At 41.9% G+C, this 45,904-nt stretch carries 40 protein-coding genes, 12 tRNA genes, 1 rRNA gene, 2 pseudogenes and 1 other annotated feature; of the genes and pseudogenes, 12 read left to right on the top strand and 43 right to left on the bottom strand.

Going from position 1 to position 45,904, the window contains the following annotated elements; genetic code table 11:
* Positions 1-85 precede the first annotated feature (85 nt).
* A pseudogene (locus tag J2T13_RS23535) lies at positions 86-238 on the bottom strand (YmaF family protein); the annotation flags it as partial.
* 186 nt (positions 239-424) lie between these two features.
* Between J2T13_RS23535 and J2T13_RS23530 the strand changes: the two are divergent.
* Complete coding sequence (locus tag J2T13_RS23530) at positions 425-1,192, top strand: GTP pyrophosphokinase (protein WP_429374865.1); 768 nt, start codon at positions 425-427, stop codon at positions 1,190-1,192.
* 154 nt (positions 1,193-1,346) lie between these two features.
* On the opposite strand, the gene J2T13_RS23525 is transcribed toward J2T13_RS23530, so the two are convergent.
* From J2T13_RS23525 to J2T13_RS23515, 3 genes are all read right to left on the bottom strand, one after another.
* The gene (locus tag J2T13_RS23525) at positions 1,347-2,264 is read right to left on the bottom strand and encodes a M15 family metallopeptidase (RefSeq protein ID WP_429374859.1); all 918 of its coding nucleotides are present in this window, start codon (positions 2,262-2,264) and stop codon (positions 1,347-1,349) included.
* A gap of 37 nt (positions 2,265-2,301) precedes the next feature.
* Positions 2,302-3,027, bottom strand: coding sequence for a hypothetical protein (locus J2T13_RS23520; protein WP_429374857.1), 726 nt, complete (start codon positions 3,025-3,027; stop codon positions 2,302-2,304).
* A 91-nt stretch (positions 3,028-3,118) separates the two neighbouring features.
* The gene (locus J2T13_RS23515; RefSeq protein ID WP_429374863.1) at positions 3,119-6,199 is read right to left on the bottom strand and encodes a DEAD/DEAH box helicase; all 3,081 of its coding nucleotides are present in this window, start codon (positions 6,197-6,199) and stop codon (positions 3,119-3,121) included.
* 693 nt (positions 6,200-6,892) lie between these two features.
* On the opposite strand from J2T13_RS23515, the gene J2T13_RS23510 reads away from it, so the two are divergent.
* The gene (locus tag J2T13_RS23510) at positions 6,893-7,654 is read left to right on the top strand and encodes a tryptophan-rich sensory protein (protein ID WP_429374856.1); all 762 of its coding nucleotides are present in this window, start codon (positions 6,893-6,895) and stop codon (positions 7,652-7,654) included.
* 90 nt (positions 7,655-7,744) lie between these two features.
* Here J2T13_RS23510 and J2T13_RS23505 read toward each other — a convergent pair whose 3' ends face one another.
* From J2T13_RS23505 to J2T13_RS23490, 4 genes are all read right to left on the bottom strand, one after another.
* Positions 7,745-8,125, bottom strand: coding sequence for a RidA family protein (locus tag J2T13_RS23505; RefSeq protein ID WP_429374854.1), 381 nt, complete (start codon positions 8,123-8,125; stop codon positions 7,745-7,747).
* 30 nt (positions 8,126-8,155) lie between these two features.
* Entirely contained in the window at positions 8,156-8,824 is a 669-nt protein-coding gene (locus tag J2T13_RS23500) for an oxidoreductase (protein ID WP_429374852.1), read from the bottom strand.
* An 80-nt stretch (positions 8,825-8,904) separates the two neighbouring features.
* Positions 8,905-10,122 (bottom strand): MFS transporter, encoded by a 1,218-nt coding sequence (locus J2T13_RS23495; RefSeq protein ID WP_429374851.1) that lies wholly within the window; start codon positions 10,120-10,122, stop codon positions 8,905-8,907.
* A 126-nt stretch (positions 10,123-10,248) separates the two neighbouring features.
* A complete protein-coding gene (locus tag J2T13_RS23490; protein WP_429374849.1) occupies positions 10,249-11,664 on the bottom strand; it encodes an ATP-binding protein in 1,416 nt (471 codons plus the stop codon).
* A 187-nt stretch (positions 11,665-11,851) separates the two neighbouring features.
* Between J2T13_RS23490 and J2T13_RS23485 the strand changes: the two genes are divergently transcribed.
* From J2T13_RS23485 to J2T13_RS23465, 5 genes are all read left to right on the top strand, one after another.
* The gene (locus J2T13_RS23485; RefSeq protein WP_429374848.1) at positions 11,852-12,502 is read left to right on the top strand and encodes a phosphatase PAP2 family protein; all 651 of its coding nucleotides are present in this window, start codon (positions 11,852-11,854) and stop codon (positions 12,500-12,502) included.
* Between the two features lie 335 nt (positions 12,503-12,837).
* The gene (locus J2T13_RS23480; RefSeq protein WP_429374846.1) at positions 12,838-13,737 is read left to right on the top strand and encodes an FMN-binding protein; all 900 of its coding nucleotides are present in this window, start codon (positions 12,838-12,840) and stop codon (positions 13,735-13,737) included.
* 53 nt (positions 13,738-13,790) lie between these two features.
* Entirely contained in the window at positions 13,791-15,665 is a 1,875-nt protein-coding gene (locus J2T13_RS23475; RefSeq protein ID WP_429374845.1) for an FAD-dependent oxidoreductase, read from the top strand.
* Between the two features lie 159 nt (positions 15,666-15,824).
* Positions 15,825-16,286: a hypothetical protein gene (locus tag J2T13_RS23470; RefSeq protein ID WP_429374844.1), complete on the top strand. Its 462-nt coding sequence runs from the start codon at positions 15,825-15,827 to the stop codon at positions 16,284-16,286.
* Between the two features lie 4 nt (positions 16,287-16,290).
* Positions 16,291-17,271: a polyprenyl synthetase family protein gene (locus J2T13_RS23465; RefSeq protein WP_429374843.1), complete on the top strand. Its 981-nt coding sequence runs from the start codon at positions 16,291-16,293 to the stop codon at positions 17,269-17,271.
* A gap of 78 nt (positions 17,272-17,349) precedes the next feature.
* Here J2T13_RS23465 and J2T13_RS23460 read toward each other — a convergent pair whose 3' ends face one another.
* The 11 genes from J2T13_RS23460 to J2T13_RS23410 all read right to left on the bottom strand — a co-directional run bounded on the left by J2T13_RS23460 (position 17,350) and on the right by J2T13_RS23410 (position 28,703).
* Complete coding sequence (locus J2T13_RS23460; protein ID WP_429374841.1) at positions 17,350-18,195, bottom strand: MurR/RpiR family transcriptional regulator; 846 nt, start codon at positions 18,193-18,195, stop codon at positions 17,350-17,352.
* A 107-nt stretch (positions 18,196-18,302) separates the two neighbouring features.
* Complete coding sequence (locus J2T13_RS23455; protein ID WP_429374839.1) at positions 18,303-19,742, bottom strand: PTS transporter subunit EIIC; 1,440 nt, start codon at positions 19,740-19,742, stop codon at positions 18,303-18,305.
* 35 nt (positions 19,743-19,777) lie between these two features.
* Entirely contained in the window at positions 19,778-20,671 is an 894-nt protein-coding gene (gene murQ / locus J2T13_RS23450; protein ID WP_429374837.1) for an N-acetylmuramic acid 6-phosphate etherase, read from the bottom strand.
* A 212-nt stretch (positions 20,672-20,883) separates the two neighbouring features.
* Positions 20,884-21,756, bottom strand: coding sequence for a UbiA-like polyprenyltransferase (locus J2T13_RS23445; RefSeq protein ID WP_429374835.1), 873 nt, complete (start codon positions 21,754-21,756; stop codon positions 20,884-20,886).
* Positions 21,757-21,795: 39 nt separating this feature from the next.
* A complete protein-coding gene (locus J2T13_RS23440; RefSeq protein ID WP_429374862.1) occupies positions 21,796-23,097 on the bottom strand; it encodes an aspartate aminotransferase family protein in 1,302 nt (433 codons plus the stop codon).
* 110 nt (positions 23,098-23,207) lie between these two features.
* Positions 23,208-25,133: a peptidase U32 family protein gene (locus J2T13_RS23435; protein WP_429374861.1), complete on the bottom strand. Its 1,926-nt coding sequence runs from the start codon at positions 25,131-25,133 to the stop codon at positions 23,208-23,210.
* A gap of 30 nt (positions 25,134-25,163) precedes the next feature.
* The gene (locus J2T13_RS23430; RefSeq protein WP_429374834.1) at positions 25,164-25,997 is read right to left on the bottom strand and encodes an energy-coupling factor transporter transmembrane component T family protein; all 834 of its coding nucleotides are present in this window, start codon (positions 25,995-25,997) and stop codon (positions 25,164-25,166) included.
* Positions 25,994-26,881 (bottom strand): energy-coupling factor transporter ATPase, encoded by an 888-nt coding sequence (locus J2T13_RS23425; protein WP_429374833.1) that lies wholly within the window; start codon positions 26,879-26,881, stop codon positions 25,994-25,996. Before J2T13_RS23425 ends, J2T13_RS23430 begins: the two co-directional genes overlap by 4 nt.
* Positions 26,882-26,883: 2 nt before the next feature.
* Positions 26,884-27,753, bottom strand: a complete 870-nt coding sequence (locus J2T13_RS23420; RefSeq protein ID WP_429374831.1) for an ATP-binding cassette domain-containing protein — start codon at positions 27,751-27,753, stop codon at positions 26,884-26,886.
* A 19-nt stretch (positions 27,754-27,772) separates the two neighbouring features.
* On the bottom strand, positions 27,773-28,324 hold the full coding sequence (locus tag J2T13_RS23415; RefSeq protein WP_429374829.1) for a Gx transporter family protein: 552 nt from the start codon (positions 28,322-28,324) through the stop codon (positions 27,773-27,775).
* A complete protein-coding gene (locus J2T13_RS23410; protein WP_429374827.1) occupies positions 28,308-28,703 on the bottom strand; it encodes a NusG domain II-containing protein in 396 nt (131 codons plus the stop codon). Before J2T13_RS23410 ends, J2T13_RS23415 begins: the two co-directional genes overlap by 17 nt.
* A gap of 286 nt (positions 28,704-28,989) precedes the next feature.
* Between J2T13_RS23410 and J2T13_RS23405 the strand changes: the two genes are divergently transcribed.
* A complete protein-coding gene (locus tag J2T13_RS23405; RefSeq protein WP_429374826.1) occupies positions 28,990-30,054 on the top strand; it encodes an FAD:protein FMN transferase in 1,065 nt (354 codons plus the stop codon).
* A gap of 177 nt (positions 30,055-30,231) precedes the next feature.
* On the opposite strand, the gene J2T13_RS23400 is transcribed toward J2T13_RS23405, so the two are convergent.
* From J2T13_RS23400 to J2T13_RS23390, 3 genes are all read right to left on the bottom strand, one after another.
* Positions 30,232-31,770: an HD domain-containing phosphohydrolase gene (locus tag J2T13_RS23400; RefSeq protein ID WP_429374824.1), complete on the bottom strand. Its 1,539-nt coding sequence runs from the start codon at positions 31,768-31,770 to the stop codon at positions 30,232-30,234.
* Between the two features lie 525 nt (positions 31,771-32,295).
* Positions 32,296-33,138, bottom strand: a complete 843-nt coding sequence (locus J2T13_RS23395) for a metal ABC transporter permease (protein WP_429374822.1) — start codon at positions 33,136-33,138, stop codon at positions 32,296-32,298.
* Complete coding sequence (locus J2T13_RS23390) at positions 33,084-33,791, bottom strand: metal ABC transporter ATP-binding protein (protein ID WP_429374821.1); 708 nt, start codon at positions 33,789-33,791, stop codon at positions 33,084-33,086. The genes J2T13_RS23395 and J2T13_RS23390 overlap by 55 nt, the downstream gene beginning before the upstream one ends.
* A gap of 550 nt (positions 33,792-34,341) precedes the next feature.
* Between J2T13_RS23390 and J2T13_RS23385 the strand changes: the two genes are divergently transcribed.
* Complete coding sequence (locus J2T13_RS23385) at positions 34,342-34,680, top strand: L,D-transpeptidase (RefSeq protein WP_429374820.1); 339 nt, start codon at positions 34,342-34,344, stop codon at positions 34,678-34,680.
* Positions 34,681-34,688: 8 nt separating this feature from the next.
* Here J2T13_RS23385 and J2T13_RS23380 read toward each other — a convergent pair whose 3' ends face one another.
* The 5 genes from J2T13_RS23380 to J2T13_RS23360 all read right to left on the bottom strand — a co-directional run bounded on the left by J2T13_RS23380 (position 34,689) and on the right by J2T13_RS23360 (position 39,742).
* Positions 34,689-35,675, bottom strand: coding sequence for a polysaccharide deacetylase family protein (locus tag J2T13_RS23380; RefSeq protein WP_429374819.1), 987 nt, complete (start codon positions 35,673-35,675; stop codon positions 34,689-34,691).
* Between the two features lie 157 nt (positions 35,676-35,832).
* Positions 35,833-36,648, bottom strand: coding sequence for a squalene/phytoene synthase family protein (locus J2T13_RS23375; protein WP_429374818.1), 816 nt, complete (start codon positions 36,646-36,648; stop codon positions 35,833-35,835).
* A 196-nt stretch (positions 36,649-36,844) separates the two neighbouring features.
* Positions 36,845-38,143, bottom strand: coding sequence for a DUF5050 domain-containing protein (locus J2T13_RS23370; RefSeq protein ID WP_429374817.1), 1,299 nt, complete (start codon positions 38,141-38,143; stop codon positions 36,845-36,847).
* A 241-nt stretch (positions 38,144-38,384) separates the two neighbouring features.
* Positions 38,385-39,197, bottom strand: a complete 813-nt coding sequence (locus J2T13_RS23365; RefSeq protein ID WP_429374816.1) for a glycoside hydrolase family 25 protein — start codon at positions 39,195-39,197, stop codon at positions 38,385-38,387.
* 98 nt (positions 39,198-39,295) lie between these two features.
* A complete protein-coding gene (locus J2T13_RS23360; RefSeq protein WP_429374815.1) occupies positions 39,296-39,742 on the bottom strand; it encodes a hypothetical protein in 447 nt (148 codons plus the stop codon).
* Positions 39,743-39,875: 133 nt separating this feature from the next.
* Between J2T13_RS23360 and J2T13_RS23355 the strand changes: the two are divergent.
* Together J2T13_RS23355 and J2T13_RS23350 are read left to right on the top strand one after the other, a co-directional pair.
* Positions 39,876-39,987 (top strand): annotated as a pseudogene (locus tag J2T13_RS23355) (nitroreductase family protein); the annotation flags it as partial.
* Positions 39,988-40,027: 40 nt separating this feature from the next.
* The gene (locus tag J2T13_RS23350; RefSeq protein WP_429374814.1) at positions 40,028-40,321 is read left to right on the top strand and encodes a putative quinol monooxygenase; all 294 of its coding nucleotides are present in this window, start codon (positions 40,028-40,030) and stop codon (positions 40,319-40,321) included.
* Positions 40,322-40,395: 74 nt separating this feature from the next.
* On the opposite strand, the gene J2T13_RS23345 is transcribed toward J2T13_RS23350, so the two are convergent.
* Together J2T13_RS23345 and trpS are read right to left on the bottom strand one after the other, a co-directional pair.
* The gene (locus J2T13_RS23345) at positions 40,396-41,343 is read right to left on the bottom strand and encodes a TraB/GumN family protein (protein ID WP_429374813.1); all 948 of its coding nucleotides are present in this window, start codon (positions 41,341-41,343) and stop codon (positions 40,396-40,398) included.
* Between the two features lie 174 nt (positions 41,344-41,517).
* Positions 41,518-42,510 (bottom strand): tryptophan--tRNA ligase, encoded by a 993-nt coding sequence (trpS, locus tag J2T13_RS23340; protein WP_429374812.1) that lies wholly within the window; start codon positions 42,508-42,510, stop codon positions 41,518-41,520.
* 212 nt (positions 42,511-42,722) lie between these two features.
* Positions 42,723-43,003, bottom strand: a binding site (T-box leader).
* 284 nt (positions 43,004-43,287) lie between these two features.
* Here trpS and J2T13_RS23335 point away from each other — a divergent pair.
* A complete protein-coding gene (locus J2T13_RS23335) occupies positions 43,288-43,773 on the top strand; it encodes an N-acetyltransferase family protein (protein WP_429374811.1) in 486 nt (161 codons plus the stop codon).
* A 259-nt stretch (positions 43,774-44,032) separates the two neighbouring features.
* On the opposite strand, the gene J2T13_RS23330 is transcribed toward J2T13_RS23335, so the two are convergent.
* The 14 genes from J2T13_RS23330 to rrf form a co-directional block, all read right to left on the bottom strand.
* On the bottom strand, positions 44,033-44,464 hold the full coding sequence (locus J2T13_RS23330) for a hypothetical protein (RefSeq protein ID WP_429374810.1): 432 nt from the start codon (positions 44,462-44,464) through the stop codon (positions 44,033-44,035).
* Between the two features lie 157 nt (positions 44,465-44,621).
* A tRNA-Gly gene (locus J2T13_RS23325) sits at positions 44,622-44,692 on the bottom strand.
* A 17-nt stretch (positions 44,693-44,709) separates the two neighbouring features.
* Positions 44,710-44,783, bottom strand: a tRNA-Pro gene (locus tag J2T13_RS23320).
* Between the two features lie 15 nt (positions 44,784-44,798).
* Positions 44,799-44,875: transfer RNA gene (locus tag J2T13_RS23315), tRNA-Arg, on the bottom strand.
* 17 nt (positions 44,876-44,892) lie between these two features.
* A tRNA-Gly gene (locus tag J2T13_RS23310) sits at positions 44,893-44,967 on the bottom strand.
* A 7-nt stretch (positions 44,968-44,974) separates the two neighbouring features.
* Positions 44,975-45,059, bottom strand: a tRNA-Leu gene (locus tag J2T13_RS23305).
* Positions 45,060-45,075: 16 nt separating this feature from the next.
* A tRNA-Lys gene (locus tag J2T13_RS23300) sits at positions 45,076-45,151 on the bottom strand.
* A gap of 20 nt (positions 45,152-45,171) precedes the next feature.
* Positions 45,172-45,248, bottom strand: a tRNA-Asp gene (locus J2T13_RS23295).
* Between the two features lie 18 nt (positions 45,249-45,266).
* Positions 45,267-45,342: transfer RNA gene (locus J2T13_RS23290), tRNA-Thr, on the bottom strand.
* Between the two features lie 6 nt (positions 45,343-45,348).
* Positions 45,349-45,424, bottom strand: a tRNA-Val gene (locus J2T13_RS23285).
* A gap of 26 nt (positions 45,425-45,450) precedes the next feature.
* Positions 45,451-45,525, bottom strand: a tRNA-Glu gene (locus J2T13_RS23280).
* A 10-nt stretch (positions 45,526-45,535) separates the two neighbouring features.
* A tRNA-Ser gene (locus tag J2T13_RS23275) sits at positions 45,536-45,627 on the bottom strand.
* A gap of 5 nt (positions 45,628-45,632) precedes the next feature.
* Positions 45,633-45,708, bottom strand: a tRNA-Asn gene (locus tag J2T13_RS23270).
* A gap of 103 nt (positions 45,709-45,811) precedes the next feature.
* Positions 45,812-45,904 (bottom strand): 5S ribosomal RNA (rrf, locus tag J2T13_RS23265); the annotation flags it as partial.

The raw sequence follows: 45,904 nt of genomic DNA, 5'->3' as shown, positions 1-45,904 counted from the left end.
GTTCTTTTGTCCATAATCCCATGTGTGCTCCCCAACCTTCCTATATATCTATTTTAATAGATTTGGGAGTTTACACAATCTATTTTACAGACTCCCCTGTGACACCAGCAAAGCGATGGTTGTGTCGATCTGCGCCTTCTTCAGCCAGTTTAGTGCTACCTTCAAATTCATGTACATGTCTCTGTACTCGAGTGGAAGGTGTTTTTTTCTTCTTTATTATGTTTTTGGGCTTCTGCATTCGCTACACGCCTCCTTAATATGATGTGATTTCTCAACATCATATTAAGGTAAACCTATATAAGTGCTACGTAACTGACATTCAACGAATGCTATGTACATTTTATATTCTACACAACAGCTGTCATTTTTTTGCTTCTGACTCTCCTTTTCATGTAAAATAGACTTATCATAAATAAATTTAATTATAGGAGAACACCAATTGAAAGAACTTGAAAACAGCCCTGTTGTGCTCAATCAGCTTTCTTTACAAGATCTGGGGGCATGGGAATTAGACAATGACCTTTTGCAGCAGTTAAATGAGTGGAAGAAGCTCCCTATGTTATATCAACTGGCTCTCGATGAGCTACAGACGAAGATTAAGCTGATTAAGACAGAATTGAAACAACAAGACGGCTATAGTCCCATTGAACATATTAAGGTCCGGATTAAGGAACCTAAGAGTATTATTGACAAGATGAAACGCAAGGGGTATAGCCTTACCGTAGAGAATATGCTAATTAATATTCACGATATTGCTGGAATGCGTATTGTATGTGCCTTTGTCAAAGATATTTACCGATTGCTGGAACATTTCCAGCAGCGTTCCGACATCCGCGTACTGGAAGTCAAAGATTATATTAAGCATCCTAAACCTAACGGATATCAGAGTCTACATGTCATTCTCGCAGTTCCTATGGAGTCGCTTGAAGGGACGCGTTGGATCAAGGTTGAGATTCAGTTAAGAACGTTAGCTATGGATTTCTGGGCAAGTATGGAACACATCCTATTCTACAAGTATGATAAGCAAGTTCCACCCCATGTACTTGATGAATTGAAAGAAGCTGCTGTGGCTGCTGAAGCACTCGACCAGAAGATGCTCAGAATTCAGAAAGAAATTCTTACCCAATCTCAAGAGACGTTACAGAACAACGTGATCATGATAAGCGACAAAAGACCCGACAAAAACACCTGATAAGTACTTCCTTATATTAAAAAAGCAGTTATCTTCTACTTTCTAGAAGATAACTGCTTTTTTATCGAACTATATAAGAGGTTAAACGTTCATGAATACTACTGCAATATCGACAACCGAAGCAGAACCTTTGGAACGAGATGAATTCGTTTAACTACAACTTAATATTGGCATCATCAAAATATTCCTCTGCCGTTAACGCACTAGCTGCCAGATCAGTCGCGAGATCTCTACCTATGTAGCGGATATGCCAGGGTTCATATACATAACCTGTTATTTCTTCTTTACCTTCGAGATAACGAATAATGAAGCCGAACTCTGCTGCATGCTCTGCTAACCACTTACCTTCTACAGACTCTCCGAATACTTCCTCAATCGCATTATTCACACTTGGACTTGATACATCCATTGTTAGACCGGTCTGATGTTCACTCATTCCTGGAACGGCACTTACACGAGAAGCATATTCTTCCCCCTTCGTGCGGACGTTGTTCTCATAAATAGACTTTTGGCGAGCATAGGAACGGTACCCAGATACCGCACGTAATTCAATGCCATCTGACTTCGCTTCTGCGAACAGTTCCTCTAAGGCCTCTGCTGCTTCTTTGCGCAGTTGACGCTTCTCATGAGGTTCATCGAAGGAAAAAGGGACGTTCGGCTCTACTAAATCGTTCGGTTCATAACCATCAGGAAGACTGCGCTGCTTATTCACAATTACGGTAACAGCCTCTGGATTGGTTACAATGGTACGCCCACCACTCCCTTGCTCTATCGTAGCTTGCAATGAACTCTCACTTCGCTTAGCCATAACCGTAGTAGCTTGTCCCTCTAGCTGGCCCTCCACAGATTCGTTCCCTTGGCTATTACCTGGAGATTGCAGAGCTTGTCCTTCTCCCTGAGCCTCCACAGACTCATTCCCTTGACTTTCAGCGGGAGATTGCAGAGCTTGTCCTTCCTGCTGTGCTGAGCCTTCCGTATCTGATTCACAACCTGCTAATAGCATAGCAGGTAGGATCAAAGCAGCGAATACCCCCCATCTCCAGTTTTTCGACTTTCTTATGTCTGAATTCATCTTGAATCTCCTTTCAATGAAGTTTAACTCTCCATTATTATTCCATCCATTTACGGCGTAGTTTCTCTGCATTGTCCGACGTTTTTTTCATAACCATTCGAAGTACTTTCGGCACTGCTACAGTTTCTTGAAGCAATGGTGTCCAATCATCAGGAACGATCTTCTCATCCAGTACAGGAGTTAGACGAAGGCTGAAATTCTGGAAGAGTGGCCCCGGTTCATGTAGTCGTCCTTGCTCTACAGATTCCGACAGCCATTCCCCAGGAGATGGACCACTTCTGCCCTTCTCCTGTACTAAAGAAGCCTCCATTACTGCAATATTCTGATTGTGGGTGGACATGCTAGATGCCCAAGATCCGAATACCACAGTTAATATTTCACTTCGTTTCAATCCCATTAGCGTTAACCGTTGCACGGGGTCTGCAGATAAGTTTCGCTGCGCGTATTCACGAAATTCCTCCACATGAAGACAGTTCGCTTCTCCGCAAGAGCAGGTTGCAGGTAACATTATTAATTCTACAACTGTTGGCAATAACTCTTCAATCCACGGCACTACGGAACCTCGTAACAGACAATACAAATCCTGTGGAACACTTTTTAGACCTATAAGAATATCTTCTTTCGTCACTACAGATATTGGCGCCACGGGTATACTCACATCATAACTCATTGGCTGTTCAATCGATGGATTGAGCGCACCTGTGATTGTCCCCTTTAGCATGCCAGGGTGGATATCCATTGTTATTTCTTCCATTTCTGCCACCGTAGCCCTCCTAGCCTCTATGCCCAAAGTGTGCGTTCCTTTTCTCCACTTGCATGAGACTCCATATCGCTTCCTAAATGAAGTTCATTTACTACATCCAATCCTCACCTTGAAGAGCAATAAGATCTCGTAGCTCATTATCAGACATCTCTGTAAGCCATGTTTCACCAGAACCTACTACCTGTTCGGAAAGTGATTTCTTATGCTCAATGAGCTCATCAATTCGTTCCTCAAGTGTTCCCTGACAGATCAATTTGTGTACTTGGACGTTCTTATTCTGTCCAATTCGAAATACTCGGTCCGTTGCTTGATTCTCCACAGCAGGATTCCACCAACGATCATAATGCAATACATGATTTGCACGGGTTAGGTTGAGTCCTACGCCTCCGGCTTTTAGAGAAAGTACGAAGAACGCAGAGCCCTCTTCCTCTTGGAAATTACGGACCATTTCGTCTCGTTCTTGTTGTGGAACTCCACCATGCAGAAAGGCAGGAGCCTTGCCATACCTAGCAGCCAAACGAGATACGATTAGGTGCCCCATCCCTACGTATTGCGTAAATATGAGCGCGGATTCCCCATTCTCAGCAATGTTATCCAGCAACTCCAGTAGACGTTCCATTTTGCCAGAAGCTTCTTGTTTCGTAGCCCTGTGTTCTTCCTTACCTAGCAACTGAGGGTGATCACAGATCTGCTTGAGCTTAGTTAGTGAGGATAGTACTAGACCTTTCCTTGCGATCCCTGATTGTTGCTCGATCTGAACCAGCATTTGATCCACCACAGCTTGATACATCGCCCCTTGAACATCGGTCAACGTACAATAGGATTTCAGCTCAATCTTCTCTGGAAGATCTTTGCGTATATCTGGATCGCTCTTGAGTCTGCGCAACATGAACGGAGCCACCAACTTATGCAACTCCTGTAGGCGTCCAGCATCGCCTTCACCTGATGTATATCGATGGCGGAAGGAAGACGATGTGCCCAGGTAACCTGGGTTAAGAAATTGAAAAATAGACCATAGTTCACCTAAACGATTCTCAACAGGCGTTCCCGTCATAGCTATGCGGTGGGGTGCAGATAAGCGCATCACACTTTGTGCCTGTTTAGTACGGTAATTTTTAATATATTGGGCTTCATCCAGTACAATAGACTCCCAAGATACTTGAGCTAGATCCACACTATCTCTACCTGATAAATGATATGTCGTAAGAATAACATGATGTTTCGTGGTCTGTTCTAGGAACTGTTCTCCATGAAGCCTACGGTTCCCATGATGGATGTAAAGCGACAAATCAGGTCCGAACCGTTGTATTTCTCGTTGCCAGTTCCCAAGCAGCGATGTAGGACACACAATAAGTACTGGACCCGATTCTTTCGTCATCCGCTCTAACAAGCATGTAATCACTTGTATGGTTTTACCGAGACCCATATCATCGGCTAGACACACTCCGAAGCCTAAATCTCGCATCGCTGAAAGCCACTGAAATCCTCGTTCTTGATAAGGACGCAACACACCATGAAGTAGGGGTGGAACTTCCCTAGCTGGAATTCGACGTGAACTATTCCCCTCTAATAGAGAAGATAGCATCCCGACAGTCTCCACACCCATGACCGCGAGACCCTTCCACATTCGATCATCGCCATCTCCAGCGGCCAAATGCATCCAATCGGACATTTCCATTTGACCCTTCTCGTGCCGCTTAATATAACGTAATACTTGTCTAATCTCCTTAAGATCTACCTCAATCCATTCACCACGAAATTGCGTATAAGGCATATCAGCTTCTGCAAGGATAGCCATTTCCTCTCGAGTAAGTATTACCCCACCGAGGGCTGCTTCTACCTCAAAAGAGACAAGATGCTCCATCCCAAGCGCTGAGGGCATTCCCTCACTACTTTCAGGTTGCAACATTTTTAAGCTCAATCCAACCCGGCGCCGTTCACTACTCCAACGTGAAGGCAACTGAATGCTCACACCTACTTCTTGTAGCAAAGGTACCGAACGTCGGACAAAGTCAAACAATTGTTCTGGAGATAGCAGCATCCCCTCCGGAGCGGGGCTCATGAGTGACTCCTGAATCTCCAAGCAAATCTCTCCAGCAGCGCCTAATACAAGTAAGAATTGCTCCTGTAACGCTTCATAGGTCTTACCTCGTACGTCCAGATCAGATTGGGATCTCCCCCAGACGAAATGAGCGGGTAACCAAGTCCCATAGTCATCTTGAATCTCAGCCCAATAAGACACATACCATCGCTGCTCTTCCTCCAGCATTCGTGGCTCCATACGTAGACCTAAATTGAGTTGCCCCTTCTGCTGAGGTTGATCCTCGTCATTTCCGATGTATGGGACAGAAGTATTGCCTATACTGGCTACAACACTTCTTAGCTCTCCAATCTCATCTGCGGAACCCTGGATCGGAAGATCACGACTTGACGTCAGAAGTCCGTTCCACCACAACTCCGCAAGCGGCGAATATCCACGGCGATAGTTGCCAATATAACGAGAAAGTTTCCCCTCCATACCTTGTAATACATCTTTGACTTCATGGTGAATAATACCACTCAAGAATGAGTGCAGCACTGCTGCTCCAGCGTCTTCTTTCGACTCCAATCCAGCAAATGCAGGAACGCTCAATGCCAGTGGAGGTAGTGCGCTTGCAAGCTGCAAGAAACGTTCTTCATCCGATTTCTCTGTCATCCTTGGCTTCCAGTGAGCGGTGACTACCTGTTCGCTTTTTCTGCGAGAGCCCACTGTGATAAGCGGTTCAGTACCCGGGGCAATCTGTCCATGCAGTAGAAACTCTAACGCATATTGTGCTGTCTTCACCCAATAGCGCATCTCAGCACCAGTCTGAATACCCTGCGCTAATAGTGTCTCCTCATCCCATGCAAGCAACATCAAAAAAGCATCCTGTACAGACAGCGCTAACCCTTCTAGTGTTCTGCCCATCAATTGACGCCTCTCACCACGTCGGTTCACCTTCGGACTCGAAGTCGGAGATGGATAACGTAGCTCAGCTAATCGAAGTGTAGCATTTGCAAAAGGACGGAATCCGCCCTTTAGTTCAAGTTGTCTCACAACCCGGCTCCAAGCATCTACTCTAGGCTCAGATACCTCACCGGAAAAGCAAAAAAATACGTCACCTAGCCATACGCCATATAGCGGTTGATTCATCGTTGTCTCCTGTCGTTCTGCGCTCACATATTTTAATTTCATCTTTACACGAAAAGATTGGATATATAAAACCCACTAAATTTAAGTCTAATTAATATTATGCTCTCTTTAGAAGGTTTTATAATGTAAAAAACCCACCTTAAGTTTTATCTTGAAAGGTGGGCTTTTGATTGTTAAATAGCATGAACTAAAGACGAACCCTATATGATTGATTTTCTATAAAATCTATAGAACTTGGGAATTATAAACTTTAGTTCAATCTATATAAATACATCAAAAACGAATATCTTCATTTCAGATAAACATTAATTAAGGTTCAATCTGCACTACTTATCATACCATAGCCACAGATTTAATAACAACCAAAGTGATAAGTAACATAAAATCCGATAACCATTTTTTCCTCTAGCATGTTCTTTCCTCAAATCTTTGGGTATACATTATAGTAAGTCCAACATTATGGAAACAATCTATTTATAGAATGAATTAAAGGCATGTGTAAACTTTAACTCAATCTATCTATATAGAATGAATTAAAGGCATGTGTAAGCTTTAACTCAATCTATCTTTATAGAATGAATTAAAGGCATGTGTAAGCTTTAACTCAATCTATCTTTATAGAATGAATTAAAGACATGTGTAAACTTTAACTCAATCTATCTATCCTTATTAATGAATAGGAGGCTAGTTTTTATGTTAAAAAAGAATGTTTACAAGTGGTGGAATCTCGTTGCCTTTCTAGCGATGATTCTCATCAATGTGTTAGTCAACACAACTACCCTACTAGGAGAACGGAAAACAGCGGATATCTCAGATATGTATCCTACCTATATAACACCTGCTGGATATGCCTTCTCCATTTGGTCTCTCATCTATATCCTGCTAGCTGGATTTGTGATTTATCAGTTCAGACATTCGAATACAAGTCGTGATTCAGTACAATCTGTAGGAATCTGGTTCATTATTAGTTGCCTTCTTAATATTACATGGCTGTTATTATGGCAGTATCTGTATATTGAGCTTTCTGTCGTTGTTATGGTTCTACTGCTACTCACCCTTATTGTCTTATATACTCGGACGCGACGCATCGTCTACCCTACACCAGGTGAATTCTGGCTCGTGAAGTTACCCTTCAGTCTATACTTAGGTTGGATCTGCGTAGCGACTATTCTGAATGTAGCGATCGTTCTTAGCAAAAATGAGTGGAGTGCTTTTGGGATTAGCGATATCACATGGGCTATCATCATGCTCTGTGTAGGAGCAGTGCTAGCGATCCTGATCAGTTTTCCTTATCGAGATAGTGCCATCCCCTTAGTCTTTGTGTGGGCGTACATTGCAATAGCAGTTAAACAGAGAGAAGTTGAGAATGTCTTCCTCACTGCTTCTATCATCGCTGTAATTATGGTCATTTATGCTCTATGGCTGTTCTTTATCCGTAATCGGGATCGTGATTAACGCTCTCTTTTGAAAAGAGACGATTAACCACCAAAAAGAGGGTAGGCCAGGTGATTATCCTTGGCCTACCCTCTTTTCCTTACGACTCGACTACTTCTTCACCACAATAACTTCAATCTCTACTAATGCATCTTTAGGCAGACGTGCTACCTCAACGGCACTTCTTGCAGGGAACGGTTCGGAGAAAAAAGAACTATATACTTCATTCATAGCTACAAAATCATTCATATCTTTTAGAAACACAGTAGTCTTAACCACTTGATCCATGCTTGCACCCGCGGCTTCTAATATAGCCTTAACATTGTTAAGAGATTGACGTGTTTGCTCCTCAACACCCTCACCAAATTGTCCAGTCTCAGGAATAAGTCCTAATTGACCTGATGTATAGACGAAGCCCCCTGCCTCTATCGCTTGACTATAAGGTCCAATGGCTCCAGGAGCAGAATTCGTTGAAATCGCCTGTTTACTCATTTGTATTTCCCCTTTCATAATTCACTTTTTTTATTGTACCAGTCCTAGTACATGAATAACATCATTTGGGTAAATATGTACCCCTAGCGTACCCGTCACTGCAATATTTACCATCGCATGTGCCACTGTCTTGGCGGGTATAGCTCGGTATTTCAAAGCCTTACCCCGAAAAAAAAAGTCGAACTTCGTCATGAACCACGCTCCGATCATTTCCCCAAAACGCTTCTCTTCTCGTACACCTAGTATCAACGACGGACGAAATAAATGAACCGAAGGTAACTTCCCTTCCGTGAGTGCCGCTTCAAGCTCCCCTTTGGTACGACTATAAAAAACACGGGATGCCGGATCAGCTCCCATAGAAGATACAGATAGAAATTGATGAACTCCAGCCTGTTGGGCCAACTCAGCTGCAAGGCGAGGATATTCGAAATCCACTTGACGGAAGTTCTCCTGAGATCCCGCCTTTTTAATTGTTGTCCCTAGACAACAGAACACATCTCGCACATTTACGAAGGCATCCCCATACTGATCCAATTCATCCCAATTCAGAATAATCTGAGTTAACTTGGGATGCTCCATTGCTAGAGGCCTCCTAACCAACACCTTTACTTCATCGTATTCCTCACGGATTAATAATTCTTTGACCACGGATCCACCAATTAAGCCCGTAGCTCCTAGCACCATAGCTTGGAATCCCATATATTCCTCCTAGACAATTATGAAGCGCTTTATAACTATTTAAATGTGTGCTTTAAAAGTCGACTTATGCTAATTCTTGATCAATAGCTGACTTTTTGAACATCCTCTTTAAGAATACGACGCCCCCACGTTAGAGCAACTACTACCATCATGACACCTACTGCCGTTTGAAATCCATACTGTTGAATCCATATCGGCCAATCATTCATCAATTTATATATTTGCCCACCTATTAATGGTCCAAGAAAAGAAGTAAGACCTGTTACTGCTGAATACATGGCGATAAACATGGGCCGTTCACTTTTAGGCGTATCCCCAATGATAAAGTTAAATGCTAGCTGGTTAAATCCACCTACCCCAACGCCCAATAATATATGTACTACGACTAACACTAGCATCATAGGAAGAATGGCAAGAAATCCCCATGCAAGACAAGACGCTGCAATAAGGGGTAATGTCCAGAATAAGAGTATTTTATTGCTGAATCTGACATTCAAATTTCCCCAAATATAAAAACTAGCCATCATGAACACCGTCTGAATGACGGTAAGTAAAGATACGCTTTTATAACTTATCTGTAATAAATCCAACATGACATAAGAATACAGAGGCACAATTAATGTTTGCAGAAATAACCATCCAGCAAGAAAAATAGTTGATTTCATAAAAGGAGCATCATGTAACGGCCTCTTTAGCATAGGTAGGAACCGACTTTCTACCGAGCGCTCAAAAGGAACATCTGGATAAAAACAGAACATCACGATATTACAAATCGCAAAAAATCCTGCTACACTAAATAAAATTGTAAATGCCACGCTTCCAGGATAATCATCTAATATTCTCCCACCTATAAATAGCGTGAGGCTTCCAAGAGCATTTAAGAGCGTGTTACGAATCCCAAAGTATCTTCCTCTGACCGCCGCAGGTACCATATCACTAATAAGAGATGTCCAGATCACACCGCCTACCGCATTCGCCATAAAAGCTGAGAAGTAAACTATAATAAATACGGGCACCCACCATTCTTTGGGGAATAGAAAGGGTATCAGCCCCGTAGCACTCCATAATAACCTATGGAGAGATGCAAAAATAACAAACGCCCATTTACGACTTTTTAATCTCTGAATCATAAATGCAATAAAAATTTGCGCAATGTTAACCAAAGTCGTAATTGCTAATACAAATCCTATTACATTCGCACCCGCCCCTAAATATAATAAATATCCAGTCAGAAAAGGGCCACCCAGAAGTACCTGAAAAATGGTTGAGGGTATACCCTCATACGTTGCAATGAACAAATGTTTACGTTGAACCGAAAATTTACGTCGCTGTCTTCCCTTAGAAGCCGTACGAATGGGGATACACTCCTTTTGATAGCTGTATAGCTATGAATCTTTCATGGCTCCCATTCTACACGCACATTGTCATCTGTCAATATGATTTAATGGTAAATATAATGAAAAGGTGCTGCCCTCTCCTTCAACACTCTCCATCTGTATATCCCCCCCTAACAAATGTGCTAAATTCTGACTTATGGATAGTCCTAGTCCGGTTCCACCATAATTGCGACTAATCGATCCTTCCGCCTGTTGAAAAGCTTCAAAAACAATCTGATGCTTATCCTGCGAAATACCAATACCTGTATCTGTTACGGAGAACACAATCCAGTCTAAATGTTCACTCCCCTGCTCCTCCTGATGTATCTTGTAAATATCTAACGTTACTTTACCCTCATTCGTAAACTTGAAGGCATTAGATAATAAATTAATTAGAATCTGCTGGACACGCTGAGGATCACAATAAAGCGTTCCTGGAAGCAAATCATCTATGGTAATTTCAAACCTAATATTATTCTTCTCTGCGACCATCTCGAACTGCATTTGAATCAATTCAGGAATCTCACTAATATTCATATCTTCACTCACGATTTCGAGCTGTCCAGCCTCGACTTTAGATAAGTCCAGAATATCATTAATTAATTTCAACAAGTCATGACCCGACTTATAAATAATATTGGCGTACATCGCATTCTCATCTGGAGATCTAGTACTATCTCTATCACTAATAATCTCGGCTAGATTGATAATGCTGTTCAAGGGTGTACGTAGTTCATGTGACATATTTGCTAGGAACTCTGTTTTGTATTGGGATGAACGCATTAGCTGATCCGCACGTTCCTCCAGTATAAGCTTTGCCTTCTGCAATTCCTCCGCTTGCTTAGAGAGCAAGACGTTGTTCTGCTTGACTTGTACCATTCGCAACTGCTCTAAATGAAAATCACGTAAGATAAGACAAAAAATAATGCTTAAAAAGATACCTAAAGGCAAAACTATTGGAATAATTTCAGATATGTACAAACGAAAAGGGGTCACACCCACGACCGAGATCACAATCGCATTTATTGTATTAATGGAGAAAATGGCTATAACGCCTCTTTTAATAAGAGAAAAGCCCTTCTTTCTCATCCATATATTTATTCCTGCAGCTACGAACCCAAGGAGAGACAAATTAAAACAACCTACAATAGAAGCGTCATTAATACCAAAGGCTAGTCGAGACAACCCAATGCCCGTGCCAATGATAATCAACGTGAAGGGCTCTCCGAACGTAAGTGTTGCGACAATTAAGGGCAATACACGAAGATCAAATATAACGGTATCTGTTAAACGATAACCATATACAATGCTCACCCATCCACAAAAGATGGCCAATAGCACCATGCAAATGTATTTCACCCGTGCAGAAGTACGATTCAGAATATATTTATATACTAAATTAGCTACGTAAGCCACGGCTACTAATATGGAAGTATTCACAAATAGCATCTTAACAAACTCCATACACTCCACTCCTTATTCATCACATTCGTTCGCTAATATTATACCATGATGTATTCAGAGATTTCATTGAACTGATCAATAAGAAAGCTAGATATCCTCGAATTATCCTTCTTATTCAAATTTTGATTGTTTACATTATAAATATAATTGTTATGATAGAACTACTTTACTTAAAGGAGTTCTGTAAGTGTTTATCCAATCTATTAGAACATATCTAAAATCCCTCAGCCTTCTAGCATCACTTGGCATAATGGGTATATTCTATACCCTACTGAATAAGAGATCTCACGCTGCCTTTATTCTTGAATCCCCTATTGATTCCATGATTCCACTCATTCCTAGCATGGGGGTCGCCTATTTAGGGTGGTATCCGTTTATTTTTATTACCATGGCCTTTTTGTGCTGGAAAGACCGCCAGACGTACTTACGTACATTACTTACTATGAATATTAGCCTGATATTCTGCTATCTAATCTACTATTATTTCCAGACGACCGTTCCACGCCCTATCCTTATAGGCGACAGCTGGGATATTCTTATAGTCAAATATATTTATAGTCAGGATCTGCCCTACAATTGCTTCCCCAGTATTCACTCTCTTCACTCCTACCTCGTCATGAGAGCCGCTTGGACTTCAAAATTTGTTCGTGCTCGTGATAAATTCATTATTTCTATTTGCTCTATTACGATCATTGCCTCCACTTTTATGATTAAACAGCATGTTATCTATGATGCATTGGGTGCCATTCTACTCAGCGAAGCCGTCATACTCTCCATGCAAGCCACCATAAGTTTACGCGAAAGGGCCCGCACCAAATGGTACGAGAGATACAATTAATGACGAAAGGAGAGTAATCCTCCTTTTGTATGTGTCTTTCTTCATTCCCCCAACTCCCCAGCAGTTGTTATAATGATCCTGCTAAGAAATAAATGCCCCTAAAAGTAAATATTTTTTCGTCAAACATTGTGATTTATTTCACATTTATTGGTGGTTATATATGTTATGATTTCATCGAGAATTACATTAATATTTCATATTTAATATTTTAATATATTAAATACATAACTTAGATTGATTAACATTTTAGGTAATTAAATACATTTACGCTATTAAAATGTTCAACGCAACATTTTAATATATATATTTCAAGAAAAAAATGGAGGTCAATACAAATGAAAAAGAAATGGTCAGTACTTTTATGTAGTTTATTGCTAGTGGGGATGTTAGCAGGATGCGGTAAAGAGGAGAATAATGCAGCTCCAGTCACTACTGAACCTGCAACAACTTCCGATACGACAGCACCAGCGGCGGCTGAAGAGTCTGGTAAGTATGCAGATGGCTCCTACTATGCTGAAGGTGAGTTTGATGCAGATAGTGGATGGAAGCCTTATATCGTTCTTACGGTTAAAGATGGCAAGATTGCTACAGCAGATTGGAATTTTGTAAGCAGTAAGGGTGGCCCTGACAAAAAAGCAGTAGATAAAGCAGGTAACTATGGCATGAAAGAAAAAGGCGGAGCGCAAGCCGAGTGGTATGAGCAAGCAGAGACTGCTGAGAAATTCTTAATAGAGAAACAAGACCCAGCAGCCATTACACTCAATGACGAAGGCAAAACAGATGCAATCACTGGCGTATCCATTCATGTTAACGACTTAGCTAATCTTTCTAAAAAAGCTCTAGATGCAGGTCCTATTGAACCAGGTACTTACAAAGACGGATCGTACCATGCTGAGGGTGACCAATTCGATGCTGATTCCGGTTGGAAATCCACGGTTGACCTGACGGTTGCTAACGGCAAAATTATTTATGCTTTCTTTAGCGGTGTTAATGAAGCTGGCGATGACAAACAAGCCTACTCCATCGATGGTAAATATGGCATGAAAGAAAAAGGCGGATCTGTCGCTGAATGGCATGAAGAGGCTCAAACAGCTCAAGCCTTCCTTATAGAGAAACAAGACCCAGCAGCCATCACACTTAATGACGAAGGCAAAACAGATGCCATTACAGGCGTGACTATTCATGTAACGGATTTCGTGACCTTATCTCAAAAAGCACTTGAAGGTGCGAAGTAATCATTATTGTTAATCTTTGAATCATATTTCCGACATAACCGAGGTGAACTTTAGTGAAAAAAATAGTCATTTTAGGCGGAGGCTACGGCGGTGTTCTTACCGCCAAAAAGCTTGCCAATAAATTCAAGAAAAATGATGAAATTGAAATCCAACTGATTGACCGCAACCCGTATCATACGCTATTAACAGAACTTCATGAGGTCGCTGCTAATCGCACACCTGAGGATGCTGTCAAGATTGATCTCAAGAAAATTTTTGCGAATCAAAAGGTAGATGTAGTCCTTGATGAGATTCAAAATATCGATTTCGAAGGCAAGAAACTGAAGTCTGATAAAGCAACCTATGCTTATGACTACTTAGTCATCGGTACAGGTAGTAAACCTACCTTCTTCGGAATTCCAGGTGCAGCAGAGAATACTTTCTCACTGTGGTCATTCGACGATGCGGTTCGCTTGAAACGACAGATTCGTAACATGTTCAGTGAAGCAGCTAAGGAAGCCGATCCAATTATTCGCCAAACAAAGTTATCCTTTGTTGTTGTAGGTGCTGGATTCACGGGTGTTGAGCTCGTGGGTGAAATGGCTGAGTTCCGCGATGAGTTATGCAAAGAGTTCTACATTGAACCTAAGGATGTTCGTTTAGTTGTAGCTGATATGGCTCCTAAGATTCTACCGATTCTTCCAGATAAGCTTATTGCTAAGTCAGAGAAGCATCTACGCAAGATGGGTGTAGAGATTATTACGAGCGCCAAAATCACAGGTGTTGAACCGACAGCAGTTATGCTGGGTGATCAACAAGTTGCAGCCAATACGATTGTATGGACTGCCGGTGTAGAAGGCTCTGATCTTGTTGGCACATTGGATGTGAAACAAGAAGGCCGCAGACGTATTTCTACCAATGATAAGCTGCAAAGCTTAGATCACGAGAATGTCTATGTTGTCGGAGACAATATATTTTTCATTCCTGAAGGTGAGACTCGTCCAGTTCCACAAATGGTTGAGAATGCTGAAGCCGCTGCTCCAATCATTGCACACAACATTCATGCTGATGTAACGGGTAAGGATAAGAAATCTTACAAGCCTACCTTCCACGGTACCATGGTATCCATTGGTAGTCGCTATGGCGTAGCTAATGTAGGGATGCCTAGCAAAATGTTCATGCTCACTGGATTTATGGCGTTATTATCTAAGCACTTTATCAATATGTTCTACTTATCCACGGTTGCTGGCTTTAATAAAGTATGGTCGTATATGATGCATGAATTCTTCCATGTTGAGAATCGTAGAAGCTTTTTAGGTGGTCATTTCTCGAAGCGCTCTCCAAATTTCTGGCTTGTCCCCCTTCGGATCTACTTAGGGTGGATGTGGTTCCATGAGGGCTGGGAGAAACTCGGTAAAATTATAGAGGAGCCTTCTCGCATATTCCTGATTCCAGCTTCTCCTTTGATAGATGCCACGTCCGCAGCCAGCGAAGCTATAAACGATGTTGCTCAAGCGGTAGATGCCCAGACTGCAGCATCTGCTGTTGCTTCAACTGGAGAGACGTTGACCGCATTACCTGTTCCTGGTTTCGTTACGAGTCTAATGAATACATTCATGGACATATTCTTCTACCATACAGATGGTAGCTATACTGTCCTAGCTCAAATATTCCAAGCCGGTATGGTGCTTGCAGAGATTACATTCGGTATTCTACTCATTCTGGGTCTGTTCACAGCCATCTCATCGATTGCTACCATCGGAATGGGCGTCATGATCTATACATCCGGTATGGCTCCTTACGAAATGCTCTGGTATGTAACAGCTGCCATTGCTACAATCGGCGGCGCAGGAAGCATATTTGGTCTTGACTACTATGTCCTTCCTTGGCTTAAGAAACAGTGGAAAAAGATACCATTAGTACGGCGATGGTACCTCTTTACAGATTAATTCATAGAATGATTGTCGTAGGTGATAATACGTTGCAATTGAAGATAATATCACCTTCAACCAGATAAACAAATTAGAGTAATGTGCAGTCATTGTACATTACTCTCCTTATTTCTAAGGTAATAAAGACTACAGAACCGATTCCAAGGGGTGAAGCTTATGAACGCACAACTTATGAATGAAACCTTACGCTTGCTTCAGGCCGAATGCTCACCCACGGCCGGAATTAAGATGGATATCATAGACCATACCGATCTGCTCGATATGAGTTCTCTTTTGAATAGTTATGACTTTCTGTATAAGCGTAAAATACATCTATTAGTGCTATATACCGTGTTGTCAATGGCAACTAAACGTCATCAAGACTGTCGTTACACTGACCCTGATCTCACACGCAAAATACTTGACGGCGATTACTTATACAGTCTCTATATTCAACTGGCAATTCAATTTGATGAGCACGGCCTGATCTCATATATGGCACCCCGCATCAAGAAATGGCAAATCAGAGGTGCTGAAGGACATTCCAATGAAGAGTCGTTATTCACCTACTTGGAACAGTTCTTAAATCTTGAATTCCAACACCATCAAGCCTGTAAGGCTATAGAACAGGTGGGTTAGCGCTATGAACTTACACGTTGCTCTTAACATTAACTTAAACCGTATTAATCAGGATATCGAGAATATCGTGAAACAGGATAAGGATGTTCCTTCTTCCTCTATGCTATCCCAGAGTATCCTTACACTCATTCGATCTGGTGGCAAAAGAATCCGTCCCATTATGGTCATCGTAGGAAGTCGGTTCGGTACTAAAAACTCCGGAAAGCTTCAAATGAAACTTGCTTCTGCTGCTGAATTCATTCATGCGGCATCACTCATCCATGATGATATCATCGATCATTCAGATATGCGCCGTGGTCAACCAGCTCTTCACACGAAGACAGGCGTAGCAGAAGCCGTCCATATTGGCAGCTACATGTCAGCTCGTGTCATCGAACTTCTCTCTATGCATTCTAGTAATAAAGAACGCTTTGTGCATGATTTATCTGCCATCTCAACCGCTCAACTCTGTCTTGGTGAATATGAGCAGTTGGATCATAAGTATGATTACGACCTCACACTAGAGCAGTATCTTGAGAAGTCAAGAAATAAAACCGCTCAATTAATTGCCACATGTCTACGGGTTGGAGCTCTCTCTACAGAAACACCTCCTGAGGTTGCTGAACTACTCTATCAATTTGGTGAGAGTGTTGGCATGTCTTTCCAAATTCAAGATGATGTACTTGATTTCACGCAAACACCCGAAATGTTAGGTAAACCGGCAGGAAATGATCTAATTCATGGTCAAGTTACACTTCCCGTCTTGTATGCTTTACAAATGCCCGAGTTGTCGCCCCACATCCGTGCCATACATGCAGATTCACCTCCTGAAGAGGTTGATAACGTCTTGCAGCTTATAAGGTCCAGTGGTGCATTAGAAATGACAGAACAGCTAAGCCAGCAGTATCTGGCACAAGCTCAAGATATCATAGATAAACTATCCTCGTATCCAGCACATCAGGACCTAAAGGTACTATTGCAATATTTCTCAAAGCGAGAGTCTTGAATAAGCTCAAGAAAAGATCACAAAGCTACCCACCTCAGTGAGAGCAATGTGATCTTTCTTGTGACAGAATTTCAAGATTTATTTAAGAAATGAGATCGCCTGATGAGTACGCCCCAACTTGGTAATCGTCTCCTCATATTGCGTAGAAGCATATGCAAAAAATAAGATATCAATAACAACCAGTTGAGCCAAGCGAGAACTGGTTGCCCCGCTTCGCAGCGTAGCCTCTGGGGCTAATGGCGTATACAGCATCATATCCGCCAATTCGGATATCTTGTGGCTGCCAAACCGGGACAGACCAATGGAACAGACGCCATATTGCTTCGCGGTCCGAAAGAGTTGGACTACCTCTCTGGTATTTCCGCTGTAAGAGACACCCATGAATAAGGCATGAGGTGGGGCACTTGCCAGCGCGGCGGCGATGAGATGCTCATCCTGCAGGGCGAATGCCAGTTTACCGAGGCGCAGCCACTTTTGAGCTGCATCTGCTGCCACGATAGCAGATGCTCCTACACCATACATATAAATCACAGAAGCTTCACTAAAGTGTTTCACTACTTGTTCAATCATTTCCGGCTGTAAATGTAGCATCGTATCTTGAATCGCCTGCTGGCTGTTCGATACCGTTTTGCGAATCACATTATGAACCGTTTCTTCGCGCTCGATATCGTAATAACCCGGCTTTTGCGGTTTTGCATTATCGATGGATAGACGGACCTTTAAATCTGGAAATCCCATCAATCCGAGGGAGCGGCACAGCCGGGTAATCGCTGCAGCACTCGTTCCTGCCTTCTCTGCAAGGGTGTGAATGCTTAGCTTAGAGATCTCCTCAGGCTCGTCCAAAATATATCTGGCCGCCTTGCGCTCCGATGCTGGCAACTTTGCCAGCATCGTCTCCATTTGCAACACAATGCTTCCCGTCATTTGAATCCCCCTTCTCCATGCAAAAACGGGTGGTTCGATACCCCACCCGTTCTGACAGATAAGATTTGGCGAAGTATTTCAGGAACCCGCCTAATCATCATAAGTTTCTAATCCTTATTATGCTCCACGAGCATCTGTTTTGTAAAACCAAAGAAGTATGTTAATACAAATCCGGCAATATAGGAGATTATTAATCCTAACAAATAAACCAGCACGGTTGCACCATATCCCATTTCACCTTTAAGAAGAGGAATTAGGACTAGACCCGATGGACCTATGGCTACAGTACCGACAAAACGATCCGTCATAGCGAACAGTCCTAGTAAAGCTCCACCGAAACCACCACCTAGACATGCTGTGATAAACGGTCGTCCGAGGGGAAGGCTAACTCCGTATATTAGAGGTTCTCCGATCCCAAGGAAACCAACTGGTAGTGCTCCTTTGATCAAATTACGTAATCTTGAGTTTTTATTCAGTTTGAGATAGATTGCAATAGCCGAACCGACCTGACCTGCTCCAGCCATCGCTAGAATAGGGAGTAGCGCCGTATATCCAACTTGAGTGATTAATTCCGCATGAATTGGAATGAGCGCTTGATGCAGACCGAACATGACCAATGGAAGGAACAAAGTAGCGAGCAAGAATCCTGCTAAAGGTCCACCATGTGCCAACAACCAGATTGTGATGTCACCGATACCTTGAGATATAATGCCACTTACTGGCATCAAGAGGAATACAGTCACCAGACCTACGAGAAGGAGTGAGAGTGTCGGTGTAACAATAATATCGATAGCAGTCGGAACCCGTTTGCGAAGAAATTTCTCTACGGCCGAGATAAGCCCAGCCGCCAAGATCGCCCCAATAATACCACCTTGTCCCGCGTTTAGTTTAATTTCGCCGAAAAAAGGATAGATATAAGTAATATTAGCAACAGCCGGAGCAACAATGATAGCGGCGACCGCCCCACCGAGTGACGGTGTTCCGCCAAATTCCTTGGCTGCATTAATTCCGGCAAAGATCGTCAGATAACCGAAGAAGGCGGAGCCGATAACCCCTAGGATGGGTTGCAGGGTGATTAGCCATGCAGCATCGTTCCCCGAGGTAATCAGATTGTTCAGCAGACCGGCTATCCCATTAATGATACCTGCACCAACAAGGGCCGGAATAAGCGGTATGAAGATATTACCGATTTTACGCAAAAAGTTTTTAAAAGGTGTATTGTTTTTCTTTTTCAAAGTAGATTTGATATCAGCACTCTCCTGAATCTTCGTCCCTTCGTTAGAATCATTCATAGACCCCGTTTCGATCAACTTTCCAAATTCCTCTGCTACCTTGTTTACGACACCCGGTCCGAGAATGATTTGATAAGTCTCGTCATCTACCACGCCGAGTACTCCATCCACCTTCTTTAAACCAACCTCATCAATCTGTCCGTGATCTTTAATTGAGATGCGCAGTCTTGTCATACAATTCGTAAATTCCTCAATATTACCTGAACCGCCAATAGAATTCAGGATCGATTGTGCCATTCCTTCATACTTGTTCATCTGTTTGGCCTCCTATGCTGACATTCCAACTTTATTTACAAATCACTAACCGCAGGGCCGATAAATCCTTGTGTTTGTTCTAATTTCTCGAGCGCTTCTTCATACGTACAGCTCGTCAGAATCATTAGAATGGCCAGCTTCGGCTTACGATCCGCCAGTTCTAGGGTTTTCTCTGCTGTCTGCAGGTCGCACGAAGTTGCTTCCATAATGATCCGCTTGGCCCGTTCTACCAACTTCTCGTTGGAGAGCTGGACATCAACCATTAAATTTCCATATACCTTGCCAATTCCGATCATAGAGGCTGTGGATAGCATGTTGCACACCAGCTTTTGTGATGTACCTGCTTTCAACCGGGTTGATCCAGTCAGAACTTCGGGCCCATTCTCAACTTCAATGGAAATGTCCGCCTTTCGGCTGATTTCTGCATCTTTATTACAGCTGATGCTGATCGTCACTGCCCCCATGCTTCTCGCATACTCCAGACATCCAATCACATAAGGCGTTCTTCCGCTCGCTGCGATTCCGACTACAGCATCCTCCGCCGTAAGGTTTAAGCTCTGTAAGTCTGCAGCTCCCAGTTCTGCCCGATCCTCTGCACCTTCCACCGCTTTAATAAAAGCATTGCTTCCCCCTGCAATGAGGCCAATCACCATCTCCGATGATGTTCCAAAGGTAGGAGGACATTCAACGGCATCCAGCAATCCGATTCGACCACTCGTACCGGCCCCCGCATAAATAAGGCGTCCTCCGCGACGTAGCGATCCCGTAATAGCAGTAACCGCCTTCGCAATATTTGGGATTTGCTCTTTGACTGCTCCGGCTACCTTAGCGTCCTCTTCATTCATCACGGTAAGCAATTCGGATACACTCATTTGATCCAAATGCATTGTTCGTTGATTTCTTGTCTCAGTTGTCAAATTCTCTAACATATTGAAAAACTCCTTTGATGTATGAAACCGTTTTATACTTAATATAATACTATTTCCGATATAATATTTCAACTTATTTATCTATTTTTAAAATAATATATCATATCATGTTAGCACTATTATCCAATATACATTTTGCCCCTCCACATAAAAAAAAAACCACTGAAGAAAAACTCTCCAGTGATCCTTTATCGTGATCGCTATATTCATACCTAGCCAACAAAGAAGAAATCAATCAACGTAAAGAAAACAATAACCATACTGATGACTTGATTTAAGTTATAGGATGCTACTTTCATCAATTTAGTATTACTAGGCCTGATGATCCCATGTTCCGTCATGAGGAGAATAGCCGCGATACCTAGACCAATCAAGTATATCCAGCTTAGACCTCTAACATAATAGAGGGATAATAGTAGCAGCATCATGACAAGATGCATCCCTTTGGCCATCCACAGTGCAGTCTTTAATCCGAAGAAACTTGGAATGGACCAGAGCCCATGACTTCGATCAAATTCAATATCCTGCGTACCGTAGATAATATCAAATCCTGCAATCCAGAGCATAACCACAGTCCCCAGCACGAATGGTGTGAAGGCAAATTGTCCTGTAACAGCGAACCAGGCACCAATCGGTGCAGATGCAATGACGAAACCTAGGTAGAGATGACTAAGCCAAGTAAACCGCTTCGTATATGAATATACCGTAATAAGAACAATGGCTACAGGTGATAAGATCATACATAGTGGATTCAGCATCGAAGCAGCACATATGAATATGACATAATTGATGATAACGAATATCGTTACTTCTCTCGTCTGGAGCAATCTTTGAGGGAGATGGCGATCTGCTGTACGTGGATTCTGCGCATCATACTTACGATCTGCCAGTCGATTGAAGGCATTGGCTCCGTTCCGAGCCCCAATTAATGCAATCAATCCCCATATCATCACCCATGCCGAAGGCCATCCTCCAGCCGCCCATACCATCGAAATGATAGCAAAGGGAAGGGAGAATAATGTATGCGAGAACATCACAAGTTCGCTAAATTGTTTTGTTTTATGAAAAAAGGTTTGCCTTGTCATCGTAGTTCCACCGTTCATATGATGGGGTCACGCCCTTTCCTAAATCTCAACCCTCTCAGGAATCTTTAAGCTATTTAATACAGCATCTAGTGCATTGATCATATTCTCAATATCTGCTTGCTCAATAATCAGAGGTGGCTGAAAAGCTAATACATTCCGATGAATGCCATTCTTACCCATCAAGTAGCCCTGATCCTTCATCTTCTCAAGCACCAGATCTACAACTTCAGCACCTAAGTTAGGATTCGAAGTTAGAAACTCAACGCCAATCATAAGTCCCTTTCCTCGCACCTCTGAGATCACGTACGCATGCTTCTGCATAAGCTTCTCCAGTGCTTGTATGAACATATCCCCTAAACGCGCTGAGCGTTCCACAAGCTTCTCTTCATGGATATAGTCCAACACAGCTAGGGCTGTAACTGAAGATACTGGATTACCTCCAAAGGTAGAAGCTGAAGGTTTATTCAGAGATGCCGCTATATGATCCGTTGTAGAGAAGGCGGCCACAGGAACACCATTGCCTAGTGCCTTCGCCATAGAGATAATATCCGGCACGACGTCAAAGTGTTCGATCGCGAACATCCGACCTGTACGACCAAAACCCGTCTGAATTTCATCTGCGATCATGAGAATACCATACGACTCAAGACGTCGCTTAACTTCTTGGAGGTATCCTTCAGCAGGTATGATGATGCCCCCGTTCCCCTGAATCGGTTCGACGATCATGGCAGCAATCGTATGTCCCTTAGCTTCCAACACCTCATCTAGCGCTTTCAATGACCGCTCAGCGGCTTCGACTGGGCTCATCTCAGTGTGATATGGACGGGGAATGAAGGAAACATTCTCCGCATCCAAGAATGGATCCGAACGCCACATAGACAATCCCGTGACACTCATGGTCAGATTACTGCGGCCGTGTAGACTATGCTCTAGTGAAATAAACCCTCTGCGTCCAGTATGCATACGCGCCAATAGTAGCGCTCCTTCATTAGCCTCGGTGCCGCTGTTAACAAAGAATGTACGACGAAGTGAACCTGGCAACACTTCAGCCATTCTCTCCGCCAGATCTACAATCGGCTGAGTCAAATAGATCGTCGAAGTGTGTTGCAACTTCTTCAATTGCTGAATTGTCGCCTCCGTAATCGTAGGATTACAGTGACCACAGGCCACAACAGAAACACCAGCAAAGAAATCTGTATACTTCTTCCCTTGTTCATCGTATAGATGCTGCATCGAGCCACTAACGATTTGAGGTGCATTCTTATAGAAATGTTGGGTACAAGGATAGAAGTACGATTGGCGCTTCGCCTTAATCTCTTCAGGCCCTATAGGTAGTTCCATCGTTGCTGCTTTCGTCAAAGTAATCTCCTCCAAGTCTGATATGTGAAGGCTACGATCTATGATCAGCCTTAAATTTTATGGTTAACAAGCACTGATTTTGAATGAGATCATTAATTAAACTGCAAGGATCCTAACGTATATCCTGCATATACTGGCTGCAATTGTTCAAATTGCTCACTATCGGAAGACTGCATGGCTATAGCTGCTTTATATGCACGAATGATCGTACGTAACTCACTTACAGCGTAGGTAGCACCCTCAATCCGTAAGCGCGATACACCCGCTTCAACTAAATCCGTTACCATCGGTAAATAACATAGCTCCTTAGCTAGTGTAAGATGGTTACGCCCATGTTGATCGCGATATACTGGATTTTCACCCTTATCCGTCATCAGTACGAGTACAGAATTATCTACATATTGGTTATCCTCGTCGGCTATGGGCTCTAATAACTCTGTATTTTCATACAGGTCGTGATCCATATACATCACGGTCGGCGTGCCATGTACCACAGCTTCCATCGGAACTTTAGCATGTTGTAATAATCCTGTGAAATGCTCAGCTGTCATCTCTATAGAAAGCGTCAATCGAGTAACTCCAAGGTTACTGTACATTTCCGCTGACAAATGATTATAGATATTCAAGCTGACATCACCTATCATTGGATAGCCCTTATCCGCAAAAGCGTGGATAGCACCGATGTTCGTGACCAGTATCCCATCAATCCCAAGGCGATCCTTCGATAACAATTCACTATACTGTTCGAAATGTAGCTCTGTCATCATCCTTGGGAGACCCAGATACAGCTTACTATCACCTTTGATGCCACTCAGCTCAGCGATGTCATTCTTCGTGAACGGACGATCAGGAAGGAAGATATCCCCTGAGAGATAGACATGACCGACACCCTCTTCTATCACCATACGAGCCTGTTCCATATTATTAACTCGGACAGCCAGCTCAGCACGTGCATGCTCATTCCGATCTACTTGAAGTAGTCGCTGTTGTAACTCTGACACGCGTTCATCCGTTAATGCTCGTTCTGAGGTAGGTGTACTGAACACTTTACCTGTACTATAGAATTTACCTGTCCCTTCATAGCGACGATTAATATTACTCAAACCAGGCTTGCCAAAAGCATAGGCAGTAGAGAAATCGCGTTTGCGATTGTCATACAACGTCTTACTACCTTGGGTACGATTAAAGCCAATGGGATCTTCAATATAACGATCAATGGCATCTCCATAGCTAGTAACCAGTGAAAGAATGAAATTCAGGTCCCGCATTCGACCTTCGATTTTGAAAGAACAGATACCGGATTCAATCAGCTCCGGGATATTCTCATACATATACATGTCCTTCACAGCCATCGGATAATCGGTAGGATAGACGTGACCATCCTTTTTCACGCGATATTCCCATCTGCAAGGTTTCATACATTGGCCACGATTGCTACTCATCCCAAATATGACTGAACTAAAGCTACAGCTAGCACCATGAGCGACACACATATCTCCATGAATGAAATACTCCAGCTCAATGCCACTCTGTAGCCAAATGTAACGCGCAGTCTGTAAATCCATCTCTCTAGAGGTCACTACACGAGTTACACCTAACTCTTGTAGCGCACGCACCATTTCCAAATTATGTACATTCATCATGACAGAAGAATGTACGGTAAGATCTAGCTTCATTTCTTTGATCAACATCAGAATGGCGTAATCTTGTACGATTAGAGCATCTACGTTAGCTTGTTCAAGAAATTGTAGATAAGCCCTCGCTTCCTCTACATCTTCCTCGCAGAGTAAGTTATTCACAGTTACATATACCTTTTTGTTCAAGGCATGGGCCATTTCTGCAGCAATCGAAATCTCCTCTAACGTGAAATTATACCCTTTGCGCATCATCCGCATATTGAGGCTCGGCCCTCCAAAATATACAGCATCACAAGGAGCCTGAATAACTTCTTTGAAAATATCAAATGTACCTACCGGTGCAAGTAACTCTATCTCTTTACCATTAAAAGTCCGTGTCATCATAATCCCCCCAAGGTTGTAATAGACAACTTAGTAAATACTCCATATTTCTCTGACCCCATAATTCGACATGACCACGATAGCCACGACCAATAGAATAAACAAACAAATAAATAACGTATCCCGATTTCTCCATACAAGACGATGAAACTTAGTGCGGGGCTCTCCCATTCGAAAACCACGTGCTTCCATAGAATGAACAAGATCCTCCGCCCGCCGAAATGCCCCTACGGTTACAGGTACAAGCAGGGATACTAACATTTTTCCTTTCTCTTTCCACGGTAGTTCCTTCAGATCTGCCCCACGTGAAGCTTGTGCCTTCAGAATAATCTGGGTTTCTTCTAGAATCGTTGGAATAAACCGGAGCGATATACTGATCATGAGTGATAGACGATCAGGTGATACACGTATCCACCGGAGTGGGCTTAGCACCCCTTCTAGCCCCTGATTAAGTCGACCCGGTGTCGTTGTAAACGTAAGAATCGCTGTAAAAGATACTAATAGCGTCATCCGCAATACGGAGAACAACCCCATTTCAAATCCTTCCCTATATAGATGCCATGACCCAATGCTCATTAACACAGGACCCGTGACATCTTTCACCTTCAAACATTGGACAATAAAGATAAAAATCATCAATATACGAAGGGGCTTAGTAACCTTAAGATAATATTTCATATGAATGCGTGTAGCTAACATCACGGCAACAGAAAATGCAATCACCAGTGTCAACTCAAGCCAAGTGTTCGACATAATAATGATGGCAACATACAGGATCATGGCTATCATTTTGGCTCTAGGGTCCAGGCTATGTACCCACGATCCGGTATCTATCGTTCGACCAATCCATAGTCTCTCATTCATAACGAGCCTTCTTTCTCTCGCAACCGTTCAGATTGAACTAACTCTTCTATTCGTTGTGCCATAGCCTCGACTGTCAAGCAGGGATCTTCTTCATTTATCCCGTAACCTTCTGCTAAAGAGTTCCATAATCGTATCGACTGAGGCACTGCCAGCCCGTAGGCTTCCAGTTGTGAAGCTTGCTTTACTAATGCCTTCACTGTTCCTTGAAAAACAGCCTCTCCCTCATTCAGAATGACCCATTGATCCGCATACGGTAACAATTCATCCATCCGATGCGTAACTACAATAACCGTCCGTCCTTCCTCGTGACATAACTTGTGGAGCAATTCAATCAACTCTGCCCGACTCACAGGATCTAATGTTGCTGTAGGCTCATCTAATACCAATATGTCTGGGTCCATTGCCAGTACTGAGGCAATCGCAACTTTACGCATTTGACCGCCACTTAATTGGAACGGATTACGTGACAGAAGCGATATATCAAGACCCATGCGTTCCATCGCAGTGACTGCTCGTTGCTTCGCTTCATCCAAAGTACATCCAAAGTTCAAAGGACCAAAACATAGATCCTTCTCCACCGTATCCTCGAACAGCTGTTGCTCCGGAAATTGGAAGACGAGACCCACTCTTTTGCGTAATTCCTTCAGCTTCTTCGCTTTCTCGCCTGCACGGATGGCGACATCTAATATCTGTACAGATCCTTCAGTCGGTTGTAATATACCGTTAAACATTTGCATCAGCGTGGATTTACCAGACCCAGTCGCCCCCGAAACTCCGATTAACGTTCCTAATTCCAGATGCAAATTTACTTGGTGTAACGCCATCTGGCTCCATACACTACGAGAGTCATAAATATAACTTACCTGATCGAATGTAATAGCCATATTTAGTTTCCCTCCCGTAGTTCCTTGATACAGTCAAGATCGAGCAAATCTATTCCTCGATGGTGTAGCTCATTCCTAAGCCTTACGGCAAAGGGTGCTACCAGATGGCACTTTCGTAGCAACTCATCATTCCGGAACAGATCTACTGGTGTTATATCAGCAATTAACTTCCCTTCATGCAATGCCAATACTCGCTCTGAAGCTGCTATTTCTTCCGCATCATGAGTAATCGATAGAATGGTGTATTGTCCACTTTGATGCATGTCAGATACAATCCTAGTTAACTCATTTCTTGTCTTCTCATCTAACATAGAGGAGGCTTCATCGAAGATTACAACTTCTGGCTCCATTGCTAGAATAGATGCAATCGCTACCCTTTGTTTCTGCCCTCCAGATAGCTCATTAGGATGCTTATGTAATAATTCCGTAATCCCAAGCTTAGTAGCATAAGAAGCAAGCCGTTTCTCCATCTCTTCTATTGAAAGGCATTGACCCTCAAGACCAAATACAATATCCTCTTCCACCGTGGCTCCAATAAATTGATTGTCAGGATTCTGAAAGACCATCCCAACCTTCTTCCGTATATCTCCTACGTTTATTGAGATAAGTTCCATACCCTTTACTGAAATCTGCCCTTCAGTCATAGGGAGCAATCCATTAATGAGCTTTACTAGCGTTGATTTTCCACAGCCATTTGCTCCAACTAACGTCACCCATTGCCCCTGAGGAATACTTAGTGAGATATCTTCCAACACGGGATGATCCTTCCCATAGCCTGAGCGTACACCCGTGAATTCAATAACGGGATCTCGTCGATTCTCAACAATTCCAGCTGCAATATTTCCCTCCAACCCTGCTTGATGCGATAACATGTTGTTTCCCCCTTCCTAATCAAGGTTTGGTTTGAAAATCTTCAAACAAAGATAGCTTAGATAGAGAAGGGACTAAATATTGAACTGCGATCCCAACTAGAATCCCTGTCACCAAGCCGGTCAGAAGCAGCAGCGGCATATAATAATAAATATTAGTCGTTCGAAACACAATCGAAGCTGCTGTAATTTGCCCGAAGTTATGTGCCACCCCGCCTACAATACTGACCCCAATGAGGCTGATTTGTTTACGTCCTAATTTCATCATGGCGAACATGACGATAAAGCTAAACAGAGAACCCAATAAACTAAATAGTAGACTCGAAAAAGTTCCAAAAATAAAAGCTGTCACCACGGTTTTCATGACGACAAGTAAGAGTGCATCACGTCCACGCAAAAAATATAAACAGGTGAGAATCATAATATTAGCAAGCCCTAACTTCGCCCCTGGTAGCTGTATATTAATAGGAATAATAGACTCTACGATACTCAGTACAACCGCAACAGCAGCAAAAATGGCAATAATCACTGTTTTTTTCAAGGCTAACGTGGATTCCTCATTGGACAACGGCATCAGGCTCATCTCCTACGTCTTGTATCCCATTAATTTCAACCATCACTCGATGCGGCAGACAGATGATACTCTGCTTAGACTTGGTAATAAATCCAAACGATGTTATACATACTTTATCTGCACAGTCTGCATCAACCATTTCAATTCCGTAGTCATGTACTTTAATAATGTTGTGACCTCGTGTCGTATCGATATCAAAAATTTGTTCTTCCTTCGTTAACGTTACGGTCCTATATAACTCTCCATCCACCGTAATGTCTGCCGTAAGTGGAACCATGTGACTTTTTTCACTTTCATTTTCAGGAAGCCACCTAGGAACTAAGAACATCAAAGCCACTGCAACAACGATCGTAATGATAAGTAGATCTCCGCGTTTCATGGATAACTCCCCTATAGTGCGTGTTCAAAAATTCACGTTTTCCGCATCGGCTTTTTGAACAACCTCTTATATTTTAATTATCTAAATCTTAGACGTCTTAATTATACCCATGATTCCTTGATGCATCAATGCAAAATCCCTCAAATTTGAAGGATGTCACAGAAACATCAAATTAGAGATAATTTAAATGAATAGTTGCTCTATTTATGATATTTATCACACTCGTTTACCGCATGTTTTTGTTATAATCCATGTCGAATTCAAGGATAAAATGGGGGGGCCATTCATGATGAAAAGAACAATGACACCACTGCTACTATTACTAGCTTTTGTCATCATTTTAACGGGGTGCGGAGACTCGAAACAATCCTCCAGTGTAAAAGTCGAGCCCGTGTCGAAATCATTCTATGTTTTTGATACCATTGTTCAAGTGAAGGTATACGATGGCGGGACTACGGAACAGAACTTTACAGATATCAAACAAATTCTGGATACCATTGAGATTCAAATGAACCGAAGTAACGATAACAGTGAGATCGCAGATGTCAATAGAAATGCAGGAATCCAACCTGTACAGGTATCCGATGAAACTTTCATGGTAGTCTCCAAAGCACTCGACTATTCAGAACGCTCTAAAGGTGGATTCAACCTGGCTATCGGCCCTCTTGTCTCACTGTGGAATATTGGTCATGAGGGGGCACATGTTCCCAGTGCAGATCAGATCGAAGAAGCGATGAAGGTTATTGATTATGAAGACGTTATTCTCAATTCTGACAAGAAAGAAATTTATCTGAATGAACAAGGGATGTCCATCGATCTAGGAGCTATTGCTAAAGGTTATGCCGCGGATCGAATCGTTGAATACCTTCAGGACAAAGGATTCAAGAGCGCCATCATCGACCTTGGCGGAAATGTATTTGCCATGGGTAAGAAGCCTGGAGATCAGCTCTGGACGATTGGAATTCAAGATCCAAATGAAGCTCGCGGAAATCCTATTGGAAATATTCATGTAGATAACCAGACGATTGTCACATCCGGAATTTATGAACGATTCTTCGTTGAAGACGGAAAGCATTACCATCACCTTCTTGATTCAAAGACCGGATTCCCTATCGATAATAATTTGAGTAGCTTGACCATCCTCACAGATAAATCTATTGATGCTGATGGGTTGTCCACCAGCGTCTATGCCTTAGGCATTGAGGAGGGTTTGAAATTTATTGAGAATTTGGACAATACGGAAGCTCTATTCATCACTAAAGATAAGAAACTTTACGCTTCGCCAGGCTTCCTAGAACTGCTTGAAAAGACCAATGATGAGTACACACTAGTCACTAGCACTGAGAAATAGTTGTGTGTCCAAGATTATACGACCTCCTCTTCATCCCATAAGGACTGCATACCAGTACAGTTGCATTCGCTCCATAATCCTAAAAAACCCCCTGAATGGCTTGATGCTCAAGCATTCAGGGGATTTAACTATCTCTATTCTTTTACTGCTAGCATGCAACTGTACTGTGATATCACGCTATAATTGTTCCTTTTCCCTCATGTAATCTACGAATAACTGAGCATACGTAGGATCCCACTGGGTCCCTCTTCCTTCTTCAAGGATAGAAAGCGCCTGCTTATATCCCATCCCTCTACGATAAGGACGATCTGAGGTCATAGCATCATAGGCATCTGCTACAGCAATAATTCGCCCCACTCTCGGAATTTCCTCCGCCACCAGCCCATCCGGATATCCCTTACCATCGAAACGCTCATGATGAGATCTTACACCTGAAAGATACGGAATTATCGCTTCTTTAGGCTGAATCTGCTCTAATATATTTACTCCCATTGTAGTATGGGTCTTGATATGATCGAATTCATCCTTTGTCAATTGGCCTTCCTTGAGCAGAACACCATCACTAATACCAATCTTTCCGATATCATGTAGTAGCGCTGATCTACGAATAATGCCAACATCCTCATTGGACATCCCCGCAAGATTACCGATCAGCACGGCGTATTCTGTAACACGTATAGAATGCCCAGCTGTATAAGCGTCCCTTGCATCTAACGCTGCGGCAAGTGTAGAAAAATAACTGTCCAGCATATCCCTATTCTTCTTTTCCCGTTCTTCAAGTCCCCTAATCATCATATTAAAACCTGCGACTAACCTAGAGAATTCATCAGAATAACTGTTTGGTATTTCTACTAATCTTCCGCTCCTTACCTCATCCATAGCATCATATAACTGGCCTAAAGGTCGCTGAACGTCTTGTGTAATTAATCGCGCCCCTAAATATGAAAAACCAATACTAATCAGTAATATAAATCCCGCCCACGCCCAATAATCCTTTACAACATCATTGTTCATATTTCCTAACCGAATTTGAGCAGCTATGCTAAATAACAATAGTGGTGATATTCCGATCAGCATCGAACTAAACAAAAACTTAAAACGAATAGAGGAAAATGAATGTCCCTCAGATGTGAAATCGACACCTCGATCTATCCCTTGTCTACTTAGCTCTATAATGATCGGACGAATAGCTACTGTCGTTAGAAAAAACTCAACCATAGCATGCATACTAGCTACTGAAATTGCACCCAAGATAGCCAAAAGGATATAATAATAGGGTACATCCAATAACTTCTCGTGTACCATCCAACTAGTTAATAAAATCGCAGGTACAGCTAATCCCAGTAAGTGTGGACCTAGAATACGGTACACTGAAAGTTTGGGAAGACGGTGAGCTTGAACATAAGCCTCCTCCATAACACTTATGTCCATTGATCTATTTAGTAAACCACTGCGGATCGGGCCAATATGGCGAAAAAAGACCTTAAGTTCCACGATCATCATTACAACTAATGATATCAATAGAATGAGGATCAATCGCTTATCCTCTATTGGGGAAATATCCAACGTAGTAAGCATTACTAAGCTTCCCAGAACCATGACTGCAATAATCGAACCACCCATATAATTAAATAACAACTTCCTTAAAAAAGATCTATACAATCTTTCTCTTCCAGCGCTTATAATCCGTCCCTCATCATATCCATTTATATTCATAATAACTGCGCCTTCCTATTGTCAAAATGTCCGATTGTCACTACTATAGATATCGGCCAGCAGCTCTAAAATAGTGAACATATATTTATATTCAATATCTGGATTATACGAACCAACCTTATCATTATTGTAAACACGTTGATATCTGAACTTATTTATGGTATAATGTTTATCAGATCGTTAATTTAACCCCAAATATTTGTTCCTCGTAAGAATAATAACCTTCACAAATCGATGAAGTTTGAAATTTCTATTTTGACACAACCCAAACCAAGTAGAGTTTTAAGGACATATCTGATTCACACTGGCGCGGTCATTGGAGCCGCAAGGACAAAAGAGAGGTAGGGCTTTTGTTGTATTGGTAGTCAATTATTCTGTAACCCATCTGCACAAGGAACCAACTGTAGCTGAATGATTCACTTAGCTGACAGGGGTTAAATATACAGCACCACATGCTGATACACCAGCAAAAACACCCTGAAGAATTTCCGGGTGTTTTTTTCATGTTCTATATTTATTATAAGATCACACTAACAACTCAGGAGCTGTTTTACGTTTTCTCTTCATACGGATATATACCTTTTGAATAGAAATACCTAAGAGAAGAAATACCAACAATAGCAGCGCGATCGTCCCACCAGGGGGAGTGTTAATGTAATAAGATGCTGTGAGTCCAGTGAATATACCGACAAATCCAATCCCTACCGCTGTGAACAATACTGCAGTAAATCCCGTAGCAATTCGCAAAGCTAATGCAGCTGGAAGAACCATAAGTGCAGAAACTAGCAGAACACCTACAATCGGCATAGCCGCAGCAACCGTCATACCAGTCAATATGGAGAAGGAGAACGACAGAAGATTCACACGTACACCCCCAATTTGGGCAGTCTCCTCGTCAAAAGTCATGCTATAAAGCGGTCTTCGAAGCACAATAAAATATAAAAGACCGATGATGGCTACACCCGCAATGAACCATAGTTGTGTTTCACTCACAGCTACAATAGAGCCAAATAAATAAGAACTGAAGCTCTTACTCATATTATCTTGTAAGCTCATAAGTACAACGGCCAGAGCAAGCCCTGAGGTCATCATAATCGCCACAGGCATCTCGCTATAGGTTCGATAGTTACGCCGCAACTGTTCGATGGCAATAGCCCCAATAACGGCTGTTAGGAATCCCGCTAAGGTCTGATTCATATGAAATAATGCTCCCAGTGCCACTCCTGCCAAGGACACATGTGATAATGTATCTGCCATGAGTACCTGACGTCGAAGCATCAAGTAGACACCCAAGATCGGTGCAATAATGGCAATTAAGCCTCCGGCCCAAAATGCGCGCTGCATGAAGTCGTAGTCAAACACTGCCATCCCTCCCGTTCTTTGCGTTCTAAGTGAATAATTCGATCCAAGTAACTTTCTACCTCTTCCAGACCATGCGTCACCATAATGACCGTACATTGATGTGAGTCCACATAATGCCGTAGTAATTGCATGAATCCTACTTTACTTTCTGTATCCATCCCCGTTGTAGGCTCATCCAATACCAATACATTAGGCTCTTGTGCCAACGCTCTTGCAATACATATCCGTTGCTTCTGTCCGCCAGATAAATCACCAATGAGCTTGTTCCGATAATCCCACATCCCCACTTGCTTGAGACTCCGTTCCACAATCGCCTCCTGCTCTGGACCGAACCTTCTAAACAGACCCATCTTGGTATAACACCCCGAACGGACTAATTCAATAACTTTACTAGGAAAGCCACTATTGAACGAAGCCACCTGCTGAGGTATATATCCAATCGATAACTTATTACCCTGTAAAATATCTAGATTCAAGGTTACAGTGCCACTCCATGGTTTAAGTAACCCTAAGATTAACTTTAACAGCGTGCTCTTAGCCGCTCCATTAGGCCCTGTGATCCCAACAAATTCACCCACTGCAATATCTATTGAAGCATTCTCAATGACCGGTTTATCATCATATCCGAATACAACGTTACGCATTGAAGATAAAATCATTCATATTCCCCCCCGTCCATAGTCCATAACAACCTTTAGCTTATAGAGGTTGTTCAAAAAGTCATCTTTTGATCACAAAGCATATCAAGAGGCCTAATCGACGTCGAAGATTGAATTCAGCCGGTCCTAGTGTATGCTTTCGAAGGTTGTTTCCTCCGGAAACATTTCAGGTGCTCACCATAGGTACTGCAAGCGCATGCTTCCGAAGTCGTTTTTTACGAAAACGTGTAGCTCCGCTCCTCACTCCCTTGCTTCATCCAATCTTCTGAGGCGTTACAAAGAAACGCAACATCGTAAGCATACACTTTAGTGCTGAAAAGTCGACTTTTTGAACTCTCACTTATAACTTCAGTTAACCCTCTTAATCTTTATAATCTATAAAGCCAATAGTCTGATTCTATAGGAAGTTACATGAGTTGTAAATAGTATTTATTACGATTAGGCAAGAATATGGAAATAGAGAAAGGAACTCCTTCGGTGGATTATCACCAGAAAAGTCCCTTTTTAGTAATCGTCACATAATCTATCTTAAAGGAGTGATTATGGAGCTATGCCAAACTATCGAATTATTGTGGACCTTTCCGATCGTCGTCTATATCTGCTTGACTCAGATATCGTTGTTAGAGCATTTCCCGTTGGGATCGGCACTATGCTAACACAGACACCTACGGGTGATTATACAATCATCAACAAACAGGTCAATCCCGGTGGTCCCTATGGGGCAATGTGGATGGGCTTATCTAGACCCCACTATGGTATCCACGGCACGAATGACCCTGCTTCCATCGGTACAGAAGTCTCTCATGGCTGCATACGAATGTTCAACAATGATGTCCTTCAACTTGCTTCGTTAGTCCCCATAGGCACACGAGTCACGATCCGTCCTTAATACGACTTTCACCCTGCACTGGCAATTTTACCAGATCCCCTTGAACTAGCGCCCTCTTTTATATACTGTATCAATTCCTCTGGAATATTATACATTCCGCCTGCATTCACACGATATCCATTCAGCTGTCCGGGTCCATTAATCCCCCTTTTTACTGTGAATGACACTTGAATTCCAAGTTCCTTGCACACACTCAGGAGGGAATCCGTATATCCACCATATGGAAAAGCCAGCACATCATTCACATTCCCCAACTTTTCGCGTAAAATGTTCCCAGCCTCAGCCAAATCATAGTGAACTCGTTGTCTAAAGTCTTCCTCACTTTCGATAAGTTTATGCTTCTTATCATTTAATGGGCCCATTAGAGCAGGTCGTAATTTTGTCTTACCTTTTATAGCAATGGGAACATACCGATGTAAATCAAAAGTATGATTATAAAAATCAATACCTGAAGTATGCATCTGCTGAATCTGGTCCCAGCTTAACTTCGGTACCCCTCTATGTTTAGGATTATCTATCGTAGACACAATTAAGAAATTAGTTGCAGGGATACTATACTTATTCAATATTGGATATACATGCTGGTAAAACGTCTCATAGCCATCATCAAAAGTCATCAGCACCGCATTATCAGGGACAGGTTCGTGATGAACTACGAAATTCACATATTGGTCCATCGTGATCCAATTAAATCCGTTATTTTTCATTAATTGCAATTGATGCTCAAATACGTTTACGTCTATACTCTTCTCATCTGTTGGTTTAGGAGAAACATCATGATACATCAACACCACGACGTTGTCCTTATAATATGTAGCATCTGGCGTTAGTTTTGTCGAGAATGGACCTTGAGTTAATAATTTTACTGACCTAGATTGATTATGGCCATGCTCTCGTACGAGGGGATGATATGTATAAGCACCTTGACTCCATAAGAAGTAAGTTGCAAATAAAAAGATGCATACTAAAGTTATTACAGCCTTTCTCTTCACCATTAGGGCCTCCTTACACTCTATATAGATGAGTATCCTATATTAAGACGATCAGAGGCAAGATTTTGTTTCGCATAAACAGAAATATAAATAGACCTATTCACGAAGTGAATAGGTCTATTTATAACGGGTTCTCTTTAAGCAAAGCATAAGTTCTTCCTTATCTAACTGCCCCACTTACGATTTTGAGCACAGATACACGATTAAGCTTAGATTTTCCAGATTCAATAGCGTCAAGCGTTCCATTCGCAAGAGCAAGCGGAATTTTACAGAAATTATAGATGGGATCAAGTTTTATACGGCTAGTATAACTCTCCGCATCCTTCAAGTTCTGACGAGCATAGGACATCATCTCATCAAAACTCCAGCCTGGCGGATGAAAGTTAACTCCACGCTCTAAGTCCTCTACACGATTGCTAATAATATTAACAAGCTGAAGACCCCGTCCAAAAGCAACACTCTTATCTTTACTCACTTCATGTTCTCCATAAAGATTCCATAGATCAGAGAGCATGATCCCCACTAGACCTGCTACATAATAGGTGTAATCATCCAGATCCTCTTTGTCTTTAATATCCCAGTTCTTCATGACCCAATCGGCCATACCTTGTGCCATGGTGGAGGTGTATTGACAGATCAATGACTTGGTCTGTGGAGGTGCGAGCTTTATCCAGTCGGCTAAGCGAATACTAACGGCAGGTAAGTCTTTCTTATAAGGTTCAAATAATGACCTGAACTCCTCATCTGTGTAGTCCGTTATTAGTAATGAGGAAACCGATTGTAACAGATAAATTTTAGCTTCTCTATCCATTGTCGGATGATCTTCAATTTCATCTATGGCTCTCATGCCTAAATAACCCGATATAACGGCTTCCTGCAATCCTGGCCCTAGATGGCTAATTGGAATAATAAAAGTTCGGCTTGTCTCTGCCAGTGCCTTCTTTGCATCTTTTAATAGTGCTGTATTCCGTTGCACAACTCCACTTCCCCTCTCAACTCATAGCTGTCTTATCTTAACCTCTGATTTAGTATACGATTCTCTAATCATACAATACATTTACCCTAGATGCACCCGAACTAATAACATCTTTTCGTCTTTTTTTTAAACATTATACACATAGAGCCCACTACACTGGTTGAATATACCTATGGAGTAGGCTCTACCTATTGAATTACGGCTCAGTAATCAGCATAATTGTGGAAACTTGTTCGTCAGCGAGTTTAACTGTTGTCTTGCCATCTTCACTTACATAATACATTCGGTCATTGTCTTCTGCATTAACATAAAAGATACCCGGAATATCATCTTCATATGAGAATTTATCCCATTCCGCACCAATAATCTTCTTAAATGAAAGATTCTCATTCAGCATATACACACCGTCTTCGGCAAAAAGCACTGTAGCTTTGACTTTATCCTTAGATATAAGGTTACGTACGTAATATACATCGCTTAATTTAAGTTTCTTAGTCGTCGTTACTTTAGAGTTAACTATCGTAGTTACATAAGCCTTTCCATAACCATCTATAAACACATATTTATTCGTGCCTATACTCGCGATTTCATCAATACTCGTTTTGTGTAGTCGAATGCTCGTTCCGTCTTTTTTGAAGAGATAACCTTTCCCTGTCGTATAATCATAATCCTCATCATTCTCATAATCGAGTTCGATACCCTTATTGTATAAATAATACTCATTAATCCACTCACCTGCGTTAACTGCATTCGAATCTAGGGGGGACTTAAGGTTAACCGCTTCAACTGAACCTCCATTGATAGGTAACGTATATAACACCATGCAATCAATAGAATAATTCAATTCTTTAGGCTCCGTGTTAACCATAATGGACACCGTAGTGAGATTGGACGATACTTGATAAGAATCCTCGAACACTCCTGAGGCAATCCACTGCACTTGTCCACTTCCATCCGCGCTTTTGGATGCTACCCAAGAAGTGTCTCCCGCTTTTATAGCGTTGTAGTAAAGACGTCCGTTCTTTACAGTAAACATAGGATAGTCCGTATCTGCCATATTGGCAATGAGAGTCGCCTCGGAAGCCTTCTGATTGCTAGAAGAAGCACGATAAATCCCGCCTTGGTCATCCATAAAATAAAGTAAATTATCAAACGTTTCGTAATACACAATTTTTTTATCCCCACTATAATTTACCGGTTGTGCTTGAAGATCGGATACTGAAAGTCTTAGTAGTGTCGTCGATTTCCAATCATATGTGTAGTAAATGTAATCATGGGTGGATTCGAACCCAACCCCACTAAACTCGCTGTGTAATTTTTGTGAAGGACTACCATCTGTACCTACACGAAATAAGTCGTCATTCGAAATATAATATACAAAACCCTCATTGGCCGACTTCGCTTGGACATTCCCCGATATCAATCCAGTAACCATAAGTGACAACACCAAAACTGTAAATACTGTTCTTCTCAAAAATAAGTGCATGTGTTTCATTAATAGTCTCCTTCCAAGTATAAAATATTAATCATCATAATCACTCCGTAATAAACTTCGTATAACCTATGTATCTAAATCTAGTCAAACTATTCCATTCATCCTATAGTAAACCTCCTATATATTAATCTCACCCTATATTATATCGGTAAACTTGAAAAAATTGATAATATATCCATTTACAATTCCTAAAAAAACCGTTAATGGCATTAACGGCACCTAACCAATAAATATCTAATTTCTACTTTCCAAATTTATTCGCATACCTAGCAAGAATCGTTCCCAGTGTACCTATATCTACCGTATCTGTGCTTTTCCAATCCTCACTAATTTCTAATTGATCCACTAGCCATTGTCTTCCTGTTTCTTTCCACTGTGGAAGTTTGGGTCCTACTTCTACTGGGGGTACTGGAGGAATCTCCTTATTGTCATCATATGCTGCTCTTAGCTTCGCTTCTGAGCCTTTATATTCATTCATATCTACGTTACCTGAGATCCCCTTCACTGTACCTGAACTTGAATACTGAAGAAACTCCCATTCCTTCCAACCTCCACGATCGATCGGACTCCTATCTTCGTTATAGTACGCATACCACAGCTTAATATCTCCTAATGAAGCATCCAACGAAGTATCCATAAAGTTAGGAAAAGTATAGATCATCGGAAATATCCCCGTACGTTGTTTAAAATAGTCAACCCATGCTCTCACCGTCTTCACTGTATTGGTTCGACTTCCAGCTTCATTCGTTTCAATATCGAGGACCAGTGGTAATTTCATACTATCAGCGAGAGGCGCAGTCACGGTTAAAAAGTGATCCACCTCTGCTTTCACCTCTGTTGGACTTGCGGCACGCGAGAAGTGATATGCGCCTACTAACAAGCCTGCCATCGTGGCACCTTGCACATTCGCAATGAATTTCTTATCTTTAACCGATTTGCCCTCACTGGCTTTAATGAAGGCAAATACATGTCCCTCCGCACGAACCTGCTCCCAATTGATAACTCCCTGCCAATGAGATACATCAATTCCTCGTGCGTTTGAATTACTTCTCACCTGCATAATATCACCCTTTTACACAGCGTATGAATACATGCGATTTCATGTCTGTACTTAATTAATATTAATTTCCGACCCTTATCTGTACACTACTATTACTTTATCATCATTAAGTTAAATATATATTCATTTCCGTTATCTATATTTTCTATAATTGTGAACTTCAATAAAAAATGATCTGGTAATTCCGAGTTGAAATCCTCACTATTTATGGTCATATAAAAGTCATCTTTAGAAATATTTATTATAGAACCTATCATAGTCCCAACAATCTCCTTATCATTTGCACTAAATTTATAACTAAGTTTCCTTTGTTGAGGCGTTCTTCCTTTTAAGTTAAAACCAATTTGAATTTTTTTATCAATGACTCTTGCCTCATTTAGCATGATTGTAACATCGCCCTTGCTTTGCACTTGTTGTTGTATATTTGACGGGGGAATGGGTGATGGAACAGCATTCTGACTATTATCAAACCATATTAATGAAAAAATTATTATAATAACGATAAGAATATATAGTATTACTCTTTTACTCCATTTCAACAAAAACACCTCTAATATTCTAGTGAAGTTTGATTAATATCGTGCCATAACTAAAAACTGAATAAGAAAAAAATAACCACGAATATAAATCTATGTGTTACCATCACTGAATTTAATTTACGGATTAATCATTGGATTAGATAAAGAACACTACTCCTGTTATGCTTATCTCCATAGGTAAGGCCGCCAATAGCGGTTATAACTCTGTACGACTACCTATCGAGACCATTGCACGCTGGAAATAATGAAGAAAGAAAACGATTCACTATAATGGAGGACAATCAGATGATCATTATTCATGCTACATTTAACGTTATTGCTGACAAACACCAAGCGTTTATTGAGGAAATTCAACCTTTACTCGAAGCGTCGAGAGCAGAGGCTTGCAATATCTCTTACGACTTATCTAAAAGTACTGATAAGGACAATATTTTCACTATGGTTGAAGTTTGGAAGGATTCCGATGCAGTTGCCAGCCACAATGGTAGTACACACTTCACTTCATTCGTGAGTAAGGCGGGCAACTTCCTAGCTGCCCCACTAGACATTAAGTCATACAATGGACAAGCGATCAATTAAATCCCAAATCCATATAAACAATTAACCCCCTAAACAGTATTAGTTTAGGGGGTTAATTGTTTATATAAGAAAAATTAATGAACTCGTTGTGCAGTGTAACCATTCTTTTTCAACATTTTAATGATACTATCTTGTCCTACGAAATGACCTGCACCCGCGATGACAAAATAGGTACTACCCGTTCCATCATTTAGATAGGCGCGTATTTTTTCTTCCATCCCTATATTGCGATCTTTAAAGATGTATTGGTTATATAAGAACGCATCCTCAGATACATACGCAGACTCATCCAACAGATTAGAGAGTCCTTCAGCATCGCCGTTCTTCCAAAGTGCGGCCAACACATCAATGCCGTTTTCGGCATTCTCTGTCTCAGGCGTCATAAGTGTATCCTTAAGCATCTCCTCCTGAAATTCGGCAGAAACATCTGCTAACATATTCAATTGGAAATCCATGCCCTCTAGTTCAAGAATAGGCTTCTTAGCCGCCTTATTTAAGAAATAAGTATCAATACCTGGAGCGTCGCTGTAACCTTCCATAACAGAGAGCGATGACAGAACATTCAGCACTAACCAAGGCTTATATCCGTCGAGAGCATTTTCAGGTAATCCGTTAGCTTTCAAGAGCTCTGTCAGTTTAATATATAGTTCAGGAGCAATATGATCTTGAATTGTCTCTCCTTCTGGATAACTTCCCAGTGCCAATGTTTGAGCAGCAAACTTTTCTTGGTCCATATGTACAATATCTGCTTCAACAACTAATTTATCCGAGACCGAGAACGCCTTCTCCACTGTAGGATTAAGCGGGTACATATCTGTACTAGCTACATGAATCGAACCTAGTAAGTATACTGTATTTTTCCCCTTTTCCAGCTTCCATAAGAAACCTTTTGAATCGGATTTTTGAACCGTCTTGGTTGTTGCACTTGAGTCGACCGTTTGTGATTCTGCAGCGAATACCGGTACTGCCAGCATAATGGAAATTATCGCTATTAATAGACCAGACCATAACTTTTTAAACATGTCTTTCCCCTCTCTTAACTGTTATATTATGCCATATATAAGTCTAACGGTATCCCAACTATTTTACAAGGGATCACAACAAAACATAAGTTTCCGTTCACCCTATGTCTTGCTGTGATGGCAAACTATTCTCAATCCCAAATATGTGGTGCGTGTCTCATTTACGGTTAGCTTTCAGTCAAAATAATGAAGACTCATCGCTTCACGTACTTCATTCATCGTGGATTGCGCAACGGTGCGAGCACGCTCGGTTCCTGATATCAGGATATCCTCTACCAGGCTAGATCTAGCTTTATAATAAGCTCTACGTTCCTGCATCGGTTCTAGAAGCTCCTCTATAGATCGAGTAATGAGTTCCTTACAATCCCCACACCCGATAGTTCCCTTCTTGCAGTTTTCACGAATCTCAGATGATCCCTCTGGACGGAAAGCACAATGATATGCATAAATCGGACAAATATCCGGATGCCCTGGATCATGCTTGTGAATACGCGCAGGGTCAGTAACAGCCTTCCGTATTTGATGAGAGATCTCTTCAGCAGAAGAATCAAGGTCGATAGCATTTCCAAGGCTTTTACTCATTTTTGCTTTCCCATCTGTACCTACTAGCCGAGGCATATCACTGATTAGGGCCTTAGGCTCCACAAGTATCGGTTTATACAATTCATTAAATCGACGGACAATTTTACGCGTTAACTCTAAATGAGGAAGCTGATCTTCGCCTACGGGAATAATCGTTGCTTTACAAATGGTAATATCCGCAGCCTGGCTCACAGGATAGCCAAGGAAACCATAGTACATATCATCTAGTCCACTATTACGTGACTCTGATTTAATGGTTGGATTATGCCGAAGCACATTTACTGTAACAAACATCGAGAATAATACAGTCAATTCAGCAATTTCAGGAATCATAGATTGTATAAAGATCGTTGTAGACTCCGGCTTAATTCCAGCTGCCAAGTAATCCAGAGTAATCTCCCTTAAATGACTTCGAATTAATTCTGGTTTTAGAAAGTGAGTCGTCAATGCCTGAACATCTGCCAGCAACACGAATGTCTCATACTGATCCTGAAGCATAACCCGATTCTTTAGACTTCCAACGTAATGACCAAGGTGGAGCTTGCCGGTCACACGATCGCCTGTTAATACTCTTTCTTTTAACATAAATAAGCCTCCTCATTTTTGAAAAAATATTACAAGAACCATCAACAAGTAATTCAATATATAGTCGCCAGCACCAGCCATCCTCCATGGCCATCACCCCCTTCTAATACTCCATACACTGGAGCCTGTGCTTCGAGGTTTACCTCAAGTCCTTTGTGGTTACCTCAAACCTATTTTCATAAGACTTCTGGAAGCACAAAAAAGCCCCATCCAATAAGGACGAAGCTGTCGTGGTACCACCTTAATTAACCGATCCCCTGCGATATAGCAGCGTATCAATCATCTCAAACATTACGGAGCTCCGTGTGCGAACTCTTATAATGCTCCTGAGGATAACGGGAGGAACCCCGGCTTTCCCTACTACATCATTATGATGATTCAGCAAAGCAGCTCTGAAGGCCATTCAACGATACGTTAGACACCGATTCGCAGCAACCACCGGCTCTCTGAAGTCTTGATCGTATATCTACTTACCCTTCATCATAACTGTTAAAATATTCTATTCATTCTACCTCAATCAAAGTTTACAGTCAATGGATGCTTACTCACTTCGGAAATCTGACAACCCAGTACATTAGAGATAACTAGAGTAACTAGAGATAACTACTAACCATGTAGAATGAAAAGAACAACCTTAATCTATATATTTAGGTATACTGAACAGAGCATAGATTCATTGCTAGAATACATAACGATAACTAAGACGTTGTTATGATGATTATGACGATTGTAGTAACAACAGGTTCTTTATAAATTATCGAAAGGCTGCTGATGTAAATGAAAGTTACTATCCGTAAAATGATAATGGAAGATATACCACAAGTCCAGCAAGTTGCAACGATAAGTTGGAATCACACCTATGACGGTATCATTCCTATTGAAATCCAGAATAAATTCTTGAAATCTGCTTATAATGACGAGATGTTGAAAAGACGGTTAGAACATTCTTTTCTATATGTCTCTGAAGTGGGTGGGAAGATCGTAGGATTTGTTAATTTCTCTCACATGAATGATGACGCAGAAATAGAGTTGGGAGCGATATATCTACATCCAGATTACCAAGGGGTGGGGGTAGGGACTTCCTTACTGCAAGAGGGAATTAAGAATGCAGAAGGAGCAAAAAAGGTCTATATTAACGTTGAAAGAGATAACAAAATAGGTGTGAATTTCTATCAAGCAAAAGGATTTGAGATGGTTTCCCAGTTCGATGATGACTTTGATGGCCATATACTGAAAACAATTAGAATGGTGTTAACATTGTAAAGCTCTTAACTATAGCTATTGGCCTGGGAATGGTTAACTGGTTAACTCCTTGACTGAGTGAGGCCCTCAGCTCTTTCCCTTTGCCAATAAAAAGGAAACAGTTAGGACCTCTAAATGAAGACCTTACCTGTTTCCTATATCTAATCCATTTCTATGATTCCATCAAAGCTATTATGATACAAGTCTTAGAGCCTGCAAGAAGGCTAGAACTACATTTCCTCATTATACAAGTTATCACTTCACTTAGATTTATTAACGGTTATGGGTTAGAAATTTCCACTATCGTAAACCCATCAACAGAAGTCAGTTTACCCCTCCACCAGCCGAGATCTATATTCCCTGTAATCATTCGAGCATCTTTTAAGTGTATATAAGATGGCAGTTGAATTTCTCCGTCTTCATCATAATCTCCATCTTGATCACCATATCTTTCTTCACCAAACTCGGTAAAGAATTTACCATAACGTCTCTCTATATTTCCCGAATAATTGATCATTCTTGCTAACCCATCACAATAGCTCTTACCCGATATAAGCTTGCCACTAATTAAAGCTCCTCCAACAGTCAAGATGACTCCTAAACCTAAATCTAAGGTATCATTATTAGACTTAAAAACTAACGTTGCTAATAAGTCATCCCGTAAATCATCGATATTCAAGTCCTGTATTCCTTCTATTAGTATATCTTCCATAAAACAAACCACCTGCCAATAGGATTTAGTAAGTTAACTCTAGCACGTTCAAGTATCCTTTTCCATAATCCATCGGTTTCATTGCTAATCTTTCTGTATAAAATACAACAAAAAACCCTTGCATTACGGCAAGGGCTTAAAGTAGTTCTCCATATGAAGCGGGTGATGGGAATCGAACCCACGCTATCAGCTTGGAAGGCTGAAGTTCTACCATTGAACTACACCCGCGTAAAAAAAAATTAGTATCGGGACGACACGATTTGAACATGCGACCCCCTGGACCCAAACCAGGTGCTCTACCAAGCTGAGCTACGTCCCGATATTATATATGAAATGGTGCGCCCTAAGAGATTCGAACTCCTGGCCTTTTGATTCGTAGTCAAACGCTCTATCCAGCTGAGCTAAGGGCGCACATTACATTGTAAAAATGGAGCGGACGACGGGAATCGAACCCGCGACCCTCGCCTTGGCAAGGCGATGCTCTACCGCTGAGCCACGTCCGCAAACATATGGTGCGCGTGGAGGGACTTGAACCCCCACGTCGTGAAACGCTAGATCCTAAGTCTAGTGCGTCTGCCAATTCCGCCACACGCGCACACTTAATAAATAAATGGTGGGTTATGAAGGGTTCGAACCTTCGACACCCTGATTAAGAGTCAGGTGCTCTACCAGCTGAGCTAATAACCCGTATTAAAATCAATCAAAAATGGCGGGACCGACGGGACTCGAACCCGCGATCTCCTGCGTGACAGGCAGGCATGTTAACCAACTACACCACGGTTCCGCACTATTGAAATAAAAATGGTGCCGGCGAGAGGACTTGAACCCCCAACCTACTGATTACAAGTCAGTTGCTCTACCAGTTGAGCTACACCGGCGTATGATGGTGGAGGCTGAGGGGATCGAACCCCCGACCCTCTGCTTGTAAGGCAGATGCTCTCCCAGCTGAGCTAAGCCTCCATACATATGTGATACATAATAATAAATGGTGACCCGTATGGGATTCGAACCCATGTTACCTCCGTGAAAGGGAGGTGTCTTAACCCCTTGACCAACGGGCCTAAATAATAATGGCGGAGAGAGAGGGATTCGAACCCTCGAGACGCTTTTGGCGCCTACACGATTTCCAATCGTGCTCCTTCGGCCAGCTCGGACACCTCTCCATAAATGGCTCCCCGAACAGGGCTCGAACCTGTGACAACTCGATTAACAGTCGAGTGCTCTACCAACTGAGCTATCAGGGAATAGAATTGAACTGCTGACCTACTTACTTACTAAGACAATATTCACGCTTATGTAAGTGGAAGAAATCAGGCAAAAAAAATACCACAATATTGTGTGGTAACTGCTTGGCGACGTCCTACTCTCCCAGGACCCTGCGGTCCAAGTACCATCGGCGCTGGAGGGCTTAACGGTCGTGTTCGGGATGGGTACGTGTGG

This window comes from Paenibacillus sp. DS2015, assembly GCF_050433705.1.
GTDB lineage: Bacteria > Bacillota > Bacilli > Paenibacillales > Paenibacillaceae > Paenibacillus_AQ.
The sequence above is the reverse complement of the archived record's forward strand: the minus strand, read 5'-3'. Positions and strand labels throughout refer to the sequence as shown.

Bases quoted from the DNA above. Each gene is read 5' to 3' on its own strand.
- J2T13_RS23510 (WP_429374856.1), top strand. From the start codon at position 6,893: ATGTTAAAAAAGAATGTTTACAAGTGGTGGAATCTCGTTGCCTTTCTA.
- trpS (WP_429374812.1), bottom strand. From the start codon at position 42,510: ATGTTAAAAGAAAGAGTATTAACAGGCGATCGTGTGACCGGCAAGCTC.
- J2T13_RS23445 (WP_429374835.1), bottom strand. From the start codon at position 21,756: ATGACAAGGCAAACCTTTTTTCATAAAACAAAACAATTTAGCGAACTT.
- J2T13_RS23430 (WP_429374834.1), bottom strand. From the start codon at position 25,997: ATGAATGAGAGACTATGGATTGGTCGAACGATAGATACCGGATCGTGG.
- J2T13_RS23385 (WP_429374820.1), top strand. From the start codon at position 34,342: ATGCCAAACTATCGAATTATTGTGGACCTTTCCGATCGTCGTCTATAT.
- J2T13_RS23465 (WP_429374843.1), top strand. From the start codon at position 16,291: ATGAACTTACACGTTGCTCTTAACATTAACTTAAACCGTATTAATCAG.
- J2T13_RS23395 (WP_429374822.1), bottom strand. From the start codon at position 33,138: ATGGCAGTGTTTGACTACGACTTCATGCAGCGCGCATTTTGGGCCGGA.
- J2T13_RS23335 (WP_429374811.1), top strand. From the start codon at position 43,288: ATGAAAGTTACTATCCGTAAAATGATAATGGAAGATATACCACAAGTC.
- J2T13_RS23405 (WP_429374826.1), top strand. From the start codon at position 28,990: ATGATGAAAAGAACAATGACACCACTGCTACTATTACTAGCTTTTGTC.
- J2T13_RS23460 (WP_429374841.1), bottom strand. From the start codon at position 18,195: ATGACGGGAAGCATTGTGTTGCAAATGGAGACGATGCTGGCAAAGTTG.
- J2T13_RS23415 (WP_429374829.1), bottom strand. From the start codon at position 28,324: ATGCCGTTGTCCAATGAGGAATCCACGTTAGCCTTGAAAAAAACAGTG.
- J2T13_RS23370 (WP_429374817.1), bottom strand. From the start codon at position 38,143: ATGAAACACATGCACTTATTTTTGAGAAGAACAGTATTTACAGTTTTG.
- J2T13_RS23505 (WP_429374854.1), bottom strand. From the start codon at position 8,125: ATGAGTAAACAGGCGATTTCAACGAATTCTGCTCCTGGAGCCATTGGA.
- J2T13_RS23330 (WP_429374810.1), bottom strand. From the start codon at position 44,464: ATGGAAGATATACTAATAGAAGGAATACAGGACTTGAATATCGATGAT.
- J2T13_RS23420 (WP_429374831.1), bottom strand. From the start codon at position 27,753: ATGTTATCGCATCAAGCAGGGTTGGAGGGAAATATTGCAGCTGGAATT.
- J2T13_RS23400 (WP_429374824.1), bottom strand. From the start codon at position 31,770: ATGAATATAAATGGATATGATGAGGGACGGATTATAAGCGCTGGAAGA.
- J2T13_RS23380 (WP_429374819.1), bottom strand. From the start codon at position 35,675: ATGGTGAAGAGAAAGGCTGTAATAACTTTAGTATGCATCTTTTTATTT.
- J2T13_RS23390 (WP_429374821.1), bottom strand. From the start codon at position 33,791: ATGATTTTATCTTCAATGCGTAACGTTGTATTCGGATATGATGATAAA.
- J2T13_RS23350 (WP_429374814.1), top strand. From the start codon at position 40,028: ATGATCATTATTCATGCTACATTTAACGTTATTGCTGACAAACACCAA.
- murQ (WP_429374837.1), bottom strand. From the start codon at position 20,671: ATGTTAGAGAATTTGACAACTGAGACAAGAAATCAACGAACAATGCAT.
- J2T13_RS23345 (WP_429374813.1), bottom strand. From the start codon at position 41,343: ATGTTTAAAAAGTTATGGTCTGGTCTATTAATAGCGATAATTTCCATT.
- J2T13_RS23410 (WP_429374827.1), bottom strand. From the start codon at position 28,703: ATGAAACGCGGAGATCTACTTATCATTACGATCGTTGTTGCAGTGGCT.
- J2T13_RS23435 (WP_429374861.1), bottom strand. From the start codon at position 25,133: ATGACACGGACTTTTAATGGTAAAGAGATAGAGTTACTTGCACCGGTA.
- J2T13_RS23500 (WP_429374852.1), bottom strand. From the start codon at position 8,824: ATGGGATTCCAAGCTATGGTGCTAGGAGCTACGGGCTTAATTGGTGGA.
- J2T13_RS23480 (WP_429374846.1), top strand. From the start codon at position 12,838: ATGAAAAAGAAATGGTCAGTACTTTTATGTAGTTTATTGCTAGTGGGG.
- J2T13_RS23470 (WP_429374844.1), top strand. From the start codon at position 15,825: ATGAACGCACAACTTATGAATGAAACCTTACGCTTGCTTCAGGCCGAA.
- J2T13_RS23490 (WP_429374849.1), bottom strand. From the start codon at position 11,664: ATGGAGTTTGTTAAGATGCTATTTGTGAATACTTCCATATTAGTAGCC.
- J2T13_RS23440 (WP_429374862.1), bottom strand. From the start codon at position 23,097: ATGGAACTACCTATAGGGCCTGAAGAGATTAAGGCGAAGCGCCAATCG.
- J2T13_RS23525 (WP_429374859.1), bottom strand. From the start codon at position 2,264: ATGAATTCAGACATAAGAAAGTCGAAAAACTGGAGATGGGGGGTATTC.
- J2T13_RS23455 (WP_429374839.1), bottom strand. From the start codon at position 19,742: ATGAACAAGTATGAAGGAATGGCACAATCGATCCTGAATTCTATTGGC.
- J2T13_RS23515 (WP_429374863.1), bottom strand. From the start codon at position 6,199: ATGAATCAACCGCTATATGGCGTATGGCTAGGTGACGTATTTTTTTGC.
- J2T13_RS23425 (WP_429374833.1), bottom strand. From the start codon at position 26,881: ATGGCTATTACATTCGATCAGGTAAGTTATATTTATGACTCTCGTAGT.